General features: G+C 71.8%; 41 protein-coding genes, 2 tRNA genes and 1 pseudogene. 29 read left to right on the forward strand and 15 right to left on the reverse strand.

Features of this window, described 5'->3' with window-relative positions; genetic code table 11:
- The first annotated feature begins 120 nt into the window (after positions 1–120).
- From ACFUJR_RS26050 to nudC, 3 genes are read left to right on the forward strand one after another with little or no spacing between them, the layout of a single operon-like run.
- Entirely contained in the window at positions 121–3579 is a 3459-nt protein-coding gene (locus tag ACFUJR_RS26050; RefSeq protein ID WP_383180708.1) for a UvrD-helicase domain-containing protein, read from the forward strand.
- Positions 3580–3589: 10 nt separating this feature from the next.
- Complete coding sequence (locus ACFUJR_RS26055; RefSeq protein ID WP_383180712.1) at positions 3590–5023, forward strand: dipeptidase; 1434 nt, start codon at positions 3590–3592, stop codon at positions 5021–5023.
- Positions 5024–5058: 35 nt separating this feature from the next.
- A complete protein-coding gene (gene nudC / locus ACFUJR_RS26060) occupies positions 5059–6006 on the forward strand; it encodes an NAD(+) diphosphatase (protein ID WP_383180715.1) in 948 nt (315 codons plus the stop codon).
- 76 nt (positions 6007–6082) lie between these two features.
- Here the strand turns inward: nudC and ACFUJR_RS26065 are convergent, their stop codons facing one another.
- Both ACFUJR_RS26065 and ACFUJR_RS26070 read right to left on the reverse strand, forming a co-directional pair.
- The gene (locus ACFUJR_RS26065) at positions 6083–7198 is read right to left on the reverse strand and encodes an acyltransferase family protein (RefSeq protein WP_383180929.1); all 1116 of its coding nucleotides are present in this window, start codon (positions 7196–7198) and stop codon (positions 6083–6085) included.
- Positions 7199–7398: 200 nt separating this feature from the next.
- Entirely contained in the window at positions 7399–7656 is a 258-nt protein-coding gene (locus ACFUJR_RS26070) for a mycoredoxin (RefSeq protein WP_383180926.1), read from the reverse strand.
- Positions 7657–7857: 201 nt separating this feature from the next.
- Between ACFUJR_RS26070 and ACFUJR_RS26075 the strand changes: the two genes are divergently transcribed.
- The 5 genes from ACFUJR_RS26075 (at position 7858) to ACFUJR_RS26095 (ending at position 11738) form a co-directional block, all read left to right on the forward strand.
- Positions 7858–10056, forward strand: coding sequence for an ATP-dependent DNA helicase UvrD2 (locus tag ACFUJR_RS26075; RefSeq protein ID WP_383180923.1), 2199 nt, complete (start codon positions 7858–7860; stop codon positions 10054–10056).
- A 171-nt stretch (positions 10057–10227) separates the two neighbouring features.
- Entirely contained in the window at positions 10228–10599 is a 372-nt protein-coding gene (locus tag ACFUJR_RS26080; protein ID WP_383180920.1) for a hypothetical protein, read from the forward strand.
- Between the two features lie 174 nt (positions 10600–10773).
- Positions 10774–11142, forward strand: a complete 369-nt coding sequence (locus ACFUJR_RS26085) for a WhiB family transcriptional regulator (RefSeq protein ID WP_383180917.1) — start codon at positions 10774–10776, stop codon at positions 11140–11142.
- The gene (locus ACFUJR_RS26090; protein WP_383180913.1) at positions 11139–11462 is read left to right on the forward strand and encodes a hypothetical protein; all 324 of its coding nucleotides are present in this window, start codon (positions 11139–11141) and stop codon (positions 11460–11462) included. The genes ACFUJR_RS26085 and ACFUJR_RS26090 overlap by 4 nt, the downstream gene beginning before the upstream one ends.
- Before the next feature lie 93 nt (positions 11463–11555).
- Positions 11556–11738 carry a hypothetical protein gene (locus tag ACFUJR_RS26095; RefSeq protein WP_383178297.1) on the forward strand — a complete coding sequence of 61 codons (183 nt, stop codon included), beginning with the start codon at positions 11556–11558 and terminating at the stop codon, positions 11736–11738.
- 43 nt (positions 11739–11781) lie between these two features.
- On the opposite strand, the gene ACFUJR_RS26100 is transcribed toward ACFUJR_RS26095, so the two are convergent.
- Both ACFUJR_RS26100 and ACFUJR_RS26105 read right to left on the reverse strand, forming a co-directional pair.
- Positions 11782–13125 carry an ABC1 kinase family protein gene (locus ACFUJR_RS26100; protein WP_383178294.1) on the reverse strand — a complete coding sequence of 448 codons (1344 nt, stop codon included), beginning with the start codon at positions 13123–13125 and terminating at the stop codon, positions 11782–11784.
- A gap of 41 nt (positions 13126–13166) precedes the next feature.
- Complete coding sequence (locus tag ACFUJR_RS26105; RefSeq protein WP_383178291.1) at positions 13167–14318, reverse strand: TOMM precursor leader peptide-binding protein; 1152 nt, start codon at positions 14316–14318, stop codon at positions 13167–13169.
- 191 nt (positions 14319–14509) lie between these two features.
- On the opposite strand from ACFUJR_RS26105, the gene ACFUJR_RS26110 reads away from it, so the two are divergent.
- From ACFUJR_RS26110 to ACFUJR_RS26125, 4 genes are all read left to right on the forward strand, one after another.
- Positions 14510–15085 (forward strand): M48 family metallopeptidase, encoded by a 576-nt coding sequence (locus ACFUJR_RS26110; RefSeq protein ID WP_383178288.1) that lies wholly within the window; start codon positions 14510–14512, stop codon positions 15083–15085.
- Positions 15086–15197: 112 nt separating this feature from the next.
- Entirely contained in the window at positions 15198–16823 is a 1626-nt protein-coding gene (locus ACFUJR_RS26115; protein WP_383178285.1) for a TerD family protein, read from the forward strand.
- A 13-nt stretch (positions 16824–16836) separates the two neighbouring features.
- Positions 16837–17517, forward strand: a complete 681-nt coding sequence (locus tag ACFUJR_RS26120) for an AIM24 family protein (protein ID WP_383178282.1) — start codon at positions 16837–16839, stop codon at positions 17515–17517.
- Between the two features lie 19 nt (positions 17518–17536).
- Positions 17537–18292 (forward strand): AIM24 family protein, encoded by a 756-nt coding sequence (locus ACFUJR_RS26125; protein ID WP_383178279.1) that lies wholly within the window; start codon positions 17537–17539, stop codon positions 18290–18292.
- Between the two features lie 62 nt (positions 18293–18354).
- On the opposite strand, the gene ACFUJR_RS26130 is transcribed toward ACFUJR_RS26125, so the two are convergent.
- Complete coding sequence (locus ACFUJR_RS26130; RefSeq protein ID WP_383178276.1) at positions 18355–18876, reverse strand: NUDIX hydrolase; 522 nt, start codon at positions 18874–18876, stop codon at positions 18355–18357.
- Entirely contained in the window at positions 18873–20312 is a 1440-nt protein-coding gene (locus ACFUJR_RS26135) for a zinc-dependent metalloprotease (RefSeq protein WP_383178273.1), read from the reverse strand. Before ACFUJR_RS26135 ends, ACFUJR_RS26130 begins: the two co-directional genes overlap by 4 nt.
- A 210-nt stretch (positions 20313–20522) precedes the next feature.
- On the opposite strand from ACFUJR_RS26135, the gene ACFUJR_RS26140 reads away from it, so the two are divergent.
- The 4 genes from ACFUJR_RS26140 (at position 20523) to ACFUJR_RS26155 (ending at position 23880) form a co-directional block, all read left to right on the forward strand.
- Positions 20523–21632 (forward strand): SDR family oxidoreductase, encoded by a 1110-nt coding sequence (locus ACFUJR_RS26140; protein ID WP_383178270.1) that lies wholly within the window; start codon positions 20523–20525, stop codon positions 21630–21632.
- Positions 21633–21710: 78 nt separating this feature from the next.
- Positions 21711–22172, forward strand: coding sequence for a molybdenum cofactor biosynthesis protein MoaE (locus tag ACFUJR_RS26145; RefSeq protein WP_383178267.1), 462 nt, complete (start codon positions 21711–21713; stop codon positions 22170–22172).
- 312 nt (positions 22173–22484) lie between these two features.
- The gene (locus ACFUJR_RS26150) at positions 22485–22700 is read left to right on the forward strand and encodes a hypothetical protein (protein ID WP_383178264.1); all 216 of its coding nucleotides are present in this window, start codon (positions 22485–22487) and stop codon (positions 22698–22700) included.
- 91 nt (positions 22701–22791) lie between these two features.
- Entirely contained in the window at positions 22792–23880 is a 1089-nt protein-coding gene (locus ACFUJR_RS26155; protein WP_383178261.1) for a PDZ domain-containing protein, read from the forward strand.
- A 66-nt stretch (positions 23881–23946) separates the two neighbouring features.
- On the opposite strand, the gene ACFUJR_RS26160 is transcribed toward ACFUJR_RS26155, so the two are convergent.
- Positions 23947–24504: a PPA1309 family protein gene (locus tag ACFUJR_RS26160; RefSeq protein WP_383181256.1), complete on the reverse strand. Its 558-nt coding sequence runs from the start codon at positions 24502–24504 to the stop codon at positions 23947–23949.
- A 135-nt stretch (positions 24505–24639) separates the two neighbouring features.
- Between ACFUJR_RS26160 and ACFUJR_RS26165 the strand changes: the two genes are divergently transcribed.
- The 4 genes from ACFUJR_RS26165 (at position 24640) to ACFUJR_RS26180 (ending at position 30070) form a co-directional block, all read left to right on the forward strand.
- Positions 24640–27618: a UPF0182 family protein gene (locus tag ACFUJR_RS26165; RefSeq protein ID WP_383181259.1), complete on the forward strand. Its 2979-nt coding sequence runs from the start codon at positions 24640–24642 to the stop codon at positions 27616–27618.
- A 50-nt stretch (positions 27619–27668) separates the two neighbouring features.
- Positions 27669–27742: transfer RNA gene (locus tag ACFUJR_RS26170), tRNA-Met, on the forward strand.
- Between the two features lie 207 nt (positions 27743–27949).
- Entirely contained in the window at positions 27950–29950 is a 2001-nt protein-coding gene (locus tag ACFUJR_RS26175; RefSeq protein ID WP_383181606.1) for a tetratricopeptide repeat protein, read from the forward strand.
- A gap of 46 nt (positions 29951–29996) precedes the next feature.
- A tRNA-Met gene (locus ACFUJR_RS26180) sits at positions 29997–30070 on the forward strand.
- Positions 30071–30187: 117 nt separating this feature from the next.
- Here ACFUJR_RS26180 and ACFUJR_RS26185 read toward each other — a convergent pair.
- From ACFUJR_RS26185 to hisN, 3 genes are all read right to left on the reverse strand, one after another.
- On the reverse strand, positions 30188–30607 hold the full coding sequence (locus tag ACFUJR_RS26185; protein ID WP_383177680.1) for a Fur family transcriptional regulator: 420 nt from the start codon (positions 30605–30607) through the stop codon (positions 30188–30190).
- A gap of 198 nt (positions 30608–30805) precedes the next feature.
- Positions 30806–31207, reverse strand: a complete 402-nt coding sequence (locus ACFUJR_RS26190) for a cyclic nucleotide-binding/CBS domain-containing protein (protein ID WP_383177677.1) — start codon at positions 31205–31207, stop codon at positions 30806–30808.
- Between the two features lie 162 nt (positions 31208–31369).
- The gene (hisN, locus tag ACFUJR_RS26195) at positions 31370–32170 is read right to left on the reverse strand and encodes a histidinol-phosphatase (RefSeq protein ID WP_352186970.1); all 801 of its coding nucleotides are present in this window, start codon (positions 32168–32170) and stop codon (positions 31370–31372) included.
- Positions 32171–32276: 106 nt separating this feature from the next.
- Here hisN and ACFUJR_RS26200 point away from each other — a divergent pair, with 106 nt between their 5' ends.
- Positions 32277–32936 (forward strand): TetR/AcrR family transcriptional regulator, encoded by a 660-nt coding sequence (locus ACFUJR_RS26200; RefSeq protein ID WP_383177674.1) that lies wholly within the window; start codon positions 32277–32279, stop codon positions 32934–32936.
- Here the strand turns inward: ACFUJR_RS26200 and ACFUJR_RS26205 are convergent.
- The 4 genes from ACFUJR_RS26205 to ACFUJR_RS26220 form a co-directional block, all read right to left on the reverse strand.
- Positions 32828–33151: a DMT family transporter gene (locus ACFUJR_RS26205; RefSeq protein WP_383177671.1), complete on the reverse strand. Its 324-nt coding sequence runs from the start codon at positions 33149–33151 to the stop codon at positions 32828–32830. The genes ACFUJR_RS26200 and ACFUJR_RS26205 overlap by 109 nt on opposite strands.
- A gap of 92 nt (positions 33152–33243) precedes the next feature.
- Positions 33244–34257 carry a ribosome small subunit-dependent GTPase A gene (gene rsgA / locus ACFUJR_RS26210; protein ID WP_383177668.1) on the reverse strand — a complete coding sequence of 338 codons (1014 nt, stop codon included), beginning with the start codon at positions 34255–34257 and terminating at the stop codon, positions 33244–33246.
- A 3-nt stretch (positions 34258–34260) separates the two neighbouring features.
- A complete protein-coding gene (gene aroA / locus ACFUJR_RS26215) occupies positions 34261–35604 on the reverse strand; it encodes a 3-phosphoshikimate 1-carboxyvinyltransferase (RefSeq protein WP_383177665.1) in 1344 nt (447 codons plus the stop codon).
- Positions 35605–35632: 28 nt separating this feature from the next.
- Positions 35633–36319 carry a M50 family metallopeptidase gene (locus tag ACFUJR_RS26220; protein WP_383177662.1) on the reverse strand — a complete coding sequence of 229 codons (687 nt, stop codon included), beginning with the start codon at positions 36317–36319 and terminating at the stop codon, positions 35633–35635.
- Between the two features lie 61 nt (positions 36320–36380).
- On the opposite strand from ACFUJR_RS26220, the gene ACFUJR_RS26225 reads away from it, so the two are divergent.
- The 8 genes from ACFUJR_RS26225 (at position 36381) to def (ending at position 43935) form a co-directional block, all read left to right on the forward strand.
- Positions 36381–37196: an SOS response-associated peptidase gene (locus ACFUJR_RS26225; protein ID WP_383177659.1), complete on the forward strand. Its 816-nt coding sequence runs from the start codon at positions 36381–36383 to the stop codon at positions 37194–37196.
- A 48-nt stretch (positions 37197–37244) separates the two neighbouring features.
- Complete coding sequence (locus tag ACFUJR_RS26230) at positions 37245–37880, forward strand: alpha/beta family hydrolase (protein ID WP_383177656.1); 636 nt, start codon at positions 37245–37247, stop codon at positions 37878–37880.
- Positions 37881–38120: 240 nt separating this feature from the next.
- A complete protein-coding gene (locus ACFUJR_RS26235) occupies positions 38121–38777 on the forward strand; it encodes a sigma-70 family RNA polymerase sigma factor (protein WP_383177686.1) in 657 nt (218 codons plus the stop codon).
- Complete coding sequence (gene rsrA / locus ACFUJR_RS26240) at positions 38774–39073, forward strand: mycothiol system anti-sigma-R factor (protein ID WP_383177653.1); 300 nt, start codon at positions 38774–38776, stop codon at positions 39071–39073. Before ACFUJR_RS26235 ends, rsrA begins: the two co-directional genes overlap by 4 nt.
- A gap of 143 nt (positions 39074–39216) precedes the next feature.
- Entirely contained in the window at positions 39217–40830 is a 1614-nt protein-coding gene (locus tag ACFUJR_RS26245) for an HD domain-containing phosphohydrolase (RefSeq protein ID WP_383177683.1), read from the forward strand.
- Positions 40827–42176 carry an HD-GYP domain-containing protein gene (locus tag ACFUJR_RS26250; protein WP_383177650.1) on the forward strand — a complete coding sequence of 450 codons (1350 nt, stop codon included), beginning with the start codon at positions 40827–40829 and terminating at the stop codon, positions 42174–42176. The genes ACFUJR_RS26245 and ACFUJR_RS26250 overlap by 4 nt, the downstream gene beginning before the upstream one ends.
- Before the next feature lie 79 nt (positions 42177–42255).
- Positions 42256–43236: a tetratricopeptide repeat protein gene (locus tag ACFUJR_RS26255; protein ID WP_383177648.1), complete on the forward strand. Its 981-nt coding sequence runs from the start codon at positions 42256–42258 to the stop codon at positions 43234–43236.
- A 69-nt stretch (positions 43237–43305) separates the two neighbouring features.
- Positions 43306–43935 carry a peptide deformylase gene (gene def / locus ACFUJR_RS26260; RefSeq protein ID WP_383177645.1) on the forward strand — a complete coding sequence of 210 codons (630 nt, stop codon included), beginning with the start codon at positions 43306–43308 and terminating at the stop codon, positions 43933–43935.
- A 163-nt stretch (positions 43936–44098) separates the two neighbouring features.
- Here the strand turns inward: def and ACFUJR_RS26265 are convergent.
- A pseudogene (locus ACFUJR_RS26265) lies at positions 44099–44180 on the reverse strand (transposase); the annotation flags it as partial.

Raw genomic sequence — 44180 nt, forward strand, 5'->3', positions numbered from 1 at the left:
CGGCGGCCGGGCAGAACAGCGGGAAGACAGCCCAGCAGGGCGTCAGTCAGTGGCAGAGCCACGACCACCGGGACCTGAGTATCAGCATCAATGTCGGTGGCGCCGGTTAGCCTCTCTGAGGTGACCGCACGCATCACCGACCCCGAGCAGCTCAAGGAGCTCCTCGGCATCCCGTTCACCCCGGAGCAGACGGCCTGCATCATCGCGCCGCCCGCGCCGCAGGTCATCGTGGCCGGAGCCGGTTCCGGCAAGACGACGGTGATGGCCGCCCGTGTGGTCTGGCTGGTCGGCACGGGCCAGGTAGCGCCCGAACAGGTCCTCGGCCTGACGTTCACCAACAAGGCCGCGGGCGAACTCGCCGAGCGCGTCCGCACCGCCCTCGTCCGCGCCGGCGTCACGGACCCCGACGCGTTCGACCTGGACGACCCCCCCGGCGAGCCCCGCATCTCCACGTACCACGCCTTCGCCGGACAGCTCCTGACCGACCACGGCCTGCGCATCGGCCTGGAGCCCACCTCCCGTCTCCTCGCCGACGCCACCCGCTACCAGCTCGCCGCACGCGTGCTCCGCGAGGCGCCCGGACCCTACCCCGCGCTCACCAGGTCCTTCCCGACCCTGGTCAGCGACCTCCTCGCCCTCGACGCCGAACTCGCCGAACACCTCGTACGGCCCGAGGAGCTGAGGGCGTACGACTCCGAGCTCCTGGACGCGCTCTCCCGCGCCAAGCTGACCAACGCCGACCTGCGCAAGGTTCCCGAGACGGCCACCGCCCGTCGCGAGCTGCTCGACCTCGTCGTCCGCTACCGCGCCGCCAAGCGCTCCCGCGACCTCCTCGACTTCGGCGACCAGATCGCCCTCTCCGCCGAACTCGCCACCACGCGCGCGGAGGTCGGCGCCCTCCTGCGCGACGAGTTCCGCGTGGTGCTGCTCGACGAGTACCAGGACACGTCCGTCGCCCAGCGACTGCTGCTCTCCGGCCTCTTCGGCGGAGGCACGGGCCACGCCGTCACCGCGGTCGGCGACCCCTGCCAGGCGATCTACGGCTGGCGTGGCGCCTCCGTGGCCAACCTCGACGACTTCCCCGCCCACTTCCCGTACGAGGACGGCACCCCGGCCACCCGCTACGCACTCTCGGAGAACAGGCGCAGCGGCGGCCGCCTCCTCGACCTCGCCAACGGCCTCGCCGAGCCCCTGCGCGCCATGCACGAGGGCGTGGAGGCGCTGCGCCCGGCGCCCGGCGCGGAGCGCGACGGCTCGGTTCGGATCGCCCTCCTGCCCACCCACGCCGAGGAGATCGACTGGCTCGCCGACTCCCTCGCCCACCTGGTCCGCACGGGCAGGGAGCCCGGCGAGATCGCCGTCCTGTGCAGGACGGCGACCGACTTCCCCGCCATCCAGGCCGCGCTGGTCGCCCGTGACGTACCGGTCGAGGTGGTCGGCCTCTCCGGGCTGCTCCACCTCCCCGAGGTCGCCGACCTGGTCGCCGTCTGCGAGGTCCTCCAGGACCCCGGGGCCAACGCCTCCCTGGTCCGCCTCCTGACCGGCCCCCGCTGGCGCATCGGCCCCCGCGACCTGGCCCTCCTCGGCCGCCGCGCCCGCGTGCTCGTCCACCGGGAGCGGGCCGGGGACGACGCCGACGCCGACGAACGGCTCGCGGCGGCGGTCGAGGGCGTGGACCCGGCCGAGGTCGTCTCGCTCGCCGACGCCCTCGACACGTTCCTCGACTCCGGGGGAGAGGACGACGGCCTGCCGTTCTCGGCCGAGGCCCGGGTCCGGTTCGCCCGGCTCGCCGCCGAGCTGCGCAGCCTGCGCTCCTCGCTCGCCGACCCGCTCATGGACGTCCTCCACCGGGTCCTCGCCACCACGGGCCTGGAGGTCGAACTCTCCGCCTCCCCGCACGCGCTCGCCGCCCGGCGCCGCGAGACCCTGTCGAACTTCCTCGACACAGCCGCCGGCTTCGCCTCCCTCGACGGCGAGGCGACGCTGCTGGCCTTTCTCGGCTTCCTGCGCACGGCAGCCCAGTACGAGAAGGGCCTCGACAACGCGCTCCCGGGTGGAGAGAACACGGTCAAGGTCCTCACGGCGCACAAGTCCAAGGGCCTGGAGTGGGACGTCGTGGCGGTGCCCGGCCTGGTCTCCGCCCAGTTCCCGAGCACCAGGTCCCGCGAGTCGTGGACCTCCCAGCCGCAGGTGCTTCCGCACGCGCTGCGCGGCGACGCCCCGACCCTGCCCGGGATCGACGGCTGGGACGCCGCCGCCCTGAAGGGCTTCAAGGAGGCGATGCGCGACCACCAGCACACCGAGGAACTCCGCCTCGGCTACGTCACCTTCACCCGCCCCCGCTCCCTCCTCCTCGGCTCCGCCCACTGGTGGGGCCCGGCCCAGAAGAAGCCGCGCGGTCCCTCGGACTTCCTCCACGCCCTGTACGACCACTGCGCGGCGGGCTTCGGCGAGATCGAGGCGTGGGCCGACGAACCGGAGAAGGACGCCGAGAACCCGGCCCTGGCCGAGAACCGCCCCGACGAGGCCTGGCCCCTGCCCCTGGACCCGGACTCCCTCGCCCGGCGCCGCAGAGCGGCGGCCGCGGTCGAGGCGGCGCTGCGGGTACAACCCGCGAGCGCGCTGCCCGCGCAGGCGACCGCACCCGAGGACCCGGAGGACCTCCGGACCGACGAGGAGCCCCTCTGGGACGAGGCCCCCTTCCCCGACGAGGAGCCCCTCTGGGACGAGGCCCCCTTCCCCGACGAGGACCTCTTCCGGGACGGGGCCCCGGTCCGGGACGAAGTCCCCGAACCCGAACCCGGACCCGAACCCGACGCCATCCCCGCCCCCCGGGCGCCGGAGGCCGTCGCGACCCCCGAGGACCGGAAGACCATCGCCTCCTGGGACCGTGACCTCTCCGCCCTCACCACAGAACTGCGCCGCTCCCGCGCCACCACCCGCGACGTCCTGCTCCCCGCCTACCTGTCCGCCTCCCAGGTCCTCCGCGTCGCCGCCGACCCCGACGGCTTCGCGCAGGAGCTGGCCCGGCCCATGCCCCGGCCGCCGCAGCCCGCCGCCCGGCGCGGGACGCGGTTCCACGCGTGGGTGGAGTCCCGATTCGAGGAGCTTCCGCTCCCCATGCTCGGTCCGGACGAGCTCCCCGGCGGCGAGGAGTTCGCCGGCGAACCGGAGATCGCCGACGAGCGGGACCTCGACGCGCTCAAGGAGGCCTTCGCCCTCACCCCGTACGCCCACCGCACCCCGTACCGGGTGGAGGTCCCCGTCCACCTCACCCTCGCGGGCCGGCTCGTCCGGGGCAGGATCGACGCCGTCTACCGCGACCCGGACACCGGCGCGTACGAGATCGTCGACTGGAAGACCAGCCACCTCCGCACCGCCGACCCGCTCCAGCTGGCGATCTACCGACTCGCCTGGGCCGAGCAGCACGGCCTCGACCCCGACGACGTCGCCGCCGTCTTCGTCTACGTCCGCACGGGCGAGGTCGTCCGCCCCCGGGCGCTCCCCGGACGGGCCGAGCTGGAGGCGACGCTGCTGGGCGGACCGACCCCGGACAGAGCCGGCCCGGACGCCGGATAGGCTCAGGAGCATGAGCGAGACCCCGGACAGCGCCGTCCAGACCGTACGTACCCAGGCTGTGCGCACGTACATCGAGCAGCACCGCGCCGCCTTCCTCGACGACCTCGTGGACTGGCTGCGCATCCCCTCCGTGTCGGCTCAGCCCGCCCACGCCGAGGACGTACGGCGCAGTGCGCGGTGGCTCGCCGACAAGCTGACCGGCACCGGCTTCACCACGGTCGAGGTCTGGGAGACGGACGGCTCGCCGGCCGTCTTCGCCGAGTGGCCCTCCGGCGATCCGGACGCCCCGACCGTCCTCGTCTACGGGCACCACGACGTCCAGCCCGCCGCCCGCGAGGACGGCTGGCACACCGACCCCTTCGAGCCGTACGTCACCGACGGCCGGATGTACGCCCGCGGTGCCGCCGACGACAAGGGCCAGGTCTTCTTCCACACGCTCGGGGTCCGCGCCCACCTCGCCGCGACGGGTCGCACCGCGCCCGCCGTCAACCTCAAGCTGATCGTCGAGGGCGAGGAGGAGTCCGGCTCCCCGCACTTCCGTGCCCTCGTCGAGGCCCGCGCGGACCGGCTCGCCGCCGACGCCGTGATCGTCTCCGACACCGGCATGTGGTCCGAGGACACCCCGACGGTCTGCACCGGCATGCGGGGCGTCGCGGACTGCGAGATCGAGCTGTACGGCCCCGACCAGGACATCCACTCCGGTTCCTTCGGCGGCGCCGTGCCCAACCCGGCCACCGTCGCCGGACGCCTGGTCGCCGCCCTGCACGACGAGGACGAGCACGTCGCCATCCCCGGCTTCTACGAGGGCGTCACCGAGCTCTCCGACGCCGAGCGCGCCCTGATCGCCGAGCTGCCCTTCGACGAGGCCGCCTGGCTGACCACGGCCAGGTCCCACGGCACCCTCGGCGAGGCCGGCTTCTCCACCCTGGAGCGCGTCTGGGCCCGCCCGACCGCCGAGGTCAACGGCATCGGCGGCGGCTACCAGGGCCCCGGCGGCAAGACGATCGTCCCCGCCTCCGCCCAGCTGAAGCTCTCCTTCCGGCTGGTCGCCGGCCAGGACCCGGAGAAGATCGAGCTCGCCGTACGGGACTGGCTCGCCGCCCGGGTCCCGGCCGGGATCCGGTACGAGATCGTCTTCGGCGCCCCCACCCGGCCCTGCCTCACGCCGCTGGACCACCCGGCCCTCAAGGCGGTCGCGGGCGCGATGAGCCGCGCCTTCGACGGCGCGAGGGTCCGCTACACCCGCGAGGGCGGCTCGGGCCCGGCCGCCGACCTCCAGGACGTCCTGGGCGCGCCGGTGCTGTTCCTCGGCATCTCCGTACCGTCCGACGGCTGGCACGCGCCCAACGAGAAGATCGAGCTCGATCTCCTCCTCAAGGGCGTCGAGACCGCCGCACACCTGTGGGGCGACCTGCCCGTCGCCCTGCGCACCGCCGCGCGATGAACCCACACAACGATCAGGGGGAGTTGGAAGTACCTGTGTCCACCTTGAACAGCCAGTTCGCGGACCTGCCGATCTCGCTCACCGCCCCGAGCGGTATCGACCGCGCCGCCCACCACCGTCTCGACGAGGCCTGGCTCGCGGCGGCCTGGAGCCACCCCACGACCCGCGTCTTCGTGGTCTCCGGGGGTCAGGTGCTGATCGACGACACCCCCGACGGCCGCACGGAACTCGTCATGACCCCGGCCTTCGAGGCCCCTGTCACCGAGACCCACCGCTACTTCCTGGGCACGGACGACGACGGTGTCTCCTACTTCGCCCTCCAGAAGGACGCCCTGCCCGGCCGCATGGACCAGTCGGCCCGGCCGGCGGGGCTGCGCGAGGCGGGCCTGCTGCTGTCGCCGCGGGACGCGGGCCTGATGGTCCACGCCGTCGCCCTGGAGAACTGGCAGCGGCTCCACCGCTTCTGCTCGCGCTGCGGCGAGCGCACGGTGATCGCGGCCGCCGGGCACATCCGCCGCTGCCAGGCCTGCGGCGCCGAGCACTACCCGCGGACCGACCCGGCGGTCATCATGGCCGTCACGGACGCCGAGGACCGCATCCTTCTCGGCCGCCAGGTCCACTGGCCCGAGGGCCGCTTCTCGACCCTCGCGGGCTTCGTCGAGCCCGGCGAGTCGATCGAGCAGTCGGTCGTGCGCGAGGTCTTCGAGGAGGCGGGTGTCACGGTCGGCGAGGTCGAGTACGTCGCCAGCCAGCCCTGGCCCTTCCCGTCGAGCCTGATGCTGGGCTTCTTCGCGCACGCCACGTCCTCGGAGATACACGTGGACGGCGAGGAGATCCACGAGGCCCGCTGGTTCTCGCGCGAGGATCTGGCCGCCGGCTTCGAGTCGGGCGAGGTGCTGCCCCCGTACGGCATCTCGATCGCCTCCCGCCTGATCGAACTCTGGTACGGCAAGCCGCTCCCGAAGCCGGGCGACGCCGTCTGATCCGACCTGGAACGCTGACGACGAAGTCCCCGCCCGGTACGCCGGGCGGGGACTTCGTCGTGGTGCCGGGAGGCGATCAGAGACGGGCGAGGTTGCGCTTGAGGTACCTGCTGAGCGGCTTCTCGACGACGCGGTGCACCAGGTACGACAGCACCAGCATTCCGAGGAACACGGCGGTGACCAGCACCCATGGGGAGACGTGCGGAGCGGTACGGCTGAAGTAGTGGAAGAACTCCCAGCCGATGAACTCGTGCAGCAGATACAGCGGGTAGGTCAGCGCCCCCGCGATCGACAGCCACTTCCACTGGATTCCGGAGAGTTTTCCGGTGGCGACCAGGGCCATCACACCGAAGAAGACGGCGAGCAGGACGAGCACGGGCCAGGCCGGCCGGTCGCCGGGGAGGGTGAGCCTCTTGAACCTGTCGATGGTGGGCGCGAGCGAGGCGCAGTAGCAGACGGCGACGATGCCGAAGAGCATCAGGTTCGGGCGGAACCGGTACATGAGGTAGAACGCCATGCCGGCGATGAAGAACCAGCTGTACTCGGGCATCACGAGCAGGCGCAGGGGACCCGGCGGGGCGGGGGCGACCATGATGGTCGCCGCGCCCCAGACGCAGCAGAACAGCAGCACCCTGCGGTACGTCAGCCCCCACCAGGCGAGCAGGGCGAAGACCAGGTAGAAGCGGAGCTCGACGAAGAGGGTCCAGTAGACCGCGTCGACGGGAGGGACCCCCAGCGGATCCTGGATCATCGTCAGGTTGGTGAGGATGTCGTTCCAGGGCAGGTGGTCACGGCCGCCGGGGATCACCGTGACGGCGACGCTGGTGGCGATGACCGCGAACCAGTACGCGGGATAGAGCCGCACCACGCGCGAGACGAAGAAGTCCTTCAGAGGCCTTCCCCAGGCACTCATACAGATGACGAAGCCACTGATGAGGAAGAAGAAGTCCACCCCGAGGTAGCCGTAGGAGGCTATGGGGAAGACCTGGGGGAAGAGCTCGTCGACGGGCGTGGGCCAGGCGCCGCCGATCGCCATGTAATGGAACGCCACCACCATGACCGCGGCGCTGAGACGCAGGCCGTCGAGGGCGTAGAGACGTCCGGGTTTTCCGCTCCTGGGGCTCGGGTCGAGGCTCGGCGCGACTGTGGCTTCGCGCGGCGACTTGGTTACGGGGGCTATCTGGTTGAGCACTCGGTTTCCCCACCTGGATGTGCAGCCGCAAATCGCGGTCGGGACGAGAGCATAGGGGGGTGTCCCGGGGCGCACAAAAGATCGGAAGCGTGACGCTCTTCACTGCGGAGTAGATGCGTCCGTTTTGCCTGGACGAAACCGCGCATAAGGCCCCGCGACCGGTGGGAAACCGGCCGCGGGGCCTTCGGGTCCTCTCGGGATCAGGCGCTGAGGGCCTGCTTCACCTGGGCGAGGCTCGGGTTCGTCATGACGACCTCGCCCGTCCCGGAGGTGGGGAGAATCCGCACGGTCGGCACCGTCTGGTTGCCTCCGTTGGCCTTCTCCACGAACGTGGCCGATTCCGGGTCCTGCTCGATGTTGATCTCCGTGTACGCGATGCCCTCGCGGTCCAGCTGGCTCTTCAGCCGGCGGCAGTAGCCGCACCACGTGGTGCTGTACATCGTCACAGTGCCCTGCATGGCCAGGCGCTCCTTTTCTTCGTGATCTTCGCGTTCTTCGCGTTCTCCGCGTTCCTCACGGATGCGGGTGGGTCGGGTCGGTCCGGTCCGCCCACTGAGAACGTACGGGGTCGCGTGGCCATTCCCGATTCGTATGACCGCTCGCCCCGCCCTGTGGACAACGCACGGCGCCCGGCTCCCGCGACCTGGCAGCATGGCGGGGTGACAGCAGCAACGCACTCCACTCTCTTCCCGCAGGTCCCCGAGTCGGCCGACGCGGTGCTCGACGGGCTCGACCCCGAGCAGCGCGAGGTCGCCCTCGCCCTGCACGGTCCGGTGTGTGTGCTGGCGGGAGCCGGCACGGGCAAGACCCGGGCCATCACCCACCGCATCGCCTACGGGGTGCGGGCGGGGATACTCCAGTCCGGCAGTGTGCTGGCGGTCACGTTCACCAACCGGGCCGCGGGCGAGATGCGCGGCCGGCTCCGGCAGCTCGGCGCGGGAGGCGTCCAGGCGCGTACGTTCCACTCCGCCGCCCTCCGTCAGCTCCAGTACTTCTGGCCGAAAGTCGTCGGTGGGGACCTTCCCCGGCTCCTGGAGCGCAAGGTCCAGCTCGTCGCCGAGGCCGCCGCGCGCTGCCGCGTCCGGCTCGACCGGAACGAGCTGCGGGACGTCACCGGCGAGATCGAGTGGGCCAAGGTCACCCAGACCGTCCCCGCCGACTATCCGGCCGTCGTCGCCAAATCCGTCCGCGAGGCGCCGCGGGACCCGGCCGAGATCTCGCAGATCTACGCGACGTACGAGCAGCTCAAGCGGGACCGGTCGGTGATCGACTTCGAGGACGTACTGCTGCTCACGGTCGGCATCCTCCAGGACCGGCACGACATCGCCGACCAGATCCGCCGCCAGTACCAGCACTTCGTGGTGGACGAGTACCAGGACGTCTCCCCGCTCCAGCAGCGGCTCCTCGATCTCTGGCTCGGCGACCGCGACAGCCTCTGCGTCGTCGGCGACGCCAGCCAGACCATCTACTCCTTCACCGGCGCCACCCCCGACCACCTGCTGAACTTCCGCACCCGGCACCCGCACGCCACGGTGGTCAAGCTCGTCCGCGACTACCGCTCCACCCCCCAGGTCGTCCACCTCGCCAACGGGCTGCTCAGCCAGGCGCGCGGCCGGGCCGCCGAGCACCGCCTGGAGCTGATCTCCCAGCGCGACCCGGGCCCCGAGCCGGCCTACACCGAGTACGCGGACGAGCCCGCCGAGGCCGAGGGCACCGCCCGCCGCATCCGCGACCTGATCGCCGCCGGAGTCCCCGCCGGCGAGATCGCCGTGCTCTACCGCATCAACGCCCAGTCCGAGGTCTACGAACAGGCCCTGGCCGACGCCGGTGTGCCCTACCAGCTGCGCGGCGCCGAGCGCTTCTTCGAGCGCCAGGAGGTACGGGAGGCCGGCATCGCCCTGCGCGGCGCCGCCCGCGCAGGGGGGAACGACTCCCTGCTCGACGACGCCGAGGACCTGCCCTCCCAGGTCCGCGCCGTGCTCTCCACCAAGGGATGGACCACCGATCCGCCCGCGGGCTCGGGCGCCGTCCGCGACCGCTGGGAGTCCCTCGCCGCGCTGGTCAGGCTCGCCGAGGACTTCGCCCGGGCCAGGCCCGGCGCCACCCTCTCCGACCTGGTCGCCGAACTCGACGAGCGGGCCGCCGCCCAGCACGCCCCGACCGTCCAGGGCGTCACCCTCGCCTCCCTGCACGCGGCCAAGGGCCTGGAGTGGGACGCCGTCTTCCTGGTCGGCCTCACCGAGGGCATGATGCCGATCACGTACGCCAAGACCGACGAGCAGGTCGAGGAGGAACGCCGCCTGCTGTACGTCGGGGTCACGCGTGCCCGGCTCCACCTCGCGCTCTCCTGGGCGCTCTCCCGCTCCCCGGGCGGCCGTCCCTCCCGCCGCCCCACCCGCTTCCTCAAGGGGCTGCGGCCCGGCTCCGGAGCCCTCGGCGCGGGCGGCCTGGGCGGATCGAGCGGCGGCGGCTCCGTCGACCGCGCCGCAGGCGGCGGACGGCGTAAGCACCGGGGCCCGGTGCGCTGCCGTGTCTGTGGCGCCACGCTCACCGAGGCCGGCGAGATGAAGCTGATGCGCTGCGAGGACTGTCCCTCGGACATGGACGAGGCGCTCTACGAACGCCTCCGCGACTGGCGCGGCGACCGCGCCAGGGAACTCGGGCAGCCCGCGTACTGCGTGTTCACCGACAAGACGCTGATGGCGATCGCCGAGCGCGTGCCCACCACGGGCGGGGAGCTCGCCGGAATCGCCGGGGTCGGCGCGCGCAAGCTGGACCGGTTCGGAGCCGACGTTCTCGCCCTCTGTGCGGGCGAAGAGCCAGGTGAGGGCTGTGGAGGAGTCGACGAGGAGACCTGAGGAAAACTCGTCGAAAAAATAGTTTGCGCACCCCCCGTCAAGCCCCATAGGTTCTTAACCACGGAAACAGCGGCTTCTTCGAAGCCCTGTCTTCGTGCTGTACTTGTCCAAATAAACATGAGGGTCCGGCTCACACCGACCCCTCCGAGACGCCGAGAGGAGGCGATTCCAGTGATCAGCAACATCAACAGCACCACCGTCAGCTTCGTCAGCATCGACAAAATGACCGATCGCTCGGTCGTCTCCGCCTGCTCGCTCGGCCTCTCCGGCTCGGCGTTCATTGGCAGCGGTCTTCCTGGCACCGGTCTGTCCGGCGCTGGTCTGGCCGGCGCCGCTTCCCTGCGGCCGGCCGCCGACCTTGCGGGTCTTCCCGTCATGGAGCGCGACGAGCGACCGACCAAGGCACTGGAAGCAGGAGTAGCAGCAGTCAAGGCCTCGGCCTATGGCTTTGCGGCGACCGGTGCCGAAACCAAGCAGCAGACGACGCAGCACCACACGATGTGGGCCTTCCGTGGGCTCGAACCCTGGAGTGATCCAGCCTGATCTGAATCAGGCCGGCGCCTTCAGGGCCGCGGAACCCCACCCGGGATCCGCGGCCCTTCTGTTTGTCCCCGAACGGGGACGACGGAGCGAAGGGGCCTCGGGACCAGCACCACCCGGTACCAGCCGAACCCCCGGCCCAACAGGCCGGAACGACCAGACGAGGAATTACCCACCGTGCAACTCGAAGCGCACGCCCCGTCCGTACCGCCTTCCGAAACGATCCCGCCGCCCGGCCTCACGGAGGACTCCACCTTGACCCCCCTCACCGCGCTCACCGCGCTCGACGACGCCATCGAGAACCTCGGCGTACCCGTCCCCTGCCGTTCGTTCGACCCGGAGGTCTTCTTCGCCGAGTCCCCGGCCGACGTCGAGTACGCCAAGTCCCTCTGCCGTACCTGCCCGCTGATGGAGGCCTGCCTCGCCGGTGCGCAGGAGCGGCGTGAGCCGTGGGGCGTCTGGGGCGGAGAGCTGTTCGTCCAGGGCGTGGTCGTCGCCCGCAAGCGGCCGCGTGGTCGCCCGCGCAAGAACCCGGTCGCGGCATGAACGTCACCGGAACCATCGACCGACCCCTCACGCACGATCCTCAGAAGCTGGCCTCGATGACCTCTTCCACCAGTGAGCCGTCCGGCTCCGCCACCACAGACGTCACCATCTCCGGCGCGAACGCCTCGCGTCAGAACAGGACCCGTGAAATGCAACTCATCCAAGAAGCCCTGGCTCGTGCTCATATGCACGACCTTCTGCGGGAAGCCGATGCGGAACGCCAGGCCACGCGCCTGGTCGCCGCCCGGCGGATGCAGAAGCGGGCCGAGCGCGTCTCGCTGCGCGCCCGGCGCGCGCTCGCCATGGCTGTCATGCACTGACCCGAAGTAACCACGCGGGGGCCGGTCCGAACGGACCGGCCCCCGCGGTGCGTTGCTGCGCGGCCCGGCTCGTGTCGGACTATCGTCAGGAGGGTGAACGACGCCCGGAAGCCCGAGAAGCCCTTCGTCTGTGCCCGTTGCGGCAGGACGGCGGAGGAACTCCCGGTGACCTGGACCTGCTCGGTGGAGAACGGCGAGCGCCAGTACTTCTGCGAGGCCTGCGCGCGCGAGAACATCAGGTCCATCGAGGGCCGCCTCGACTCCTCCTGGTGGTGACGGCCCTCCGCCCGGCCTCTCCGCCCGGTCCTGCCCCGCGCCGCTACTCGGCCGGGACGAAGCCCGGCAGCCACTCCTCCAGTTCGTCGCGGAGCCGCACCGTCGCGTTCAGCTGGCAGAGCACCCCGATCGTGCTCAGGGTCACGCGGTGTATCAGCAGATACGACGGCGGCAGATTCAGCTGCTTGCCCAGCTGGTGCGCGGGGGAGCGCGGGTCCGCGATCCGGGCGGCCTGGGTCCGCATCCAGCCCCGCGTGAATCCGAACGCGTCGGCCTCCGCCGGCTCGATGATCGGCAGCAGGTACTCAAGCACCGCGTCCGGGTCGAGAGCGATGGACTCCTTGACGAAGCCCTCCTCGCGCAGCAGCTCGTAGACCGTGTCGGCGTCGCCCTCCAGGGTCAGCCGCAGACACGTGCCGATCGTCTCCGGCAGTCCGCCCGGCAGCCGGTCCACCGTGCCGAAGTCCAGCACACCGAGCCGCCAGCTCTCCGGACCCTCCTCGTCGTCGGCGCCCGGCAGCAGCCGGAAGTTGCCCGGATGCGGATCGGCGTGGAGAAGTCCCGTGCGGGCCGGGCCGGAGAAGAGGAACCGGGCCAGGAGCTGACCGGCCCGGTCCCGCTGCTCCTCCGTACCGTCCGCGATCACCTCCGACAGCGGGATCCCGTCGATCCACTCCGTGACGAGCACCTGCTCGCTCTGGTGCACCACGGACGGCACCACGACATCGGGATCGCCCGAGAACTCCTGCGCGTGCTCCCGCTGCGCCTGCGCCTCCAGGCCGTAGTCCAGCTCCTCCGAGACCCGGTCGCGCAACTCGTTGATCAGGGGCTTGACGTCCATACCAGGGATCAGCGGGCCGAGCAGCCGGGCGAAACGGCTGAGCTGCGTCAGGTCGGAGAGCAGCGCCTCGCCCGCCCCCGGGTACTGCACCTTCACTGCGACCTCGCGGCCGTCGTGCCACACCGCCCGGTGCACCTGCCCGATGGAGGCCGCCGCCGCCGGCTTGTCCTCGAACTCCAGGAACAGCTCCCGCCACTCCGGGCCGAGCCGCTCCTCGAGGACGGCGTGGACCGTCCGCGTCGGCATCGGGGGCGCCGCCTCCTGGAGCTTGGTCAGGGCGGCCCGGTAGGGACCGGCCACCTCCTCGGGGAGCGCCGACTCGAAGACGGACAGCGCCTGCCCGAACTTCATCGCTCCGCCCTTGAGCTCACCGAGCACCTTGAACAGCTGGTCGGCCGTGCGCTGTTGAAGCTCTCGCGCGACCAGCTCCGCGGACTTGCCGCCGATCCGCTTGCCCAGACCCCAGGTGGCCCGTCCGGCGAAGCCCAGGGGCAACGCGGCCAACCTGGCGGTCCGGGTGACCGCCTTTCGGGGAAGATCAGACATGCGCCCCTCCAGTTCCCAGACTGCCGTGCCACACAGGGCCGTTACCTCGCCATTGTGTCGTGCGGGCTTCCGGCCCCCGACGCACGCTCCCCCTCTCCGCGTCGCACCGCGCCGCAGGGACACGCCGAGTGCGGTCTCATCCGCTCCACGCGCCACTCCAGAAGCGGCAGCGACACCTCCCAGCGCGCCCCCGTGCTGGCGGGCAACTCACCGTCGAGGAAGGCCAGCGCGTGGGCCGCGGCCAGCCCGGCGACCGCCGTCGCGAGCCCCAGATCGCAGGCCGGCACCTCAGGGGGCGGGCCCGAGCGCCACTGCGCCAGCATGCGGGGCCACACCGGCTCCCGGTCGGACCGCTCCTCCTGCGCGCAGCGGGCACAGGCCGTCCCGCCGGGCAGCACCAGCGGCCCGACCACACCGGTCGCCTCCAGCACCCCCGCGTAGAGATGAGGCGTGCCCGTCGTGATCCAGCCCTCGGCGGTGAGCGGGTCGGGGAGATAGGCGGCGAGGCCGTCCCGCGGTGTCACCACGACGAGTGAGTGCCCTGGCTCCCGCCCGGCCTCACCCGTCACCCGTCTGCCCGCACGAGGAGGCCGGCCGCCCGGCGCCGACCGCGCCACGAGCCGATGCGCCGCCGCGGCCCGGCGCTCGCCCACCGCCTCGGCCGACAGTCCGCCCGGCGCGACCTCCCAGGGCCGCACGCATCCGGAGTCCAGCACCTCCACCCTGCCGACCCCGGAGGCCGAGAGCAGGGCGGCGACCGTGGCGCCGACCCGTCCCGCGCCCCGGACCTGGACGCGCGCCGCCCGCCGGGCGGCCACGCGACGCAAGGCCCCGTCCGGCTCGGGATGGACGACGGAGAGTGAGGCCAGATCGGCGCGAAGGGGATCGAGCGCGCCGTCCGGATGTCCCGCGCCCACGGCCTTTCCGGGTCTCCCGGCCGAGGCGTCCGCGATCAGCCCGGCCCCCGCGAGCCGTTCGAGCAGCCCTTCGAGCCACCCGTCCCGCAGTCCCAGTGCCCGCGCCTCGGTGCGCAGGAGCGTCATGCCGCGCGTGCCGTCGAGCAGCCCGAGCAGGCTGCCGGTGGTCGTGTCGAGCGGCCCCACCACCACCGCGTGCGAGGACGTCGCCCCGAACTGCACACTGTGAAGATCGCGCCACGCCCTTCGCAGCGCGGGTTTCAGCATCGGATGCATTTCCGCCCCCGTGATCTTGATCGCCGTCCACTTCCTCCGTCATCAGATTGCCCGGGAGTCGAAGCCGGCACGAAAAGTTGTCCACAGGGGTGGGGTATTAATCATTCAAATGGTGCGCGGTGTGACCGGAGCCCCGCCGAACCGTCCCGGAGGCGGGACTTCCCCCGCTGACAGCGGGTAACGTCGGGGCCGTGCCCGCCGATCCACAGCGCAGCGTGACAAGGAAGCCGCCCCGCGGTTCGGGGACGAGCGCGGTCGAGGTCCGCAGAAGCTCCCGGCGGAGCAGAACCGTCTCCGCCTACCGCGAGGGCGACCGGACCATCGTGCTCATCCCGGCCCGGATGTCCGAGGCGGAGGAGCAACGCTGGGTGACGGTCATGCTGGACAAGCTGGCCGCCCAGGAGAGCAAGAGCGTCCTCGGCGACACCGAGCTCACCGAGCGTGCCGAACGGTTGTCGGACCAGTACTTCGGCGGGCGGGCACGGCCGACGTCGGTGCGCTGGGTGACCAACCAGAACACCCGCTGGGGCTCGTGCACTCCGTCGGAGGGCAGCATCCGTCTCTCGCACCGGCTTCAGGGAATGCCCGAGTACGTCGTCGACTACGTCCTCCTCCACGAGCTGGCGCACCTCCTGGTGCCCGGTCACGGCCCCCGGTTCTGGCGGCTCCTGGAGGCGTATCCGCGCACCGAGCGTGCCCGCGGCTACCTCGAGGGAGTCGTCGCCGCCGAGGGGCTGCCCCACCTGCCGACCGCGCGCGAGGAGTAGCCCGGACCGCTTCAGTCCTGTACCGAATACGTACCGGCTTGGCTCAATGTCGCACACAGCCGTTAGCCTGGCGCGACGCATTCACATTCGGGATGGGGGACGGTCGTTACGCATGGCCAGGGAATTCCAACGCGGCCACAAGGCCAAGATCAGTGATCTCACACCGGGAACCGATCTGTACGTGGGTGTGCAGATCGCGGCGCCCGGGCTGACCTTCGACATCAGCTGCTTCGGCCTCGACGCCAACGAGCAGCTCTCGGACGACCGGTACTTCATCTTCTTCAACCAGCCGAAGTCGCCGGAAGAGTCCATCCAGCTGCTCGGCGCACAGTCGGGCGACACCGAGTCCTTCCGGGTCACGCTGGACCGCATCCCGGCGAACATCCACAAGCTGTCGTTCACCGCGACCATCGACGGCGCCGGCCAGATGTCGCAGATCGGCCCCGGGTACATCCGCATCGTGGCGGGCGGTGAGGAGGTCGTCCGGTACCCGTTCACGGGCACGGAGTTCTCCACCGAGCGCGCCGTCATGCTGGGCGACTTCTACCTCAAGGACGTCTGGCGGTTCGCCGCCATCGGCCAGGGCTTCGACGGGGGCCTGGAAGCGCTGCTGAAGAACTTCGGCGGCGAGGTCGCCGAGGAGCAGCCCGCGGCGCAGGCCCCGCAAGCGGCCCCCGGCTTCGGCGCGCCGCCGCAGGCCGCCGCGCCGCCCGCCTTCGGTGCGCCTGCCGCGCCGCCCCAGCCCGCCCCGCAGTTCGGCGCTCCGCCGGCCGCCCCCGTACCCGCGCCCGCTCCGGCCCCCGTCCCGCAGGCTCCGGTCCAGCCGATGCACGCGGCCCCCACCATGGGCGCGCCGATGGCCCCGCACCCCCCGGCCCCGTCGCCGTACGGCCAGCCGCCGCAGGCCCCGCAGGCCCCGCAGTTCGGTCAGGCTCCCGGCGGCCAGGTCCCGGGTCAGCCCCCGTACGGCCAGCCGCAGCCCCAGTTCGGGCAGGTCCCCGGCCAGATGGGCGGCGCGCCCCAGGGCATGCCGCCCGGTATGCCGCAGGGAGTGCCACAGGGCGCTCCCGCCACCGGCCCCGGGCTCGCCGCCGCGCTCCAGCCCTTCAAGGAGACCGCGACCGGCGCCCGCTGGGCCCCGCAGAACCAGCAGCTCATGCGGGTCGACCTGCAGATGGGCGGCGCCCCCGTCCTCGCCCGCCAGGGCAGCATGGTCATGTACCAGGGCAAGGTCGACTTCAGCCACAAGGGCGCCGGCTTCACCGGCCGGATCGTCGGCAACGCCACCGGCCAGGAGATGCAGCTCATGCGCTGCTCCGGCCGCGGCCAGGTCTTCCTCGCCGAGGAGGGCGCCCACCTGCACCCGATCGAGCTCCAGGGCGACGGCATCTGCGTCTCCGCCGAGAACGTGCTCGCCTTCGACGAGTCCCTCCAATACGAAGTACGGAGGATCGAGGGCCACGGCATCCCCGGCGGAGCCCTGTTCACGATGCAGTTCCAGGGCACCGGCACCGTCGTCGTCAAGACGCACGGCGTGCCCGTCGTCCTGCCGGTCACGCCGACCACCTTCGCCGACTGCAACGCGGTCGTCGCCTGGTCGTCCGCCTCCCAGGTGATCCTTTCCAGCCAGGTCCGGCTGCGCCGCAACGCGTACCCCGGACACAGCGGAGAGACCGTCAACCTCCAGTTCCGGGGCGCTCCCGGCAACTTCATCGTCGTCCAGCCGTACGAGGTCTGAGGGAGCCCGAACAATGAACCAGCAACTCGCGGGCTTCGCCCCGACCCCGATGGCGGCCCGGATGGAGAACCACGGCCGTTCGATGCTCAAGGTCGCCATGGCCTCCGGCCACGACCTGTACGCGCGTACCGGCTCGATGGTCGCCTACGAGGGCTTCGTCACCTACGAGCCCAACCCGCCGGCCGCCCGCCAGTTCGGCAAGGAGTGGATCACCGGTGAGGGCACGCCCGTCATGAAGTGCTCCGGCGACGGCCTGCTCTACCTCGCCGACTACGGCGCGGACGTCGTCGTGATCAACCTCAACAACGACTCGCTCTCGGTCAACGGCACCAACCTGCTGGCCTTCGACGCGCACCTCCAGTGGGGCGTCGAGAAGGTCAAGGGTCTTGCCAAGTTCGCCGGCCAGGGCCTGTTCAACGTCGAACTCGCCGGCACCGGCTGGGTCGCGATCACCTCGCGCGGCACGCCGATCGTCGTCGACTGCGGCCGCGGCGAGGACGAGACGTACGTCGACCCGGACGCGCTCGTCGCCTGGTCGCCGGCGCTCAAGGTCAAGGGCAAGCGCAGCTTCAAGGCCTCCTCCCTGATCGGGCGGGGCAGCGGCGAGGCGTTCCAGATGGCCTTCTCCGGCCAGGGCATCGTCGTCGTACAGCCGAGCGAGGACAGCACCGACCGCCTGCGGGTCCGGGGCTGAGGGGGAGCGAGAACACACCATGCAGAGCCCGCTTTTCAACTACGCCGAGCAGCAGAGCCAGGAACGGTACGTCGTCCAGAACCCGCAGCTCCTGCGGGTGGCGCTGAACGGCTCGGACGACATCCTCGCCCGCAAGGGCGCCATGGTCGCCTACCAGGGACTCGTCGACTTCGACGGCGAGTACCAGACCGCCAACCAGAGGCGCGCCCAGGCCCGGACCGGTGAGGGCCTCGACCTGATGCGCTGCTCCGGCCAGGGCACGGTCTACTTCGCCAACCTCGCCCAGTACATCCACGTCGTGGAGGTCGAGCAGGAGGGCATGACCGTCGACAGCGCCTACGTCCTGGCGCTCGACTCGACCCTGCACACCGAGGCCATCGCCGTCGACAGCCAGTACGGCGTCTCCGGCACCGGCAAGTACCAGCTCAACATCTCCGGCCGCGGCAAGGTCGCCCTGATGACCTCCGGCCAGCCACTGATGATGCACGTCACGCCGGACAAGTACGTCAACGTCGACGCGGACGCGATCGTCGCCTGGTCCACCGGGCTGCGGGTGCAGATGCAGGCGCAGACGACCAACTCGAACATCCGCCGTCGCCGTGGCGACACGGGTGAGGGCTGGGAGCTCAGCTTCCTCGGAACGGGCTTCGCCCTCGTCCAGCCCAGCGAGGTCATGCCGCCGCAGAACGCCGCAATCGGGCAGGGCATCGCCGCCCAGTTCGGCGCCGGCCAGCACGGCTCCCGCGCACAGAACCAGAACAACGCCTGGAACTGACGCGCCGTACACCGGGCACAGGTAAGGGGCGGCCTCCCTGGAGGCCGCCCCTAACGCATGCCCTAGAGGCGGGCGAGGGTGTCCTCCAGCAGCCGCACCACCGAGGTGTCGGCCACGGACGCCACCTCGTCGTACGCGAACCAGCGCAGATCCAGCGACTCCTCGCTGATGGCCTCCACCGCACCGGCCGGTGCCAGCGCCGCGTACTGAACGTCCAGATGCCAGTGACACGGCGCCGGGATCGGATGCCGGTCGAGCCGCACCGGGCCGCCGGGCAGCAGCGTGAGGCGGGGGATGCCGGACTCCTCCGTCGCCTCGCGGAGCGCCGCCTCCGCCAGCGTCGTGTCACCCGGCTCGCAGTGGCCGCCCATCTGCAGCCACATGCCGAGCTTCTTGTGGAGCGTCAGGAGAGCCCGCCCGCGCTCCGGGTCCACCACCAGCGCGCTGGCCGTCAGATGCCCGGCCCCGCACGCCTTCCACATCCCGTCCTCGTGCGCCGTGAGGTGGTCCAGATAGAGCCCGCGCAGCTCCTCCTGGCTCTCGTACGCCTTCAGTACGAGAACGGCGTCGTCGTGCAGGCTCACTTGGTGGTGTCGTCCTTGCCCTCGTCGTCGCCGTCCCCGCGGGCCGCCTCGCCGAGCATCTTGTCGATCTCCGAGAAGTCGAGGTGCTCGCGGTGGACGAAACCGTCCGGGTCGTCCAGGTCGGAAGCCGTCGGCAGCATGTCCGGGTGATGCCACAGATCGTCACGGCCGTCGACCCCGCGCGCGTCCGTGAGCGAGGCCCACAGCCGCGAGGCGTCCCGCAGCCGGCGCGGACGCAGTTCGAGACCGATCAGCGTGGCGAAGGTCTGCTCCGCGGGACCACCGCTCGCCCGGCGCCTGCGCAGCGTCTCACGCAGCGCGTCCGCCGAGGTCAGACGGGACTTCGCGGCCTCGTGGACCACCGCGTCCACCCAGCCCTCGACCAGCGCGAGCGCTGTCTCGAGACGGGCCAGCGCGGCCTTCTGCTCCGGGGTGTCCTCGGGCTGGAACATGCCCTGCTGGAGCGCCTCCTGCAGCTGCTCCGGGTGCGTCGGGTCGAGCTGACCCACCGCCTCCTCCAGCTTCGAGGTGTCGACCTTGATCCCGCGGGCATAGCCCTCGACCGCGCCGAACAGATGCGAGCGCAGCCACGGCACATGGGCGAAGAGCCGCTGGTGGGCGGCCTCACGCAGGGCCAGGTAGAGCCGCACCTCGTCCTTGGGGACGCCCAGGTCCTTGCCGAACGTCTCGATGTTCAGTGGCAGCAGCGCCGCCTTGCCGGCCGGGCCCAGGGGCAGACCGACATCCGTCGAGCCGACGACCTCGCCCGCGAGCGCGCCGACGGCCTGCCCGATCTGCTGGCCGAACATGGCACCGCCCATCGACCGCATCATGCCGATCAGCGGGCCCGCCATGGCCTGCATCTCCTCGGGCAGCACATCGCCCATCGCCGTGCCGACCCGCTCGGCGACCGGGTCGACGAGCTGCTGCCAGGCCGGCAGTGTCGCCTCGACCCACTCCGCGCGGCTCCACGCCACGGCCGTGTTCGCCCCGGAGGGCAGCGAGGTCACGCCGTCCAGCCACAGGTCGGCCAGGCGCACGGCCTCCTCGACCGCGGCCTTCTCGGCGGGGCCCACGCTGGCGTCCTTGGTGCCGTCGGACGTGCCCTGGGCGACCACCTGGCGCGCGATCTGCTTGGCCATGTCCCAGTTCACCGGACCGCCCTCGTACGAGAGCATCTGGCCGAGCTGCTGGAAGGCGGCGCCCAGGTCGTTCGGATTCAGCGAGCCGAACATCGCGGCGAACGGATTGTCCGCACCACCCGGACCGCCCATGCCCGGCAGACCGCCGAAGCCGAACGGATTGGCCCCGAACGGGTTGCCGCCGCCCTGGCCACCGGACCCCTGGCCACCTCCGGCGGGGTCCTTCTTCTTGCCCTCGTCGCCGTTCTCCGGCTCCTCCGGCGGAAGGCCGAATCCGAATGGGGTGTCACTCACAGGTTTCCTCGGCTCGTAGGGCCGCCGGATTCCTTCCGACGGCGGCTTTCCCGGCTCGGCTCGATGCCCGGCTGCACACCACCAGCGTAGACATCCGGGCCGGATCTGGGCTCGGTGCTCCGCCGGGCCGTGGCCTGCGGCAGGATGGACGCCACCTGGTACGTACGCGTCATTCGGGTACGTACTGAAGACAACCGCTGGAGACGCCCGGTGAGTTCCCCAGATCCTCAGGTTCGCGCAGCGCGAAACATCTCGGCCCGGCCCGCCGGGCGGGGCCCCGTGGTCGCCGTCACGGGCGCCGCCTCCGGGGTCGGCGCCCTGCTGACCGCACGCCTCGCCGCGTCCGAGGAGATCAAGCAGGTCATCGCGATCGACGAGCGCCGGGGCGAGGTCTCCGAGGCGCAATGGCACATCCTCGACGTCCGCGACCCGGCGATCGCCGAGAAGCTGCGCGGCGCGGACGTGGTCGTGCACCTCGCCGTCGACCTCGACCTGGAATCCGACGCGGCCGCCCGAACGGCCTACAACGTGCGCGGCGCGCAGACGGTCCTCACGGCCGCCGCGGCCGCGGGCGTGCACCGCGTGGTGCTCTGCACCTCCGCGATGGTCTACGGCGCGCTGCCCGACAACGACATCCCCCTCTCCGAGGACGCCGAGCTGCGGGCGACCGCCGAGGCCACCGGTGTCGGCGACATGCTGGAGATCGAGCGGCTCGGGCGCCGTGCGCCCCGTGCCCACCCCGGCCTCCAGGTCACCGTCGTCAGACCGGCGGTCCTGGTCGGCGGCACGGACACCGCCCTGACCCGCTACTTCGAGTCGCCCCGGCTGCTCGTCGTGGCCGGCTCCCGCCCCACCTGGCAGTTCTGCCACGTCGAGGACCTGGTCAGCGCGCTGGAGTACGCGGCGCTCGAGAAGGTCGACGGGGAGTTCGCGGTCGGCTGCGACGGCTGGCTCGAACAGGAGGAGGTGGAGGAGCTCTCCGGGATCCGGCGCATGGAGCTCCCCTCCGCGGTCGCCCTGGGCGCGGCTGCCCGGCTGCACCGGATCGGGCTCACCCCGTCCCCGGCCGGGGACCTCGCCTACACGATGCACCCGTGGGTGGTGAGCGTCGGACGGCTGCACGACGCGGGCTGGCGGCCCACGTGGACCAACGAGGAGGTGCTCGCCGCGCTCCTGGAGGAGGTCGAGGGCCGGCACACCGTGGCGGGCCGCAGGCTCGGCCGCAAGGACGCGACGGCGGCGGGCGCGGCGGGTGCGACGGTGGCGCTGCTCGGCACGGCGGCGCTCGTGCGCCAGATGCGGAAGCGGCGCGGCATGTAGGACCCTCCTACGGAGGGTCGGGTCCACCGGTGGAAAGCGCTATTCCGCGATGTCCGTGCGGTACGGCACCATGGGCGCATGGCACGCACCCATGACCACCCCGGCGAGCAGACCGCGGCGGACCCGATCAAGCTCCTCGCGATCCGTGACACCCCGCTCTCGGTCGACGAGGTCTTCCGTGCCGTCGGCGACGACGCGGCCGGCGGCACGACGCTCTTCGTGGGCACGGTGCGCAACCACGACGGCGGGGCCGACGTCGACGCGCTCGGGTACTCCTGCCACCCCTCCGCCGAGGACGAGCTGCGCCGGGTCGCCGAGAAGGTCGTCGCCGACTATCCGGTCCGCGCACTGGCCGCCGTGCACCGTGTGGGCGATCTGCGGGTCGGCGATCTCGCGGTCGTCGTCGCGGTCTCCTGCCCGCACCGCGGCGAGGCCTTCGAGGCCTGCCGCAAGCTCATCGACGACCTCAAGCACGAGGTCCCCATCTGGAAGCACCAGAAGTTCTCGGACGGCACAGAGGAGTGGGTAGGCGCCTGCTGAGCGTCCGCCCCGGGTCTGGGGGTCCCCCCGGACGGAGTCTGGGGTGGGGGTCCCCCCGGACGGAGTCTGGGGTGGGGGTCCCCCCGGACGGAGTCTGGGGGAGGGTAGGCGCCTGCTGAGCGTCCGCCCCGGGTCTGGGGGTCCCGGACGAGCCTGCGCCCCTTGGCAAGGCGCCGCGCCGACGTGCGGTAGTCGAACGCCCCGATTTGCGTAACCGGCCCCCCGGCAGCAGCGTTGATGCTGCAGATCGTTAGTCTGCTGATCGGCCGGTCGCGGTCGGTTGCGGTCGCTCATTGGGGATGGGAGGTCGGGATGGCAGTCCTCGCCTGGTTGCTGATTCCGCTTTTCGCAGTCGTCGGCGCGGCGATATGGGGAAGCTGGGCCCAGCGGAGCAAGACCATCGGAGACGTGGCCGAGCTTGCCGGCTACGCACGGTTCAGGGACGCCATGGAGCGGTCCCACGTCGGCCTCCCGGCCGCCGAGCCCGAGATGGCTCCGGCCGCACCCTCCGTCCCCCGTACGCACTAGTCACGTCTCCGTACGAGTTCCGCCCGTCGGCCGCCCTCGTACGGACCCGCCCCACGGGTGCACTCACAGGCCGGTCCCGTACTGTCGTTCCATGCCACGCCGCACTGCGACGATGCTCGCCTCCACTCTGGTCCTGATCACCCTGCTCTGTGTGGGCGTCCTGGTCCCGGTGCCGTACGCGGAGATGAGCCCCGGCCCCACGGTGAACACCCTCGGGGAGGCCGCGGGCGAACCCGTCCTCCAGGTCTCGGGACGCAAGACGTACCCCACCGACGGGCACCTCAACATGACGACCGTCCGCGTCACGAGCGCGGACTACCGGATGAACGCGGTCGAGGCGGTCTACGGCTGGCTCGCCCACGACAACGTGGTCGTCCCCAAGGAGACCCTCTACCCGGACGGCAAGACCGAGGAGGAGTCGACCCAGGAGAACGCCGAGGAGTTCAGCCAGTCCCAGGAGAGCGCCAAGGTCGCCGCCCTCGGTGAGCTGGGCATCCCGGTGACCACCCGGGTCGTCGTCGCCTCCGTCGTCAAGGACACCCCCGCCGAGGGCAAGCTGCACGCCGGGGACGTCGTCAAGGCGGTGGACGGCGTGCCCGTCAAGGAGCCGGGGGACGTAGCCAGGCAGGTGACCACGCACAAGCCGGGCGAGAAGGTCGACTTCACCATCGTCCCCGCCAAGGAGGCCGAGTCGGCGGAGAAGGCCGGCAAGGAGCCCACCGCCACCGAGAAGGTCTCCGTCACCACGGTGAAGTCCCAGGAGGGCGACCGGGCGATCGTCGGCATCCAGGCCGGCACCGACCACGTCTTCCCGTTCACGATCGACATCAAGCTCGCCGACGTCGGCGGCCCCAGCGCCGGACTGATGTTCGCGCTCGGCATCGTCGACAAGCTGACGCCGGAGAGCCTCACCGACGGCAAGTTCATCGCCGGCACCGGGACCATCGACGAGAAGGGCCAGGTCGGCCCCATCGGCGGTATCCAGATGAAGCTCGTCGGCGCGCGCAACGCGGGCGCCCAGTACTTCCTCACCCCGGCCGACAACTGCGCGACCGCCGCCTCCGACATCCCCGACGGCCTCACCCTGATCAAGGTGAACACCATCGACGACGCGACGAAGTCCCTGGAGAAGCTCCGCGCCGGGGACACGAAGAACCTGCCCAGCTGCTCGAAGAGCTAGGACGTACGGAGAAGGGGGCGCCCCGGTCGACCGACGGGGGCGCCCCCTTCCGCGTACGCGGGCCTCTCAGCCCTCGAAGGTGGCCGCCAGCGCCTCCGCGAGCCCCGGCACCAGGTCCGCGCCCGTCAGCACCTCGCTCGGGGAGTCCTTCTCGCGCAGCCGGATCGCGGCCTCCCGCGCGCCGTCACGGAGCACGGCCACGGTCATCCGGACCTCCTGGCGGTCGGGGTGCCGGGCCACCCACTTCGCCAGACCGGCCTCGCTCAGGCCCTCCGGGACGGACGCCTCGGCCGACGGCGGGAGCATCAGCCGCTCTACCGTCAGCGCGCAGCCGACCACGGCGTCGGGCCAGGCGATGGTGCCGAGGAACTCGTCGAGGGGCTTCCCCTTCGGCAGTTCCTCCTGCTCGATGGGGGTGTAGGCGGCGGCCGCGTCGCCGCCTTCGAGGCCGAGCTGGGAGGCGAGTCCCGGCTCCTGGGCACGCAGTCGGGCGGTGTCGACCAGGGCGAACAGCCGGGCCGGACGGTCCCAGCCGAGGCCGGAGGCGTACTCGTCGATCTCGAGCACCGCGCGGGTGAGGGGGCTCGCGGCCATGGGGGTGCCGGAGGGGGAAACGTTGGACATGGACAACATCCTGCCTCCTCCTCCCCCGAAGACGGGAACTAGGTAAAGCTTCAGTAAGTTGCATCAGTGGGCTCTACGATCGCGGGGCCTGCTTCATCGACGTATCAACCTGAGGGGCGCACGTTGGCTTTCCAGATGCCGGACCGCGGAGGCGGCGGAGGTCCGTCCGGGCCAAGGATCAGAGTCGGCCGGCCGTCCCGGCGGGCCCGCACACTGCTGATGACCCTGGGTGTGCTGGCCGTTCTGGCCATGGCGTTCGTCATGTTCGCCGGGTTCTGGACGGACTGGCTCTGGTACCGCTCCGTCCAGTACTCGTCCGTGTTCACCACCACCCTGTGGACCAAGATCGGCCTGTTCGCCGTCTTCGGGCTGCTGATGGCGCTCGCCGTCGGGTTCAACATCTGGCTGGCGCACCGGCTCCGGCCGCCGCTGAGCGCGATGTCGCTGGAGCAGCAGAGCCTCGACCGGTACCGGATGGGTCTGGCGCCCTACAAGAAGTGGGTGCTCCTCGCGATCACCGCGCTCGTCGGCCTGATCGCGGGCGCCTCGGCCTCCGGCCAGTGGCGGACGTGGCTCATGTGGGTCAACGGAGTGTCGTTCGGCCAGAAGGACCCCCAGTTCCAGCTGGACGTGTCGTTCTACGCCTTCGACCTGCCCTGGTACCGCTCGCTGCTGGCCTTCGGCTTCGCCGCCGCCGTCCTGTCGCTGATCGCCGCCGCGCTGACGCACTACCTGTACGGCGGACTGCGCGTCACCAGCCCCGGTGCCCGCGCCACCGCCGCCGCGACGGGCCACCTGTCGGTGCTCCTCGGCGTCTTCGTCTCCCTCAAGGCCGTGGCGTACTGGCTCGACCGGTACGGCCTCGCCGTGAAGTCCAGCGACTTCAAGGCGGCCGGCAACTGGACGGGTCTGCGGTACGTCGACGCCAACGCCTACCTGCCGGCGAAGACGATCCTGTTCTGTATCGCCGTGATCTGCGCCGTGCTCTTCTTCGCGACGCTGTGGCGCCGTACCTGGCAGCTGCCGGTGATCGGCTTCGGCCTCATGGTCCTGTCGGCGATCCTGATCGGCGGCCTGTACCCGGCCATCGTGCAGAAGTTCCAGGTCCAGCCGAACGAGCAGGCCAAGGAAGCGCCGTACATCCAGAAGAACATCGATGCCACGCGCAAGGCGTACGCCATCGACGGTACCGAGCCGGAGAACTACTCGGGCAAGTCCACGGTCAAGGCCAAGGACCAGCTCCGCGCCGACTCCGACACGGCGGCCAGCTACCGGCTGGTCGACCCGAACATCGTCTCGCCGACGTTCCAGCAGCTGGAGCAGAAGCGGAAGTACTACCAGTTCCCGACCACCCTCGACGTCGACCGCTACAAGGGCCAGGACACCGTCGTCGGCCTGCGTGAGCTGAACATCAAGGGCATCCCGAAGCGGAACTGGATCAACGACCACTTCACGTACACCCACGGCTACGGCGCGATCATGGCCGCGGGCACGCAGACGGACGCCAACGGCTCCCCGGTCTTCACCGAGGCCGGCCTGCCGACCACCGGGATGCTCGGCCCGTACCAGCAGCGGATCTACTACGGCGAGAAGACGGATCAGTACTCGATCGTCGGCGGCCCGCAGAAGGAGCTGGACTACGAGGACAACGGCGAGAAGACCACCAGCTTCGAGGGCAGGAGCGGGGTCAACCTCTCCAACGCCTTCAACCGCGCCGCGTACGCGGTGACGTTCAGCGAGCCGCAGATCCTCTACTCGGGGGCCATCGGCGAGGGCTCGCGCATCCTCTACAACCGCACGCCCAAGGAGCGCGTCGAGGCGGTCGCGCCCTGGCTGACCATCGACGGCGACGCCTACCCGGCCGTCGTCGGCGGCAAGATCCAGTGGATCGTCGACGCGTACACGACCACGAACGGCTACCCGTACGCCTCGCGCACCACGCTCGGCGACACCACGGCGGACTCCCTGACCGTGGGCAACCAGCAGCGCGCGGTGGTCGCCCAGCAGAACCAGGTCAACTACATCCGCAACTCGGTGAAGGCCACGGTCGACGCCTACGACGGCAAGGTGACGCTGTACCAGTGGGACAAGGAGGACCCGGTCCTCAAGACGTGGATGAAGGCGTTCCCGGACACCGTGCAGCCGCGTGAGGCGATCAAGTCCGACCTGCTGCAGCACCTGCGCTACCCGCAGGACATGTTCAAGGTCCAGCGCGAGCTGCTCACCCGGTACCACGTCACGAACCCGGCGCAGTTCTACAGCGGCTCGGACGCCTGGCAGGTGCCGGACGACCCGACCAACAAGGACGGCAACGCGGTTCCGCCGTACTACCTGAGCATGAAGATGCCCGGGGACACGGACCAGCGGTTCTCGCTGACGACGACCTTCACCCCGAACGGCCGGCCCAACCTGGGCGGCTTCATGGCGGTGGACGCCGAGGCCGACAGCAAGGACTACGGACGTATAAGGCTGCTGAGAGTCACCTCGGACGTCCCCGGACCCCAGCAGGTGCAGAACAAGCTCAACAGCCTTCCCACCGTGGCGACCTTCGTCCGGGACATGAAGGGTGCCGACTCCGACATCCTGTACGGCAACCTGTTGACGGTGCCGCTCGACGGCGGATTCCTGTACGTCGAACCCGTGTACGCCCAGGGTCGCAACGCCCAGTACCCGCTGCTGAAGAAGGTCGCGGTGTCGTACGTGGACGCGGACCAGCCGGACGGTGACACCACCAAGGACACCACGGTGTTCGAGAACAACCTCACCGACGCGCTGAACGCGGTCTTCGGGGTGGACGGCGCCACACCGCCCGAGGAGCCCGAGCAGCCGGGCACCAAGCCGCCGACGACGCCGACCACGAACGACGCGGCGCTGAAGCAGGCCATCGCCGACGCGCAGAAGGCGATGGACGACGGCGAGGCGGCTCTGCAGAAGGGGGACTGGACCGCGTACGGCAAGGCCCAGGAGGCCCTGCAGGACGCCCTCCAGCGGGCCGCGGAGGCAGGCGCGAAGCTGCCCTCGACGGACCAGAAGCCGGGCGGCACGGCGCCGAAGCCGGGGGCGACCCCGTCCACCGAGCCGACGCCGTCGTCGAGCGCGAGCCCGGCAGGCTGATCGGCTGGTCGGGAGCCACCCCGCGTCGTGATACCTTTACGGCACAACGACGCGGGGTGGAGCAGCTCGGTAGCTCGCTGGGCTCATAACCCAGAGGTCGCAGGTTCAAATCCTGTCCCCGCTACTGAAGACTAGGGCCCGGATCCTTCAGGATCCGGGCCCTAGTCGCGTGCTCCGCGGCGTCGCGCGACGTCCCGAAGAGCGGTGAGGAGGGGGCGAGTTGAGGTGAGTCGTGTTTGACTTGTCTCTCTGTGGGCATGTCGACAAAACGCTGAAGTGACCTCACTGGCTGCGGTATACCAGGTGTACGCGCGTTGCGGGTGGTGCGACGATGGTTTTTATGGGGGACAGGGCAACTCTGTTGGAGACAGGGCGGTTTGTGCAGCGGCACGCTCGACGTGCCGCGGATGACATCATCGAGGCCGCAGTGGCCGTCGATGCGGCCGTCGACACCAGCGCCGACACCGAGACCGAGAACGACACGGAGACCGAGGCACGCCACCGTCGCGCCGCCGAGAACGGCGACGCCGCGTCCATGAGCGTGCTCGGCGCACTGCTGCTGCGCCGCGGCGACCTGGACGGCGCCGAGCCCTATCTGCGCGGCGCCACGGCCGAGGGGGACCGCGCCGCCGCCAACAACCTGGGCGTCCTGCTGCACCAGCGCGGGTACGCGGAGGAGGCGGCCGGCTGGTGGCGGGTCGCCGCCGTCGCGGGTTCCGCGCCCGCCGCCCACGCCCTGGGCCGCCACCACCGCGAGCGCGGCGACGAGCCCGCCGCCGAGTACTGGCTGCGCCAGTCCGCAGAGCAGGGCCACGCCCTGGGCGCGTACGCCCTCGCCGACCTCCTGGAGCACCGCAGCGACGTCGGCGCCGAGCGATGGCTCCGCGCCGCCGCCGAGCAGGGCCACCGCGAGGCCGCGTACCGCCTCGCCCTGGCCCTGGAGCGGCGGGCGACGGAGACCGAGGGACCGGCCCGCCTGAGCGGCGCGGCGGCGGGTAAGGCCCCCGGCACTGCCGCGGGGCCCGGCGCCGTGCCCGGACCGGCTGCCGGCGCGGCGTCCGGCAGCGACACCCCCGGTGCCGCGGACGGCAGGGCCGCCGGTGCCGGCACCCCGCCCGCCGGAGAGCTGGGCGAGGCCGAGCAGTGGTTCCGGCAGGCCGCCGCCCGTGGGCACCGCCGGGCCGCGCTGCACCTCGGCGCGATCCTGGAGAAGCGCGGCGAGCTCAAGGAGGCGGGCCGCTGGTACCTGAGTTCGGCCAAGGAGGGCGAGGCGAAGGCCGCCTGCGCGCTCGGCTTCCTGCTGCGCGACGCCGGGGACGAGGAGAGCGCCGCCGTGTGGTGGCTGCGCGCCGCCCAGGACGGCGACGGCAACGCCGCCAACGCGCTCGGGGCCCTGCACGCCGCCCGCGGCGAGCAGCAGACCGCCGAGCGCTGGTATCGCGCCGCCATGGACGCGGGGGACGTCAACGGGGCGTACAACCTCGGGCTGCTCTGCGCCGCCCAGGACCGCACACAGCAGGCCGAGCAGTGGTACCGCCGCGCCGCGTACGCGGGGCACCGCGAGGCCGCCAACGCGCTCGCCGTGCTCCTCCTCCAGGCCGGCGACGCGAACGGTGCCGAGCCCTGGTTCTCCAAGGCCGCCGAGGCCGGCAGCGTCGACGCCGCCTTCAACCTCGGCATCCTCTACGCGGGTCGCGACGACGACCGTACGGCGCTGAGCTGGTACGAGCGGGCGGCGGCGGCCGGGCACACCGAGGCCGCCCTCCAGGTCGGCATCGCCGGCCTGCGCGACGGCGACGAGCAGACCGCCGAGCGCCATCTGCGGTGCGCGGCCGGCGGTGGCAGCGCCGAGGCGGCGTTCCGGCTGGCGAGCGTCCTCGACGCGCGCCGCCCCCAGCCCGGCCCGCCCGTGCTCGGCGCCCCGCGCGAGGAGAGGACCGAGTGCGAGGAGTGGTACGAGCGCGCCGCCCAGCAGGGGCACCGGCGTGCCCAGGTGCGGGTGGGGATGCTGGCCGCCGCCCGCGGCGACGTGGCGGAGGCGGCCCACTGGTACCGCGAGGCCGCGGAGGCGGGCAGCCGTAACGGCGCCTTCAACCTCGGCCTGCTCCTGGCCCGCGAGGGCAGCGAGCGTGAGGCCGCCCTGTGGTGGACCCGCGCCGCCCGTGCCGGACACGGGCGCGCCGCGCTGCGGCTCGCGCTGCTCGCGGCCCGGCGCGGAGAGCTGACGGAGGGCAGGCACTGGTGCGCGCGGGCCGTGGAGCTGGGTCCCGCGGAGGTGGCCGAGCGGGCGGCGCGGCTGAGCGAGGCACTGCACCAGGAGCTCACCGCTTAAGCGATTTGCGCTGGTCGTGGCCGTCCCGTAAGGTTGGGTTCACCGACGCGGGGTGGAGCAGCTCGGTAGCTCGCTGGGCTCATAACCCAGAGGTCGCAGGTTCAAATCCTGTCCCCGCTACTCAGTAGCAACGAAGGCCCGGATCCACTGGATCCGGGCCTTCGTCGTGTCCCTGTACGCATCGGTGGCGCCCGAAGAAGCCCCCCACCGTGGTGGGGGGCTTCTTCGGGATGCGTCTCAGGCGATCGCGGCGCAGTTGGGGCAGAGGCCCCGATAGGTGACCTCGACGTCGGAGATCGTGAAGCCGAAGCGCTCCGAGTCCGGGAGGTCCGCCAGCGGATTGCCGGAGGGATGGACGTCGCGGATCGCTCCGCAGCGGCCGCAGACCAGGTGCTGGTGCGGACGATGGGCGTTCGGGTCGTACCGCTTGGCGCGGCCGTCCGTCGCGACCTCCATCACCTCACCGAGCGTGACCATCTCGCCCAGGGTGTTGTAGACGGTGGCCCGGGAGATCTCGGGCAGCCGTTCCACGGCACGGGCGTGTACCTCGTCGGCGGTCAGATGGACATGATCTCCGTCGAGCACCTCGGCCACGACGCGCCGCTGCGCGGTCATTCGCCAGCCGCGGCCGCGCAGACGTTCCAACAGGTCACTCATGGGAGCCAGGGTAACAGCGGGGGTCCATGATCCCGAATGGGTGTGATTTTGGATGTTCACTTGACTTAGACAATGTCTATCGTAAGATCGGCTGGCAAGCGGCTGGAGGCCGCGGTCCAGGCCCTGCGCGGCCGAGGGCGCTTGTCGTGAAGAGGGGGAGGGCCGGTACGCGACCGCGCGTGCCGGCCCTCTCTCGTCTCAGCTCGCCATGGTCGTCGCGTGGCGGTGTGCCGGGGTCCAGCAGCGGATGATGTCGCGTACGGAGACGACGCCGATCGGCCCGTGTCCGTCGAGGACGACGAGGTGGCGGAAGCCGCCGTGGGTCATGGCGGCGGCCGCCTCCTCCAGGGTCCAGGTCGGTGCGGCGAAGACGACGTCGGTGGTGGTGTGGGAGCCCGCGGTCTCGCGGTCCGGGTTCTGGTCGGCGCCGATCGAGTTGAGGATGTCGCGCTCGGTGAGGATTCCGAACCCGCCGGCGTCGGTGTCGTGGACGACCGCCGCGCCGACGCGGCGCGCCGACATCAGCCGGGCGGCCTGACGGAGGGTGTGGGCGGGGCCGATGGTGAGGACCACCGTGCTCATGGCGTCACGGACGAGCATGAAAGAAGCCACCTCCTTGGTGAATCGTTCCCGCTTTCAACGAGAACGAATTCACAAGTTCACAAGTGGGGGGACTTTCAGAGTCGCAGCGGGCCGGGGACCTGACAAGAGGGCGCGCGAGGCGCGCCCGGGGGGTGCGTGAGGCGGCCCTTCCGCCGTGCGTCAGTTCTTCTGGTTGAGGTAGCTCAGCAGTTCGCCGTGGAGCAGACCGTTCGACGCCGCCGCGTTGCCGCTGTGCGGGCCGTGCCGGCCGTCCAGGCCGGTGAACGTGCCACCCGCCTCCTGGACCACGATCGCCGTCGCCGCCATGTCCCAGAGCGAGAGCTCCGGTTCGGCGCAGAGGTCCACCGCGCCCTCGGCGACCATCATGTACGGCCAGAAGTCGCCGTACGCGCGGGTCCGCCAGCACGCGCGCGTGAGGTCGAGGAAACCGTCCAGCCGGCCCCGCTCCTCCCAGCCGCTGAGCGAGGAGTACGCGAACGAGGCGTCACCCAGCTCCGCGACCTTCGAGACCTGGAGCCGCGTCGCCGACGTCAGGCTGCGGCCCGTGTACGCCCCCGCGCCCTTCGCCGCCCACCAGCGGCGGCCCAGGGCCGGCGCCGAGACCACGCCGACCACCGGCTGGAACCCGGTGTCGCCGGCCTCCATCAGCGCGATCAGGGTCGCCCAGACCGGAACCCCGCGCACGTAGTTCTTGGTGCCGTCGATCGGGTCGATCACCCAGCGGCGCGGGCCCGTGCCCTCCACGCCGTACTCCTCGCCGAGGATCGCGTCGCGGGGGCGCGCCCGCTGCAGCTGACCGCGGATCAGCTCCTCGGCGGCCTTGTCCGCCTCGCTCACCGGCGTCATGTCCGGCTTCGTCTCGACCTTCAGGTCGAGCGCCTTGAACCGGTCCATGGTGGCCGCGTCGGCGGCATCCGCGAGGACGTGGGCGAGACGCAGATCGTCGTGGTAATCGGCCATGGTCGAAACTCTATCCCCCGAAGGGACGTGGCCCCACGGAAGGCCTTGACAGTGCGTGGCGGCACGTCAACTCTGAGCGCAGAACCGTTCTGGACGGGAGGCGACGATGCCGACTGCCCGTGAGGCCCTGCTCGATGCCGCCCTCGCGTCGCTCGCGGTGCTGCCCTGGTCCGCGGTCCGGATGGTCGACGTCGCCTCCGCCGCGGGCGTCTCCCGGCAGACCCTCTACAACGAGTTCGGCAGCAAGGAGGGCCTGGCCCGTGCTCTCGTACGACGCGAGGCCGACGTGTACCTCCAGGGCGTCGAGCGGGTCCTGGCCGCGCCCCACCCGCCCCGGCGGAACCTTCTCGCGGTCGCCGAGTGGACCGTCTCCCAGGCCTGCACCCGCCCCGTCCTGAGGGCCCTGCTCACCGGCTGCTGGGGCGAGCGGCTCCCCGTGCCCCGCCCCGCCAGGGCCGGATCACGTGCCTCCGCCGTACCCGCGCAGCGCCGCGCCGACGCGGGCGTACCGTCCCCCACCGACCTCCTCTGCCTCGCCCGCGACCGCGCCGCGACGGCGCTCCGGGACCGCGACCAGGACGTACGGAACTCCTGCGAGATCGTGCTGCGGCTCGCGCTCTCCTGCGTCGTCGCCCCGGCACCCCTCGTCGCCGACGGTCAGTGCGCCGACCCCGAGAGCTGGAGCCCGACGACCCCGACGATCACCAGCGTGATCGACACGATCTTCAGGGTCGACACGACGTCGCCGAGGAAGACCATCCCGTAGATCGCCGTCCCGGCCGCGCCGATGCCGGTCCACACCGCGTACGCGGGACCCACGTCCAGCTTGCGCAGCGCGAGCGTCAGAAGACCGAAGCTGCCGAGGGCGAAGCAGGCGAACGCGATCGTCGGCCAGAGCCGGGTGAACCCGTGCGAGAGCTTCAGGCAGACCGCGAACCCCGTCTCCAGGAGCCCGGCGACCACTACGAGCAGCCACGCCATCGTCAGTGCCTCCCACGTCGTAGGTGACTGCTTCGTCGCACTTGGTGCGATTATGCACTTGCCAGGAGTGGTGGACCGCAAACGTGTGCGCGTCAGTCGCCTTCGCGTCGCTCCCGGGTGGAGAGCAGCCGGCGCAGTGAGTACAGCCGCGCCGGGTCCGCGTGCCCCTCGGTCACCCAGGCGTCCAGGGCGCAGTCCGGCTCGTCGTGGCTGCACGCCCGCGGACAGTTCTCCGTACCCGGTACGAGATCGGGGAAGGCGAGGATCACCCGGGACGGGTCGACGTGGTTGAGGCCGAAGGAACGCACGCCCGGGGTGTCGATCACCCAGCCGCCCTCGCGCGCGTCGAGCGGGAGAGCGAGCGCCGAGGTGGTCGTGTGCCGGCCGCGCCCCGTCACGGCGTTGACGTGACCGGTGCTCCGCCGCCGGTCCTCCGGGACCAGGGCGTTGACGAGGGTCGTCTTGCCGACACCGGAGTGGCCGACGAACGCGGTCGTGCGGCCCTTCAGGTGTTCGTGCACCCGCTCGGCGGCGACTCCGTCCACGAACTCGTCGCGCGTGGTGACCACGTACGGCACCCCCAGCGCGCCGTACATCTCCAGGAGCTCGTCCGGCTTCGCCAGGTCCGACTTGGTCAGCACCAGGAGCGGGGTCAGCCCGCCGTCGTACGCGGCGACCAGACAGCGGTCGATCAGCCGCGGGCGCGGCTCGGGGTCGGCGAGCGCGGTGACGATCGCCAGCTGGTCGGCGTTTGCGACGACCACCCGCTCGAACGGGTCGTCGTCGTCGGCCGTGCGGCGGAGCACGGAGCTGCGCTCACCGATCCGCACGATCCGGGCCAGCGTGTCCTTCTCGCCGGACAGATCGCCCACGAGCGAGACCCGGTCGCCGACGACCGCGGCCTTGCGGCCCAGCTCGCGCGCCTTCATCGCCAGGACCGCCCGGTCCTCGACGAGGACGGTGAGCCGGCCGCGGTCCACGGTGAGGACCATGCCCTCGACCGCGTCCTCGTGCTTGGGGCGGATGGTGGTACGGGGACGGTTGCCCTTGCGGTTGGGCCGCTGGCGGATGTCGTCCTCGTCGGTGCGCTTCCCGTAGTGCCGCATGGATCAGACTCCGAGCATTTCGGTCCACATTCTGGGGAAGTCGGGCAAGGTCTTGGCCGTCGTCGCCACGTTCTCGATCTCCACTCCCTCGACCGCGAGACCGATGATCGCGCCCGCGGTCGCCATCCGGTGGTCGTGGTACGTGTGGAAGAGCCCGCCGTGCAGCGGGCGCGGGCGGATGAGCAGCCCGTCCTCGGTCTCCGTCACATCCCCGCCGAGCTCGTTGATCTCCTTGGTGAGCGCCGCCAGCCGGTCCGTCTCGTGGAGCCGCAGATGCGCGACGCCGCGCAGCGTCGACGGCGAGTCGGCGAGCGCCGCGACCGCCGCGATGCCGGGCGTCAGCTCGCCGACCTCGCTCAGGTCCACGTCGATGCCGTGGATCCGGCCGGTGCCGGTGAAGGTGAGCCCCGCCTCGGTCAGCTCGCAGGAGCCACCCATCTCGGTGAAGATCTCGCGCAGCGCGTCACCGGGCTGGGTGGTCCTGGCCGGCCAGTCGGGGATCGTCACCCGGCCGCCGGTGACCAGGGCCGCGGCCAGGAAGGGCTGCGCGTTCGACAGGTCGGGCTCGACGGTCAGGTCGCGCCCGAGCAGCGCGGAAGGGGAGACCCGCCAGACGTTCGGCTCGCCGCCGGTCTCCGGCTCGTCGACCTGGGCGCCCACCTGGCGGAGCATGTCGACGGTCATCCGGATGTGGGGGAGGGAGGGGAGCTTCGCTCCCACATGCCGTACCTCCACGCCCTGGTTGAAGCGGGGGGCCGAGAGCAGCAGGGCGCTCACGAACTGGGAGGACGAGGAGGCGTCGATCTCCACCGGGCCGCCGTCCAGCGCCCCGCCGCCGTGCACGGTCATCGGCAGCGCGCCGCGCCCGTCGTCGTCGATACGGGCGCCGAGCACGCGCAGCGCGTCGATCACACCGTGCAGCGGACGCTCGTGGGACCGGGCGTCGCCGTCGAAGTGCACCGGGCCGTCGGCGAGGGCCGCGACCGGGGGCAGGAAGCGCATGACCGTGCCGGCGTTGCCGACGTCCACGGTCGCCGGGCCGTGCAGCCCGGCCGGGATGATCCGCCACGCCTCGCCCGTGCCGCCCGCGGCGGACGAGCTGGAGTTGACCGTCTCCTCGATCTTCACGCCCAGGGTGCGCAGGGCCTCCGCCATGAGCAGCGTGTCGCGGGAGCGCAGCGGGCGGCGGAGCCAGCCCGGCTCGGCGGCGAGCGCGGCGAGGACCAGACCGCGGTTGGTGACCGACTTCGATCCGGGCACGGTGACGGTCGCGTCGACGGCACCGCTCGCATAGGGGGCGGGCCAGAGGTCGGTGTGCAGGTCGGAGTGCGGGGAGGTATCGGTCATGCCCTCACTTTAGTGGGGCACGCGGAGGCTACAGCCCCAGCAGCCAGCGGCCTCCGCCGATCAGGGAGCAGATCGCGACCGCGTGGAAGAAGAAGAGCCAGAGCGCCGGGTGGACATGGGTGAGCCGGGCGAGCTGGTCGGCGTCCGAGTCCGGTGCCCCTCCGTGGCGCCGCTTGCCCTGGAGCTCGAAGACCGGGCGTACACCGCCGAGGAGCAGGAACCAGACGACGGAGTACGCGAACGCCGACTGGACGTCCGGGCCGGTGAGCCAGGAGACCAGCAGGAACGCGGCGCCGGTCAGGAGGACGGTGAAGATCCCGTACGCGTTCCTGACCATCACCAGCATGGCGAGGAGGAGCGCGGTGGCGAGCCAGAGGAGCAGCGTGATCCGGTGGTCGGCGAGCAGCCAGGCGCCGCCGAGGCCGAGCAGCGGCGCGGCGGTGTAGCCGGCGGCGGCGGTGAGGATCATGCCGATGCCGGTGGGGCGCCCGCGCGAGACGGTGAGCCCGCTGGTGTCCGAGTGGAGCCGGATGGACTGCAGCCGACGGCCCGTGACGAGGGCGACCAGACCGTGGCCGCCCTCGTGGGCGATGGTGACGGCGTTCCGCGAGATCCGCCATATCGCGCGGGGGACGGTGGCGAGGAGCGCGGCCACGCCGGTGACGATCACCAGCCACTCCTCCGGGGCGGGCTGTGTACCGAGGACTTCGGTCATTTTCTGGGCTGCTCCTCGGACGGGACCGGGATCGGATCGGGATCGTGGCAGTGTGGCACGTATGTGCGGACGGTATGCAGCGAGTCGTCGGCCCGAGGACCTGGTGGGGATCTTCGAGGTCGAGAAGTGGGAGCCCGAGGAGACCCTGGCTCCCGACTGGAACGTGGCCCCGACCAAGGAGGTCTACGCGGTACTGGAGCGTCCTCTCAAGGACGCGGATTCGCCGCGGCCGGTTCGCCAGCTGCGGAGACTGAAATGGGGCCTGGTGCCCTCCTGGTCGAAGACGCCCGAGGGCGCGGCCCGGATGATCAACGCGCGGGCGGAGACGATCGCCGAGAAGCCCTCGTTCAAGCGGGCCTTCTCCGCCCGCCGGTGCATCCTGCCCGCGGACGGCTACTACGAGTGGGTCACCGGCGCCGGTGAGCGGGAGCTGGAGGTCGAGGGGAAGAAGAAGCGGACGCGGAAGCAGCCGTACTTCGTCACCCCGGCGGACGGGTCCGTCTTCGCGATGGCCGGCCTCTACGAGTTCTGGCGCGACCGCACCCTGCCCGACGACCATCCGGCGGCCTGGTGGGTGACGTGCTCGGTCGTCACGACGGAGGCGGAGAGCGGTCCGCTCGGCGTGGCCCCCGAGGAGGGCCCCCACTCGCTCGCCGACATCCACCCCCGGATGCCGCTCATGCTCACCCCGGACCGCTGGGACGCCTGGCTGGACCCGCGGCGCACCGACACCGAGGAGCTCACAGGGCTCCTCGCGGCGCCGCCCGCGGGGCTGATGCGGGCGTTCCCGGTCGCGACGGCGGTGAGCAACGTCCGCAACAACGGGCCGGAACTCACGAAGGAACTGGACGGCCCGGAGGTCGGCACGCTGTTCTAGGAGACTCCTGGCGCGCGCCGGGACGGCCGTGCGCGGCAGGATGGGGGCGTGACCAAGAGCGAGATCGTTCCGACCGACGCCGGGGACGCCCGGATCACCTGGTACCCCGGGAAGAAGCCGTGGGCGGTGCTCGCCCTGAGCCACGGGGCCGGCGGCGGGATCGAGGCGCGCGACCTCCAGGCCCTGGCGGGCGCGCTGCCAGCCCGAGGAGTGACCGTCGCCCTCGTCGAGCAGCCGTGGCGGGTCGCCGGGAAGAAGGTGGCCCCGGCGCCGAAGACCCTGGACACCGGCTGGCGCGGGATCTGGCCCGCCCTCGGCGGGTCCGGCCTCCCGGTGATCGCGGGGGGCCGCAGCGCGGGCGCCCGGGTCGCCTGCCGGACCGGGAAGGAGCTCGGCGCCGCGGCCGTCCTCGCGCTGAGCTTCCCGCTGCACCCGCCGGGCAGGCCGGAGAGGTCCCGGGCCGACGAGCTGCTCGGGACGGGCCTGCCCACCCTCGTCGTCCAGGGCGGCAACGACTCCTTCGGGAGGCCCGGCGAATTCCCCGAAGGGGCGTACCGGCTCGTCGAGGTGCCGTACGGCGATCACGGCTTCGCCGTCGCCAAGCGCGCCCCCGTGACACCGGACGGGACCCTCGCCCTCATCGTCGGAGAGGTCACCTCGTGGGTCACGTCACTTCGCTCCTGAGGGCGGGAATGCCGAGCGGGCGGCCACGGTTGTGCCCCATGTCGGTGTGAGAGCAAGGAAGAGGGAGTCCGTCGCATGGGTTCGACCATCTGCCCCGAGCGCGCGCAGGCCGCTGACCTCGACTGGACAGTGCTGCCCGCTCCCAGGACCGCCCCTGTTCGGGCGGCGGGCGGAGCGGTTCCTCGTCTATCCTCCGAATCGAGTGGGTCCGCATTCGGATTCGCCGCAGCGCTGGAGGAGGTGGGTCCGGTCACTGGGACCGACACAGGGACCGACGACGGCCCCGAGGAGACGACCGCGGAGCGCAACGCGCGCTTCGAGCGGGACGCCCTCGGCTACCTCGACCAGATGTACTCCGCCGCGCTCCGTATGACGCGCAATCCCGCGGACGCCGAGGACCTGGTGCAGGAGACGTACGCCAAGGCGTACGGCTCGTTCCACCAGTTCCGCGAGGGTACGAACCTGAAGGCGTGGCTGTACCGCATCCTCACCAACACCTTCATCAACTCGTACCGCAAGAAGCAGCGTGAGCCGCAGCGCAGCGCCGCCGAGGAGATCGAGGACTGGCAGCTCGCCCGAGCCGAGTCGCACATGTCGACCGGGCTGCGTTCCGCCGAGTCGCAGGCCCTCGACCACCTGCCGGACTCCGACGTGAAGGAAGCTCTCCAGGCGATCCCCGAGGAATTCCGCATCGCCGTCTATCTTGCGGATGTCGAGGGCTTTGCGTACAAGGAGATCGCGGACATCATGGGGACACCCATCGGTACGGTGATGTCCCGACTGCACCGGGGCCGCCGCCAGTTGCGCGGCATGCTCGAGGACTACGCCCGCGAACGCGGGCTCGTTCCCGCGGGCGCCGGAGAGTCGTCGAACGATCTGAAAGGCTCGGGCTCATGAGCTGCGGAGAGCCGCACGAGACGGATTGCTCAGAGGTCCTGGATCATCTCTACGAGTTCCTCGACCATGAGATGCCCGACAGTGACTGTACGAAGTTCGAGGTGCACTTCGAGGAGTGCTCCCCCTGTCTGGAGAAGTACGGCCTGGAGCAGGCGGTGAAGAAGCTCGTCAAGCGCTGCTGCGGCAGTGACGACGTGCCCACCGACCTGCGGGCCAAGGTGATGGGCCGCATCGACCTGATCCGCTCGGGCCAGGCCGTGCCCGAGCAGGACGTCACGGCGACCGCTCCGGAGTAGCCCCACGCGTCCACGAAGGGCCGCCGCGACGTGATCGCGGCGGCCCTCGCGCATACATCAGCTTGTATCACCCGATGGTGCGAATCAGCCGTCGCGGCCCCGCGCGGCCCGCCCAACTCGCTAGCGTGACGCGCGTGATGGGCGTGATGGCGATTCCGCGGGCGGCACGCGTGTACATCGGCTGCGCCCTCGTCGGCGCCGTCGGCTGCGCACTGCCCGCCCTGCGCCCCGGCGCGCACACCCCCTGGAGCACCGTCGCGCTCCTCGCCGCGCTGTACGCCCTGTGCGAGCTCCCCGCCCGGTCCCCGCTCGTCGGCCGGCTGCTCGGCGGCGGCACGGCGCCCATGGGCACCGGCTCGTTCTTCCCCGTCCTGCTCGCCTCCGCGCTGCTCCTGCCGCCCGCCGCCGCCGCGCTCACCGCGCTGCCGGGGGCACTGGTCGCCCGCGTCGACCAGCGGCCGACGGGGGTACGCCGGGTCTGGCGCACCTCCCAGCTCCTGATCGCCGTCTGGGCCGCCGCGCTCGTTGCCGAGACCCTGGGCTGCGACGAGGTCATCGGGCAGGGGGCGTACGTCCCCGACTTCCCGTACGCCCTGCTCCCCGCCGCGGCCTCCGCGCTCACCTTCTGTCTGGCGCTGACGGCCCTCGACGGCGGGATCCGGATGGCCGCGGAGAGGATCCCGCCGCGCACGGCGTGGCGGGGGCAGCTCGGCCGTGCCCTCGCCCCGTACGCGGTGCACGGCCTCGCCGGGCTGATGATGGCGGTGCTCTGGCGTAGCACGTACGGCCCCGTCGCCGCGCTCTTCGTCCTGCTGCCGATGTACATCTCCTGCTGGGTCTTCGCCCAGTACCACCGCGAACGCGCCGCGCACCAGGCGACGATCCGCGCCCTCGTGCAGGCCGTCGACATCAAGGACAGGTACACCCGCGGACACAGCGAGCGGGTCGGCCGGGCCGCGGTGCTGATCGCCCACGAGCTGGGCATGGCGGAGGACCGCCTGGAGCTCCTCCGCTTCGCGGGGATCCTGCACGACGTGGGCAAGCTCGGCGTACCGACCCGGGTGCTGCGCAAGGACGGGCCGCTGACCCCCGAGGAGCGCCGGATCATCGAGCTGCATCCGGAGTACGGACACGAGATGGTCCGCGGCATCGGCTTCCTCGCGGAGGCGCGGGCGGCGATCCTGCACCACCACGAGCGGATGGACGGCACCGGATACCCGTACGGGCTCAGCGGGAGCCAGATCCCCGAGTTCGCCCGGGTGGTGGCGGTCGCCGACGCCTTCGACGCGATGACCTCGACCCGGTCCTACAGCCGGGCCCGGCCGGTGGCGACGGCGTTGGCGGAGCTTCAGCGGTGCGCCGGCACGCACTTCGACCCCCGGATGGTCGGGGCGCTGGTGCGCGCGCTCGACCGGCACGGCTGGCAGACGGCGGTCACGGCCGACGAGCCCGGTACACCCGGCAACGTTCCGCCCGCGCGTGCCCCCCTATCGGCTCCGAGTACGGTCGCGGCCCCGAGCACCGTCGCCGCGCCGAGCACCGTCGCGGCTCCGAGTACGGTCGCGGCCCCGAGCACGGTCGCCGCTCCGAGCACGATGGCGGCTCCGAGCACCGTGCGGGCGCCGCGTGCCGCGGCCGGGCCGCCGCCCGCCCCTGACGCGGTCGCCGCCCTCGGCGGCCGCGCGGCGCTCCCGGCCCGCCGCCCGGGAGCCCGCGTCGCGCCCCACGCGCACGTCCCGCCCGGCGGGCGCTCGTGAGGCGGACCCGGAGCGTGACCCTCGGTGCCGTCCACGGCGGCGCGCTCGTGCTCACCGCCGCCGGATTCGGCTTCACGCTCTGGAACGGGGTCAGCGATCCCGGGAACGCCCTCGCCTTCGGCGTCCTCATCGCCGTCGGCGAACTGGCCCGCTGGGGCGCACCGCCGCGGGGCGGCGCACCGACCGCGCTCGGCGAACTCCAGGCGAGGGAGCCCGCGCCGCTCGCCGCCGCCGGAGCCCTCGCCTACGCGCTCCTCGGCGAACAGGCCGGGCACGCGACCACCCACGGAGTCCTCCAGATCGTCGCCGTCGTCGTGGCGGGACGGCTCGTCGGGATCGTCCCGCACATCGCCCGCGGCGAGGAACCCGACCTCGACCATCAGGCCCGCCGCATCCTCACGGTCGGCTTCGCCGCCCTCTGCTTCCAGCCGCTCTACAACTCCGGCGAGGTCGTCGCCCGTCTCGGCGACGGCCCCGCCTACGCCCTCCTGCTCGCGCTTCTCCTCGGCCTCACCGCGCTGTGCGACGCCGTCCTCGCCGCCCTGATGCTCCGCGCTCGCACCGTCCCCCGTGGCGCCCCGCGGTGCACGGGCGAGGCCAGGGGGAGTACCCCCGTCCCGTACGGTCCCCTCCTCCGCGAGGAGCTCCGCGCCCTGATCGGCATCGGCTCCGCCGTCTGCGCCACCGGGACCGTCATGGCCCTCGGCGTGGCCGCCGCCGGACTCTGGGCCCTGCCCGTCTTCTGCGTGCCGCTGCTCCTCACCCAGGTCTCCTTCCGGCGGTACGCGGCCGTGCGCGCCACCAACCGGCAGACCATCGCCTCGCTCGCCCGCGCCACCGAGATCGCCGGCTGCACCTCACCGGGTCACGCCCGCCGCGTCGCCGCTCTCAGCGGCGCCGTCGGCCGTGAGCTCGGTCTCACCGGGGCCGAGCTGACCGTCCTGGAGTACGCCGCCCTCATGCACGACATCGGGCAGCTCTCCCTCGTCGACCCCGTCCCCGAAGGCGCCACCGCCCTCCTCCCCGCCGAGGAGCAGCGCCGGATCGCGCTCCTCGGCGGCGCGGTCGTCCGCCAGACCGGCGTCCCGGCGGCCGTGGCCGTCGTGGTGGAACGCCAGGCCGACCCGTACCGCGACCAGCCGCTGCCCGCCCGGATCGTCCGTACCGTCAACGCCTACGACGACCTCACCGGCGCCGACTCCGGGGCCGCCGGGTCGCTCACCGCCCTCGAACGGCTTCGCCTCGCCACCGCCAGGGACCACCATCCCGAGGTCGTCGAATCCCTTGCCAGGGTTCTCGCGCGAGGCGCTGTGACCGGGGGCGTCACCCCTGCCCCTCCTGGGTAACCCATGGGTAATGAGCGCGCGTCCAACCGGGCATGGTTGGATGCGAACAAGAGGGTGAAGCGACCGGCAGGCGGGAATCGTGAGGATCTTCGGGAAGGTACGGCATCGGCCCTCCGCCTCGTGGCGGCAGGCCACCGACCGCGCGTTCACGCTGATCGGCGACGGCCGGTACGAGGACGCGGGCGCGCTCCTGACGCGCGCGGCGGATCTGGAGCCCTGGCTCTCGGAGTCCTGGTTCAACCTGGCGCTGCTGCACAAGTTCCGCCATGACTGGGAGCAGGCCCGGGCCGCCGGGCTGCGCGCCGTCGCGCTCCTCGACAAGGAGGCCGGCGCGCCCGACTGGTGGAACGTCGGCATCGCCGCCACCGCGCTCCAGGACTGGCCGCTGGCCCGCCGCGCCTGGCAGGCGTACGGGCTCAAGGTGCCCGGGGCCTCCGCCGGGACCGGTGAGCCCACCGGGATGGAGCTGGGCAGCGCCGCCGTCCGGCTCTCGCCGGAGGGCGAGGCCGAGGTCGTGTGGGGCCGCAGGCTGGACCCGGCCCGTATCGAGGTCCTCTCCATCCCGCTGCCGTCCTCCGGCCGCCGCTGGGGCGAGGTCGTCCTCCACGACGGCGTGCCCAACGGCGAGCGCACCACAAGCGCCGGTCCCTCGTACCCCGTCTTCGACGAGATCGAGCTCTGGGCGCCCTCGCCCGTCCCCACCTGGGTGGTCCTCCTGGAGGCCGCCACCGAGGCGGACCGGGACGCCCTGGAGCAGCTCGCCGCCGACGCCGGGTTCGCCGCGGAGGACTGGTCCTCCTCGGTCCGGCTGCTCTGCCGCGCCTGCTCCGAGTCGACCATGCCCAGCGCCGAGGGCGAGGGCGAGCACCTCGACCCGCACGACCACAGCGAACCGGGCCACCCCGGCCCCCTCGGCCACCGCTCGCCCGGCGAGCTCTGGGTCCCCGAACGGGAGTGCGGGATCGCCGCGCCCGTGGGTCTGGTCCGCGGCCTGCTCGACGGCTGGGTGGCGGACAGCCCCGACAGCCGCGAGTGGCGGGATCTCGAAGAGGTCTGCTGAACCGCCCGGATCCTGCCCTTAGGCTGTACGGGACCATCGACTGGGGTTCTGAGGAAGGCGTGCGGCGGAATGGCGCAGCAGGAGACTGACGAGCAGATCAACGACGGTTTCGTCGTCGACACGGAGGACTGCGAGGCGCGCGAGCTCGCGTACCGCGAGCGCGGTACGGCGCGCCCGATCACGGTCGTCGGCAACCCGGTGCTCCACCGGGAGTGCAAGGACGTCACGGAGTTCGACGACACGCTCGCGGCGCTGATCGACGACATGTTCGCCAGCCAGAAGGCCGCCGAGGGCGTGGGCCTGGCCGCGAACCAGATCGGCGTCGACCTGAAGGTCTTCGTCTACGACTGCCCCGACGACGAGGGCGTCCGCCACACCGGCGTCGTCGTCAACCCGGTGCTCCAGGAGCTGCCGGCCGGCCGCCGCATCCTGGACGACTCCAACGAGGGCTGCCTCTCGGTCCCGACCGCGTACGCTTCGCTGGCCCGCCCGGACTTCGCGGAGGTCCACGGCCAGGACGCCCAGGGCAAGCCGATCAAGGTCCGGGGCACCGGCTACTTCGCGCGCTGCCTCCAGCACGAGACGGACCACCTGTACGGCTTCCTGTACATCGACAAGCTCTCCAAGCGCGACCGCAAGGACGCCCTGCGCCAGATGGAAGAGGGCACCCCGCGGTACGAGACGGTCCCGAACGACTGACCGGCGGCGTACGACGAAAGGGCCCCGCTCCCCGGAGCGGGGCCCTTCGCCGTGCCGGCGGGACCCGGAGACGGACCCAGGTCGTGTCGTCGAAGTCCCGTCTGCCCGGCGGCCCGCCCTTCGGGCGGACGACGCTACTTTGACGACACTCGCTAGTGCCGCATCAGGCAACGTTCGCCCTGTCGACGACGGCGCGTAGGTGCCGGTCGTCGGCGTGGCGGTTTCGCCAGATGATGTAGCGGCGG

This window comes from Streptomyces sp. NPDC057271, assembly GCF_042668715.1.
In the GTDB taxonomy this organism is placed as follows: Bacteria; Actinomycetota; Actinomycetes; order Streptomycetales; family Streptomycetaceae; genus Streptomyces.

Coding starts and splice junctions, on each gene's coding strand:
- ACFUJR_RS26055 (WP_383180712.1), top strand. CDS start 3,590: ATGAGCGAGACCCCGGACAGCGCCGTCCAGACCGTACGTACCCAGGCT.
- ACFUJR_RS26070 (WP_383180926.1), bottom strand. CDS start 7,656: ATGCAGGGCACTGTGACGATGTACAGCACCACGTGGTGCGGCTACTGC.
- ACFUJR_RS26090 (WP_383180913.1), top strand. CDS start 11,139: ATGAACGTCACCGGAACCATCGACCGACCCCTCACGCACGATCCTCAG.
- ACFUJR_RS26100 (WP_383178294.1), bottom strand. CDS start 13,125: ATGTCTGATCTTCCCCGAAAGGCGGTCACCCGGACCGCCAGGTTGGCC.
- ACFUJR_RS26105 (WP_383178291.1), bottom strand. CDS start 14,318: ATGCATCCGATGCTGAAACCCGCGCTGCGAAGGGCGTGGCGCGATCTT.
- ACFUJR_RS26115 (WP_383178285.1), top strand. CDS start 15,198: ATGGCCAGGGAATTCCAACGCGGCCACAAGGCCAAGATCAGTGATCTC.
- ACFUJR_RS26120 (WP_383178282.1), top strand. CDS start 16,837: ATGAACCAGCAACTCGCGGGCTTCGCCCCGACCCCGATGGCGGCCCGG.
- ACFUJR_RS26125 (WP_383178279.1), top strand. CDS start 17,537: ATGCAGAGCCCGCTTTTCAACTACGCCGAGCAGCAGAGCCAGGAACGG.
- ACFUJR_RS26145 (WP_383178267.1), top strand. CDS start 21,711: ATGGCACGCACCCATGACCACCCCGGCGAGCAGACCGCGGCGGACCCG.
- ACFUJR_RS26150 (WP_383178264.1), top strand. CDS start 22,485: ATGGCAGTCCTCGCCTGGTTGCTGATTCCGCTTTTCGCAGTCGTCGGC.
- ACFUJR_RS26155 (WP_383178261.1), top strand. CDS start 22,792: ATGCCACGCCGCACTGCGACGATGCTCGCCTCCACTCTGGTCCTGATC.
- ACFUJR_RS26160 (WP_383181256.1), bottom strand. CDS start 24,504: ATGTCCAACGTTTCCCCCTCCGGCACCCCCATGGCCGCGAGCCCCCTC.
- ACFUJR_RS26165 (WP_383181259.1), top strand. CDS start 24,640: ATGCCGGACCGCGGAGGCGGCGGAGGTCCGTCCGGGCCAAGGATCAGA.
- ACFUJR_RS26175 (WP_383181606.1), top strand. CDS start 27,950: ATGGTTTTTATGGGGGACAGGGCAACTCTGTTGGAGACAGGGCGGTTT.
- ACFUJR_RS26185 (WP_383177680.1), bottom strand. CDS start 30,607: ATGAGTGACCTGTTGGAACGTCTGCGCGGCCGCGGCTGGCGAATGACC.
- ACFUJR_RS26190 (WP_383177677.1), bottom strand. CDS start 31,207: ATGCTCGTCCGTGACGCCATGAGCACGGTGGTCCTCACCATCGGCCCC.
- hisN (WP_352186970.1), bottom strand. CDS start 32,170: ATGGCCGATTACCACGACGATCTGCGTCTCGCCCACGTCCTCGCGGAT.
- ACFUJR_RS26200 (WP_383177674.1), top strand. CDS start 32,277: ATGCCGACTGCCCGTGAGGCCCTGCTCGATGCCGCCCTCGCGTCGCTC.
- ACFUJR_RS26205 (WP_383177671.1), bottom strand. CDS start 33,151: ATGGCGTGGCTGCTCGTAGTGGTCGCCGGGCTCCTGGAGACGGGGTTC.
- rsgA (WP_383177668.1), bottom strand. CDS start 34,257: ATGCGGCACTACGGGAAGCGCACCGACGAGGACGACATCCGCCAGCGG.
- aroA (WP_383177665.1), bottom strand. CDS start 35,604: ATGACCGATACCTCCCCGCACTCCGACCTGCACACCGACCTCTGGCCC.
- ACFUJR_RS26220 (WP_383177662.1), bottom strand. CDS start 36,319: ATGACCGAAGTCCTCGGTACACAGCCCGCCCCGGAGGAGTGGCTGGTG.
- ACFUJR_RS26225 (WP_383177659.1), top strand. CDS start 36,381: ATGTGCGGACGGTATGCAGCGAGTCGTCGGCCCGAGGACCTGGTGGGG.
- rsrA (WP_383177653.1), top strand. CDS start 38,774: ATGAGCTGCGGAGAGCCGCACGAGACGGATTGCTCAGAGGTCCTGGAT.
- def (WP_383177645.1), top strand. CDS start 43,306: ATGGCGCAGCAGGAGACTGACGAGCAGATCAACGACGGTTTCGTCGTC.